The organism is Rhodococcus sp. NPDC019647, from assembly GCF_044389235.1.
GTDB classification, from domain to species: Bacteria; Actinomycetota; Actinomycetes; order Mycobacteriales; family Mycobacteriaceae; genus Rhodococcus_F; species Rhodococcus_F oxybenzonivorans.
Genome location: NZ_JBIRXS010000033.1, coordinates 1 through 57671 on the forward strand (window position 1 = coordinate 1; position 57671 = coordinate 57671).

At 64.5% G+C, this 57671-nt stretch carries 51 protein-coding genes and 1 pseudogene; 27 read left to right on the forward strand and 25 right to left on the reverse strand.

Annotated features, from left to right (window positions below; all coding sequences use genetic code 11):
* Positions 1-944 precede the first annotated feature (944 nt).
* Entirely contained in the window at positions 945-1295 is a 351-nt protein-coding gene (locus tag ACH49N_RS33405; protein ID WP_012687054.1) for a Clp protease N-terminal domain-containing protein, read from the forward strand.
* A 407-nt stretch (positions 1296-1702) separates the two neighbouring features.
* Here ACH49N_RS33405 and ACH49N_RS33410 read toward each other — a convergent pair whose 3' ends face one another.
* Positions 1703-2254, reverse strand: coding sequence for a hypothetical protein (locus ACH49N_RS33410; RefSeq protein ID WP_012687055.1), 552 nt, complete (start codon positions 2252-2254; stop codon positions 1703-1705).
* A 124-nt stretch (positions 2255-2378) separates the two neighbouring features.
* On the opposite strand from ACH49N_RS33410, the gene ACH49N_RS33415 reads away from it, so the two are divergent.
* The 3 genes from ACH49N_RS33415 (at position 2379) to ACH49N_RS33425 (ending at position 5793) form a co-directional block, all read left to right on the forward strand.
* Positions 2379-2771, forward strand: a complete 393-nt coding sequence (locus ACH49N_RS33415; RefSeq protein ID WP_231869141.1) for a hypothetical protein — start codon at positions 2379-2381, stop codon at positions 2769-2771.
* Positions 2772-3214: 443 nt separating this feature from the next.
* Positions 3215-4930 carry an AAA family ATPase gene (locus ACH49N_RS33420; RefSeq protein WP_012687057.1) on the forward strand — a complete coding sequence of 572 codons (1716 nt, stop codon included), beginning with the start codon at positions 3215-3217 and terminating at the stop codon, positions 4928-4930.
* Positions 4927-5793 (forward strand): DUF2325 domain-containing protein, encoded by an 867-nt coding sequence (locus tag ACH49N_RS33425; protein ID WP_148222687.1) that lies wholly within the window; start codon positions 4927-4929, stop codon positions 5791-5793. The genes ACH49N_RS33420 and ACH49N_RS33425 overlap by 4 nt, the downstream gene beginning before the upstream one ends.
* Positions 5794-5975: 182 nt before the next feature.
* Here the strand turns inward: ACH49N_RS33425 and ACH49N_RS33430 are convergent, their stop codons facing one another.
* The 3 genes from ACH49N_RS33430 to ACH49N_RS33440 form a co-directional block, all read right to left on the reverse strand.
* Positions 5976-6431, reverse strand: coding sequence for a HEPN domain-containing protein (locus ACH49N_RS33430; RefSeq protein ID WP_148222688.1), 456 nt, complete (start codon positions 6429-6431; stop codon positions 5976-5978).
* Positions 6432-6517: 86 nt separating this feature from the next.
* A complete protein-coding gene (locus ACH49N_RS33435; RefSeq protein WP_148222689.1) occupies positions 6518-7669 on the reverse strand; it encodes a DUF262 domain-containing protein in 1152 nt (383 codons plus the stop codon).
* 439 nt (positions 7670-8108) lie between these two features.
* Positions 8109-9395 carry a DNA cytosine methyltransferase gene (locus ACH49N_RS33440; protein ID WP_012687059.1) on the reverse strand — a complete coding sequence of 429 codons (1287 nt, stop codon included), beginning with the start codon at positions 9393-9395 and terminating at the stop codon, positions 8109-8111.
* Positions 9396-9625: 230 nt separating this feature from the next.
* On the opposite strand from ACH49N_RS33440, the gene ACH49N_RS33445 reads away from it, so the two are divergent.
* The 4 genes from ACH49N_RS33445 (at position 9626) to ACH49N_RS33460 (ending at position 12282) form a co-directional block, all read left to right on the forward strand.
* Positions 9626-10333 (forward strand): HNH endonuclease, encoded by a 708-nt coding sequence (locus tag ACH49N_RS33445; RefSeq protein ID WP_012687060.1) that lies wholly within the window; start codon positions 9626-9628, stop codon positions 10331-10333.
* A 121-nt stretch (positions 10334-10454) separates the two neighbouring features.
* Positions 10455-11372: a NaeI family type II restriction endonuclease gene (locus ACH49N_RS33450; protein ID WP_148222696.1), complete on the forward strand. Its 918-nt coding sequence runs from the start codon at positions 10455-10457 to the stop codon at positions 11370-11372.
* A gap of 140 nt (positions 11373-11512) precedes the next feature.
* Positions 11513-11968 (forward strand): very short patch repair endonuclease, encoded by a 456-nt coding sequence (locus tag ACH49N_RS33455; RefSeq protein ID WP_080512624.1) that lies wholly within the window; start codon positions 11513-11515, stop codon positions 11966-11968.
* A gap of 134 nt (positions 11969-12102) precedes the next feature.
* Complete coding sequence (locus ACH49N_RS33460; protein ID WP_043827429.1) at positions 12103-12282, forward strand: hypothetical protein; 180 nt, start codon at positions 12103-12105, stop codon at positions 12280-12282.
* Between the two features lie 226 nt (positions 12283-12508).
* Here ACH49N_RS33460 and drmB read toward each other — a convergent pair whose 3' ends face one another.
* The 5 genes from drmB to ACH49N_RS33485 all read right to left on the reverse strand — a co-directional run bounded on the left by drmB (position 12509) and on the right by ACH49N_RS33485 (position 21704).
* Entirely contained in the window at positions 12509-14392 is a 1884-nt protein-coding gene (gene drmB, locus ACH49N_RS33465) for a DUF1998 domain-containing protein (RefSeq protein ID WP_012687064.1), read from the reverse strand.
* Positions 14389-17766 (reverse strand): helicase-related protein, encoded by a 3378-nt coding sequence (locus ACH49N_RS33470; protein ID WP_358277026.1) that lies wholly within the window; start codon positions 17764-17766, stop codon positions 14389-14391. Before ACH49N_RS33470 ends, drmB begins: the two co-directional genes overlap by 4 nt.
* Positions 17767-17884: 118 nt before the next feature.
* Positions 17885-19570: a nuclease-related domain-containing DEAD/DEAH box helicase gene (locus tag ACH49N_RS33475; protein ID WP_050785280.1), complete on the reverse strand. Its 1686-nt coding sequence runs from the start codon at positions 19568-19570 to the stop codon at positions 17885-17887.
* Positions 19567-21084 (reverse strand): hypothetical protein, encoded by a 1518-nt coding sequence (locus ACH49N_RS33480; protein WP_043827478.1) that lies wholly within the window; start codon positions 21082-21084, stop codon positions 19567-19569. The genes ACH49N_RS33475 and ACH49N_RS33480 overlap by 4 nt, the downstream gene beginning before the upstream one ends.
* Entirely contained in the window at positions 21081-21704 is a 624-nt protein-coding gene (locus ACH49N_RS33485) for a hypothetical protein (RefSeq protein ID WP_148222690.1), read from the reverse strand. The genes ACH49N_RS33480 and ACH49N_RS33485 overlap by 4 nt, the downstream gene beginning before the upstream one ends.
* 778 nt (positions 21705-22482) lie before the next feature.
* Here ACH49N_RS33485 and ACH49N_RS33490 point away from each other — a divergent pair.
* Positions 22483-22848, forward strand: coding sequence for a hypothetical protein (locus ACH49N_RS33490; RefSeq protein ID WP_012687069.1), 366 nt, complete (start codon positions 22483-22485; stop codon positions 22846-22848).
* A 187-nt stretch (positions 22849-23035) separates the two neighbouring features.
* Here the strand turns inward: ACH49N_RS33490 and ACH49N_RS33495 are convergent, their stop codons facing one another.
* Complete coding sequence (locus tag ACH49N_RS33495; RefSeq protein WP_358277025.1) at positions 23036-23188, reverse strand: hypothetical protein; 153 nt, start codon at positions 23186-23188, stop codon at positions 23036-23038.
* A gap of 178 nt (positions 23189-23366) precedes the next feature.
* On the opposite strand from ACH49N_RS33495, the gene ACH49N_RS33500 reads away from it, so the two are divergent.
* Positions 23367-24380 carry a DUF4268 domain-containing protein gene (locus ACH49N_RS33500; protein ID WP_012687071.1) on the forward strand — a complete coding sequence of 338 codons (1014 nt, stop codon included), beginning with the start codon at positions 23367-23369 and terminating at the stop codon, positions 24378-24380.
* Positions 24381-24674: 294 nt separating this feature from the next.
* Here the strand turns inward: ACH49N_RS33500 and ACH49N_RS33505 are convergent, their stop codons facing one another.
* The 12 genes and pseudogenes from ACH49N_RS33505 to ACH49N_RS33560 form a co-directional block, all read right to left on the reverse strand.
* On the reverse strand, positions 24675-25109 hold the full coding sequence (locus tag ACH49N_RS33505) for a hypothetical protein (protein ID WP_158306535.1): 435 nt from the start codon (positions 25107-25109) through the stop codon (positions 24675-24677).
* Positions 25087-25719: a hypothetical protein gene (locus tag ACH49N_RS33510; RefSeq protein ID WP_012687073.1), complete on the reverse strand. Its 633-nt coding sequence runs from the start codon at positions 25717-25719 to the stop codon at positions 25087-25089. The genes ACH49N_RS33505 and ACH49N_RS33510 overlap by 23 nt, the downstream gene beginning before the upstream one ends.
* Positions 25716-26015, reverse strand: coding sequence for a hypothetical protein (locus ACH49N_RS33515; protein WP_012687074.1), 300 nt, complete (start codon positions 26013-26015; stop codon positions 25716-25718). The genes ACH49N_RS33510 and ACH49N_RS33515 overlap by 4 nt, the downstream gene beginning before the upstream one ends.
* Before the next feature lie 420 nt (positions 26016-26435).
* Positions 26436-26930: a hypothetical protein gene (locus tag ACH49N_RS33520; RefSeq protein WP_012687075.1), complete on the reverse strand. Its 495-nt coding sequence runs from the start codon at positions 26928-26930 to the stop codon at positions 26436-26438.
* A gap of 137 nt (positions 26931-27067) precedes the next feature.
* Positions 27068-27244: a hypothetical protein gene (locus ACH49N_RS33525; protein ID WP_012687076.1), complete on the reverse strand. Its 177-nt coding sequence runs from the start codon at positions 27242-27244 to the stop codon at positions 27068-27070.
* Positions 27245-27567: 323 nt separating this feature from the next.
* Positions 27568-28368, reverse strand: coding sequence for an N-formylglutamate amidohydrolase (locus ACH49N_RS33530; protein ID WP_012687077.1), 801 nt, complete (start codon positions 28366-28368; stop codon positions 27568-27570).
* Positions 28369-28509: 141 nt separating this feature from the next.
* On the reverse strand, positions 28510-29223 hold the full coding sequence (locus ACH49N_RS33535; RefSeq protein ID WP_167315996.1) for a hypothetical protein: 714 nt from the start codon (positions 29221-29223) through the stop codon (positions 28510-28512).
* Positions 29224-29246: 23 nt separating this feature from the next.
* Positions 29247-30476 carry a hypothetical protein gene (locus tag ACH49N_RS33540; protein ID WP_012687079.1) on the reverse strand — a complete coding sequence of 410 codons (1230 nt, stop codon included), beginning with the start codon at positions 30474-30476 and terminating at the stop codon, positions 29247-29249.
* A gap of 113 nt (positions 30477-30589) precedes the next feature.
* Positions 30590-31969 carry a ParA family protein gene (locus ACH49N_RS33545; RefSeq protein ID WP_012687080.1) on the reverse strand — a complete coding sequence of 460 codons (1380 nt, stop codon included), beginning with the start codon at positions 31967-31969 and terminating at the stop codon, positions 30590-30592.
* A gap of 2 nt (positions 31970-31971) precedes the next feature.
* Positions 31972-32319, reverse strand: coding sequence for a hypothetical protein (locus ACH49N_RS33550; RefSeq protein WP_012687081.1), 348 nt, complete (start codon positions 32317-32319; stop codon positions 31972-31974).
* A gap of 57 nt (positions 32320-32376) precedes the next feature.
* A pseudogene (locus ACH49N_RS33555) lies at positions 32377-33174 on the reverse strand (FtsK/SpoIIIE domain-containing protein); the annotation flags it as partial.
* 32 nt (positions 33175-33206) lie between these two features.
* On the reverse strand, positions 33207-35354 hold the full coding sequence (locus tag ACH49N_RS33560) for an FtsK/SpoIIIE domain-containing protein (RefSeq protein ID WP_012687083.1): 2148 nt from the start codon (positions 35352-35354) through the stop codon (positions 33207-33209).
* A 1142-nt stretch (positions 35355-36496) separates the two neighbouring features.
* On the opposite strand from ACH49N_RS33560, the gene ACH49N_RS33565 reads away from it, so the two are divergent.
* From ACH49N_RS33565 to ACH49N_RS33615, 11 genes are all read left to right on the forward strand, one after another.
* Positions 36497-36808 carry a hypothetical protein gene (locus tag ACH49N_RS33565; protein ID WP_043827431.1) on the forward strand — a complete coding sequence of 104 codons (312 nt, stop codon included), beginning with the start codon at positions 36497-36499 and terminating at the stop codon, positions 36806-36808.
* A 44-nt stretch (positions 36809-36852) separates the two neighbouring features.
* On the forward strand, positions 36853-37251 hold the full coding sequence (locus ACH49N_RS33570) for a hypothetical protein (protein WP_012687085.1): 399 nt from the start codon (positions 36853-36855) through the stop codon (positions 37249-37251).
* A complete protein-coding gene (locus ACH49N_RS33575; protein WP_012687086.1) occupies positions 37248-40304 on the forward strand; it encodes an ATP-binding protein in 3057 nt (1018 codons plus the stop codon). Before ACH49N_RS33570 ends, ACH49N_RS33575 begins: the two co-directional genes overlap by 4 nt.
* Entirely contained in the window at positions 40301-42442 is a 2142-nt protein-coding gene (locus tag ACH49N_RS33580) for a hypothetical protein (protein ID WP_012687087.1), read from the forward strand. The genes ACH49N_RS33575 and ACH49N_RS33580 overlap by 4 nt, the downstream gene beginning before the upstream one ends.
* Positions 42442-43275 (forward strand): hypothetical protein, encoded by an 834-nt coding sequence (locus ACH49N_RS33585; protein ID WP_012687088.1) that lies wholly within the window; start codon positions 42442-42444, stop codon positions 43273-43275. The genes ACH49N_RS33580 and ACH49N_RS33585 overlap by 1 nt, the downstream gene beginning before the upstream one ends.
* Positions 43272-44873, forward strand: a complete 1602-nt coding sequence (locus ACH49N_RS33590; protein WP_012687089.1) for a peptidoglycan DD-metalloendopeptidase family protein — start codon at positions 43272-43274, stop codon at positions 44871-44873. The genes ACH49N_RS33585 and ACH49N_RS33590 overlap by 4 nt, the downstream gene beginning before the upstream one ends.
* 392 nt (positions 44874-45265) lie before the next feature.
* On the forward strand, positions 45266-45856 hold the full coding sequence (locus ACH49N_RS33595; protein ID WP_043827485.1) for a hypothetical protein: 591 nt from the start codon (positions 45266-45268) through the stop codon (positions 45854-45856).
* A gap of 12 nt (positions 45857-45868) precedes the next feature.
* Entirely contained in the window at positions 45869-46444 is a 576-nt protein-coding gene (locus ACH49N_RS33600) for a hypothetical protein (RefSeq protein WP_012687091.1), read from the forward strand.
* 191 nt (positions 46445-46635) lie between these two features.
* Positions 46636-46812 carry a hypothetical protein gene (locus tag ACH49N_RS33605; protein ID WP_358277024.1) on the forward strand — a complete coding sequence of 59 codons (177 nt, stop codon included), beginning with the start codon at positions 46636-46638 and terminating at the stop codon, positions 46810-46812.
* A gap of 708 nt (positions 46813-47520) precedes the next feature.
* Positions 47521-48663 carry an RNA-guided endonuclease TnpB family protein gene (locus ACH49N_RS33610; protein ID WP_012687094.1) on the forward strand — a complete coding sequence of 381 codons (1143 nt, stop codon included), beginning with the start codon at positions 47521-47523 and terminating at the stop codon, positions 48661-48663.
* A gap of 254 nt (positions 48664-48917) precedes the next feature.
* A complete protein-coding gene (locus ACH49N_RS33615) occupies positions 48918-49232 on the forward strand; it encodes a cytochrome P450 (RefSeq protein ID WP_012687095.1) in 315 nt (104 codons plus the stop codon).
* Here the strand turns inward: ACH49N_RS33615 and ACH49N_RS33620 are convergent.
* Both ACH49N_RS33620 and ACH49N_RS33625 read right to left on the reverse strand, forming a co-directional pair.
* A complete protein-coding gene (locus ACH49N_RS33620) occupies positions 49165-49458 on the reverse strand; it encodes a hypothetical protein (protein ID WP_012687096.1) in 294 nt (97 codons plus the stop codon). The genes ACH49N_RS33615 and ACH49N_RS33620 overlap by 68 nt on opposite strands.
* 192 nt (positions 49459-49650) lie before the next feature.
* Positions 49651-50760 carry a DUF3068 domain-containing protein gene (locus tag ACH49N_RS33625; RefSeq protein ID WP_231869142.1) on the reverse strand — a complete coding sequence of 370 codons (1110 nt, stop codon included), beginning with the start codon at positions 50758-50760 and terminating at the stop codon, positions 49651-49653.
* A 91-nt stretch (positions 50761-50851) separates the two neighbouring features.
* Here ACH49N_RS33625 and ACH49N_RS33630 point away from each other — a divergent pair, with 91 nt between their 5' ends.
* The 3 genes from ACH49N_RS33630 to ACH49N_RS33640 are packed head-to-tail and all read left to right on the forward strand — an operon-like array spanning position 50852 to position 53731.
* On the forward strand, positions 50852-52018 hold the full coding sequence (locus tag ACH49N_RS33630; protein ID WP_043827432.1) for a cytochrome P450: 1167 nt from the start codon (positions 50852-50854) through the stop codon (positions 52016-52018).
* Between the two features lie 34 nt (positions 52019-52052).
* Positions 52053-53138 (forward strand): GAF domain-containing protein, encoded by a 1086-nt coding sequence (locus tag ACH49N_RS33635; protein ID WP_012687099.1) that lies wholly within the window; start codon positions 52053-52055, stop codon positions 53136-53138.
* Between the two features lie 29 nt (positions 53139-53167).
* On the forward strand, positions 53168-53731 hold the full coding sequence (locus tag ACH49N_RS33640; protein WP_012687100.1) for an inner membrane-spanning protein YciB: 564 nt from the start codon (positions 53168-53170) through the stop codon (positions 53729-53731).
* A gap of 292 nt (positions 53732-54023) precedes the next feature.
* Here ACH49N_RS33640 and ACH49N_RS33645 read toward each other — a convergent pair whose 3' ends face one another.
* Positions 54024-54455: a helix-turn-helix transcriptional regulator gene (locus ACH49N_RS33645; protein WP_043827433.1), complete on the reverse strand. Its 432-nt coding sequence runs from the start codon at positions 54453-54455 to the stop codon at positions 54024-54026.
* 367 nt (positions 54456-54822) lie between these two features.
* Here ACH49N_RS33645 and ACH49N_RS33650 point away from each other — a divergent pair, with 367 nt between their 5' ends.
* The 3 genes from ACH49N_RS33650 to ACH49N_RS33660 all read left to right on the forward strand — a co-directional run bounded on the left by ACH49N_RS33650 (position 54823) and on the right by ACH49N_RS33660 (position 56345).
* Positions 54823-55524, forward strand: coding sequence for a hypothetical protein (locus ACH49N_RS33650; protein WP_012687102.1), 702 nt, complete (start codon positions 54823-54825; stop codon positions 55522-55524).
* Positions 55521-55859 (forward strand): hypothetical protein, encoded by a 339-nt coding sequence (locus ACH49N_RS33655; RefSeq protein WP_012687103.1) that lies wholly within the window; start codon positions 55521-55523, stop codon positions 55857-55859. The genes ACH49N_RS33650 and ACH49N_RS33655 overlap by 4 nt, the downstream gene beginning before the upstream one ends.
* Positions 55860-56087: 228 nt before the next feature.
* The gene (locus ACH49N_RS33660; RefSeq protein WP_043827435.1) at positions 56088-56345 is read left to right on the forward strand and encodes a hypothetical protein; all 258 of its coding nucleotides are present in this window, start codon (positions 56088-56090) and stop codon (positions 56343-56345) included.
* The last annotated feature ends 1326 nt before the right edge of the window (positions 56346-57671 follow it).

Below are 57671 nucleotides of genomic sequence, written 5' to 3' on the forward strand. Positions count from 1 at the left end.
CCGCGGCGCTGCTCCCGGCGCTCCGCGCCGGGAGACGGGGCGAGTCGCTTCGCTCCCCGCCAGGGAGCCGCTGCGCGGCTCGCGGTGGGTCCATTCCCGTTGCCGACGATCGAGTCGCTTCGCTCCTCTGAGTTTCCGAGATTAGGCTCCCACCAAAGCTTTTCATCGGCACGTTTGATCCGGTCCCCCACAGCCGAACGAGGCTGTGGAGACGGGGTGGTGCGCCCGGCCCGCCGCCCACTCGCCTTCCTGTGCCGCTCCATGTCATACCCACAGCATACCACCCACCCCCACACAACCCAAAACATCGAAAACCTCAAATCATCTAAATCTGTTGATGAACAACAACTTCCAAACCTTACAAGCTGAGGTTTGTGCACAAAACACGTAAAGACCTATTCACCAACTAATTACCGAAACATGTTGCAAATCAACGTCTTTCAAAAACGACTCAAAACCGGACGCAACAGACACCCGCGCGCCCGCCGGAACCCCGGCGCCGCCACTCCCCGAACAGGTCGCCGGCGCCCCCACATCACAAACCGGGGACATGTCATCACACCAGGTCACAGCACCATTACGGCCGCGAGTGCCGAGGTCGCGTCGATCCCACCCATAACCACCTACACACCGCCCAGAATGGGCAGCAGGGAATTCAGCAGCGGTTCGCGTCGCTCGCGGCGACGCCTGGGGAGGAAGTACGTCATGGTGTTCGAGAGATTCTCCGATCAAGCCCGTCAAGTGGTCGTCCTCGCCGCCGGCGCCGCCCGCACCCACCACCAGAACTCCGTCGGCACCGAACACCAGCCCGCCCCAGATCTTCGACGCCGGCGCCCCGGAGCGGCAGCGCTGACCTCATGGGGTGTCACCGCGCCGGCCCTCGAGAGCAAGCTCGCGGGTGCCAGCGCACCGGCAGGCTCCGCTCCGGCGGTTGGGCACATCCCGTGCACCGGCGAAAACGAAGAAGGTCCTCGAGGACAGCCTGCGCCAGACCGCCCTGCTCGGGCACGAAGAGGATCGGCACCGACCACCTTCTCCTGGCCCTGCTCGACGACCCCACCTCCACCGGCGCTCAGATCCTCACCGACCTCGCATCCCTGCCCATCAGCGAGATGCGTGAGCACCTCAGACGCGAACTGGCCCAGCAGCCCACTCCAGGTCCCGCACACCGCATCCCCATTCGGCTCAGCGACGACGAGTACACCCGCGCCCACGCTGCCGCCCGCACCGCCGGCCAGAACCTCGAAACCTGGATCCACAACCGCATCACCGACGCCCTCGAACAACCCGAATAGCAGGTTCAGTCCACACACCCACCGGCGGGCGACCGAGGTTCTACCTACTGACACCGGCACCGAGACTGCCGAGGCACAACACGAACGGCCCCCACCACCGCAAACGGTGGAGGGGGCCGCCCCACGACACAGACGCGCCTGCATCGCATCAGCCCGTTTTCACCCGACTGCCAAGCGCACTAGTCGCTCCGCTGGCCGGAGAAGGAAGACCGGACCGAACCTGGACGTCACGCTACTGCGACCATCCACTCACGCACAACCACCGAAACCAGCACCGGGCTCACACCGGGACGTGTCATCTTTCCTGGTCAGCGCGCTCTCCGAAGCCGCGGTTTTTGCCGTCCATCCACGCGATGACATCGAACACCCGCAGTGCCGAGACCTCTTCGGGAAGGCCGGCCTCCTATTCAGTCTCGAATGGCTCGCGCGGTATCCATTAGGTTCTTTCTGGCCTGCACATACCCTTGCCGCGGTTCGTCAACATCGGGTGGCGACGGCTCATCGGAAAGGTCACCGTTGTTCTGAATATAGGCAACGGTCCGGCTCAAAACAGTTCGGTTCCAGTCAATGACCGACTCGCCGAACTTTGTGAGGGCTGTGTGCAGCTCATCTAGAGCCGTCTTGGCAGATGGAATTACTAACTCCGCGCGCGCAATCGCGTTCAGGAGCGCGGTTTCCTCCTCGCGGAACTTCCGAATCCGGGAGGCAATTTGTTCCCATATCTCGTCCTCATCGTTGTAGGTCGAGTACATTCGGATCTCGCTCTCAGCCGCGTCAATCCCGACGAACGCATGGTCCGCCGCTGCGACTGCCTCGACAAGGGCGATTCGTTGCTTTTCTCGCTGGTCGACACCGCGGGTTCGGTTCGACCATATGAGGTTGAAGGTCTGAGTGATAACAATGCCGCTGAGGGTGCTACCTGCCGCAAGGATTGCCGCCCAACCTGGGGTGAAGTACATCCTCAAACAATTACACGAGCGATCGCACTCACGCTGGTCGGGATATTCGGGTAAGTCATCTACGCGCTGCAACTGGCAACGCAATCCCGCGCTAACCGTTACCCGGTGGCGGCACCGGTTTCGGGTGATGTGGCTGACAAACCCCGCCAGCACAGTCGGGGCGGCGCTCACCGTCTACGTCCGCCGGGGCGGCGCGGTAACCTTCCACAACCACTTCCGATGGCCCGCAATCACACCCCAGCGGCCACCGGCCGGCCGCCAGCTACGGCTCGAACTACTGACCATTGCCGCCGAGGCCGACCAACTCGTCATTACCTTCACGACAGATAAACGCATCGCCACCACGTACAACAGGGACGGGTGGCGGGCACCCACCCCCGCCGAACGTCACGAGTACACGATCCCGACAACCACGAAACAAAACGGCGAGTTCACGCGCTGGGATCTGCTGTTCGATCCTCACGACGAAAAATGCGCAGCCACCCTCACAGCTGCACGAGCCGAACTCGCTACCTGAGAGACGCAGCTGTCGGTGGCTAGGCGCCGCGGCGGGCACGGGCGCCCTCGACCACGGACCGCTGAAGCACCCAGGTACCGCCCACACGGGTGACCGGCAGCCCTTGCCCTTGATGGCCTTCAGCACGCCCTGACGGGTCATTCCGAGGCCGTCGGCGGCCTCCTGCACCGACACCAGCGGCGGGCGGCGGTCCATCGCGTCGGTGAGGCGGTCGAGATGGAACCGGAACGGATCCTCGACACCGCACAGACCAGTAACCCGAACGCGACCCAGGGGCAAATATCGCTCGAGACTTCCAGTTCGGGGCAAGATCGAGACCTTCACCCGTCAAACATTTCGCCCACCACCTGTCAATACGCTGGGTGAATGAGTCCAACAAATGGTGAAGACTAGCCGCTTCGCCTGCAGACCGCGGTTCGGACGCGGAGCCGTATATTGATGCGATGACCACAAGCACGCAAAGCGCTCGGAGACTAACGCCACGCTCCCGCGTCATCCAGTGGACAGTCCGCAACTTCAAAGCGCTCGAGCATGCGACGTTGCCCCTAGACAGATTGAACGTGCTTGTTGGCCCAAATAGTTCCGGAAAATCGAGCCTTATCCAAAGCTTGTTACTTTTAGCGCAAAGCACTGATGATGAAGTAATCCTCAACGGCCCATTGGTCCGCCTTGGCGACCCTCTCGATGTCATAAGCGCAGATTCCGAATTTGTATCTCTTGGTTTTGTAGTAGACGGGACAAGAATCCCCGGAGCCGACGAATCGACAAGCAACGTACTGTTCGAAGTGACTTTGAGTCACCAGCACGGATCGCTCGTAGTTTGCGAATTTACTGCAGTCGAGGAAAACACTGACCGGATACTTATAAGAGCAACATCCGAACGAGTCAATGCCGGAATTCGGGCCGACGTCACGAAGGACTCGCGAGTCCACGAAACAGTCCTCCGCGTCCGAGAGATTAACGGCAGCGACTCACCCTCATCAACATTCATTACCTTTACCGGCCTATTTCCGGAAGCTTTGGTCTACAAAAGCACTCGGCAGCAGGTGCTGTCCGAATTGCGTAGAGGTATACGTAGCGCCAGAAACGATTCCGATTCTGAACTTGCATTTTCTGCGACGTATGAAGTAACACAGTGGATGCGCCGCAATATAGACAAAATGCCCGAAGAAGTCCGTGGCATCGTGACATCAAAATCACATGGGGCCTTCTCGCAACTGTTCGAATTGCCGCGCACTGCCTTGAGCGAGCTACTAGACGCATTCGTCGCGGCCGAAGTATCCGAAATCGAATGGGCACGAGTATCGATTACCAACTTCCGGCGCCTTGGGACCCGACGTATCCGATCTACCGCACTGCTTGGACTTAGCCCTAAACGTGAAAACGTTGTTTCGGTCCTTGCACTCGCTTCAGATGCTCTGCTGGCCTTCCAATCTTCGATTCGCTACCTTGGGCCCCTCCGTGAAGAGCCGCAGGTGGTTTCCCCGACCGGCGCCAGATATCGCGCGTTACCGGCAGGACCCAAAGGTGAATACACCGCCGATCTCTTGGCCAGAATGAGGGTAAGCGAGATCCGTTACGGCGATTGGAACGGCGAGATTCGCGTCGGAACAGTGTCCGAGGCTCTTACCCTATGGACCGCCTACCTTGGGGTCGGGGACGACGTCTCGGTTGAAGATCAAGGAAAACTGGGCAGAGGACTTCGCATCCGCGTTAACGGGATCGAGCGCGACCTTACAACAATTGGCGTGGGAGCGAGTCAACTAATACCCGTCCTAACCGTTGTTCTCACTGCTCCTGCCGGTTCAATAGTTCTCCTGGAACAACCGGAACTGCATCTGCACCCTTCGGTGCAAAGTCGTTTGGCGGATTTTTTCCTTCGTGCACGCATCAACATAAAATTGGTCGTAGAGACACACAGCGAGTACATGATCACACGGATTAGGCGCCGTGTAGTAGAGAAGACGACACCTGCCAGACATATTGCGGTTCTATTTGCCGAGCAACACGATGGCATCACTGAAATGCGCCACCTACACCTTGACCGCCTCGGAGACTTCTCTCATTGGCCACGCGCTTTCTTCGACACTCAGGACGAAGAGGCACGCGCCCTTGTGGTCGCTGTCAGAAAAGCTATTGATTCTGGACAAAAGTCATGAAACTGTTGCTCGATCCCCGATTGCTGATTTTCCCGTCAGAGACCAGCGACCGGAAGCAGTTGATTGAAATATGGGGAAGAATTGTAGATTGGTCTTCAGACAGTCGCATCGCTATAGGCACCGAATCCCTAGAACATGTGTGGAATCACTTCGGGGAGGTCGGATATCCCGAGAAGGACTTAGCAATGTACCCGCCGGCACTACGAAACGAGTACAGGCAGGCATTGAATAAAATAATGTCGCGCATTATCGAGCACTGTAATCACCCCACCGAGCTTGATGTGCGTCCGGAGTACGTCGGAAGTGAGGAACAGAAGAATGCGTTGACTCGCGACGTCGCGGGCACAGCCGGAGGGTCGATCGTCGGCATCGCGAGCACTCGATCAAGCTGGAGCGAGGATTGCGTAAAAGTGTGGTTCACACCGCCACCACCTAGCGAACTCGAAATATGCGTTGATGCACGCTCACCACTTGCAATTGAGACTCGAGCGACCGTCGAAGCCGCCCTGCGCGGAAGACGGGTTCACATAGTCGGCGGCAAGCCGAATCAACGTATTTATAAATCGATTTTTGAAATGACGGGGATCCGAGAGTCGGACATACACTGGATCGCTGCGGAAAAGTCTAAGCCTCCACGGGATCTAGACAAGAAGTGGGGAAGCTTAAGACCAGACCGCGACATAGCTATATGCATCACGGGGAGGATCGGACATGCACAGTCAGAAAGGGCCGCTACGACTGCCGCAAAGGCCGGGGTTATATACCTCCCACTGGAATCGGCTAACGAAATTGAATCTGCATTAGTTGAAGTGATTCCGCGCATGAGGGAAGCCCAAGGCTGGCGTATCAGCGAGAAAGATTGAATTGCCAGCCTTGGATTTTGTTTTATACGTAGAGCAGCATCCTCACTCAGGGACGCCGCGAGAAATGTCGAGGACACTGGCGAGCGGGGTAGAACAAGGTCAACCCCACCGGCTTTGTGGTGATTCGGCGACCGCTCACGGCTTCCGGTTGCCGAGGATTGCTAGCACAAGCGCCGGAAATCTTACCTCCCAATATTCGAATAGCCCACGGTCTTGCCTTCCTCATTCAATACTTCCACACTATCGCCTAGAAAATTCTCGACAAGCCAGTCATATACCTCCTCGCAAATTGCGACGTAGCGCGCCGGGTCTAGTTTTCGACCACCATGCATTTTTCCGTGCGCAACGTCATTCCTAACCTCAAGCAAATCCGACAGAATATCACGTCGATTGCTGTTCAAGAATTTTTCGAATGCAGATTTTTTCTCGTTCCCAAACCGTCCTATTAATGAAATAAATGGATTCACGCGTAGGTTAGGTGCATAGATAAAGCTCGACTTTGAGAACTCAAGAATCGGCCCGCTAGATTTCTGCACTAGATAGGAGGTTAGTATGACATGGGTTACCTGCTCAAGAAACCCAGCACACCGGAGACAAAGATATTTGCGCAGGTCTTCCTGCAACTTGAGTTCTGTCATCGGGATGTACCGCAAACTACGAAGATACCGCTCGTGCTCGGATTTCAAGCTTGTCCACAGAGAGTGTGCCTCCGCACGTCCAGCTATCACAACTCCGCGGCCTCAGAAAATATTGATCTTGCCACAGAAAGACGACCATTCACGCTATCCCGGTGTGACGTACTGCGAGTAACATACGCTCGGTATTCCTCCGAATCTCGAAGTTTGTCAAGGCTTTTTTTGAGCTCAGATGGAGAAATTGATCCCCCACCCAGAAAGATACTCATTAAATTTGCCAGTGTTGCATCCACATGCGCAGCATTGATGGTCCCTGAGTACCTTAAGGCATTACTGCCCGACGCCGCCACCAGCGCCGATGTCGATTTAGCGAAAGCATCCGAAAGTTCAGCAGTTGGAGTCGACTTCAGATCGCGGTTGTCTTTCAGATAGTTATTCAAGAAGTCGGACATGGGAGGACGATAAGCACTGGTCTCCCCGTTGCCCGACCCCGACGTGCTCATTGCCCGCAGCAGCGCCAGCGATCTTAGGATAAGCTCATGATCTTTAAGTCGTTTATGGGCTGGCCCGAAAAGCCTTCTCCAATTTTCGTCATGATTTAGATCTCGTATCCAGTCGACAACCGGACCGCGATAGAGTGCAACTCGGATTTCCTGAGCCGTCAAAGATACCCCACCACTATTTAGTCTACCGAAAAGTCGATAAATTGATTCGCGACCATCAGGGCCTTTAGGCTCAATAACGGTTGCTTGGATAAATGTATTGTTTAAGCGCCGCCGACTCTCACTATTTAGGGTTTCATATGTCGCCCCTTGGAGATGCTCCGCAACTTCGTTGAGTGAAAATTCACGGCCGTTGGGATACTTGCCCTTGTAGAACGACTCGAGAGCGGTCAATCGTTGTTGTCCGTCTAGGACCAAGTAACGCTGGTCGGGTTCAAGGACAAGAAAAATGCTTGGAACAGGCCATCCTAATAGAAGTGATTCGATGAACTGTTCCATCTTCTTAGGAGTCCAGACTCCCTGCCGCTGGAATCCGGAGATCTCAGATCCCGCCGATTCGTCAGGGTCAAACCGCGGTACTACGATATCTCCCTGCTCAAGTCGACGCACCAATCCAGCCACGTCGAAATCTGCACCTAGATAGGACAGTGTTGAATCACCTAGATCTACTAGGCCCTCGTCGTCCGTGACACTCTCGTCAATAACGTCGGGGTCTGGGAGGTCGGCGCTCGTTTGCATGCGATCACCATATCCGCGGGGAAGTGCAGATGGTAGTTCTCTGCGCTCGCGCCCTCCAACTGCGGAGGGGACGCGTTCCCCGTCAGCCTTCGCTGTTACTCGCGGAAACGCGCATGCTTGCCGGTCTTGCTGGCCACAGCGGTTGCGCCAGGGACTCACATCCATATGCCGATCTGGCGCCCTTGTCAGATACTGGCACCACAGCTATCTGACGTTGCTATCTCAATTTGTCCTCACCTGCGACAGCGCAAATTCGTCACAATGGTTTTTTGAGCTGACCGGACACGGCCCAAAGGAGTTGCCCTCGATTTCACGGAAATGCGGCTTATGTGAGAGTAGACGTTGCTCGAACATAAATTACTATTGAAAATGTGACGTAGATCCACTAGGCGCCCGGCAATCCTGTGTTGCCCCCGCAGTCGTTCCATTTATCAGGTTTCTAGCTGACTCGCGACCGAAACGCGGTGATGTATTCGTGACGCTGATGATCGTCTTGTCCGGTGAAGCCTTTGAACTCCCCCAGCCGGTAGGACACGCCCGACTTCGTCTGTTTGATGTCCACGGTGAAGTCGCGGGACAGGTTGGCGATCCGCCGTTCGAGGTCGTGCTCTTCCACCAGTCCGTCGGACAGTTTGAGAAGCTTTGTTGCGGTGACGAATCCGTCCGTCGATTTGAGGATGCGGTAGACGGCGTCGTGCACAGTCTCCGGCGCGAGCTCCAGGATTTCTCGGCGGGCGGCGGTCTTGTCGAAGGCGGCGACGATCGACTTGCCGATAGCCTGCGCCACCGGCGGGGGGAACGCGTTTCCGATCTGCCGGTACTTCGCGGTCTTGCCTCCGGAGAATTCCCATTCGCCGTCCTTCCAGCCCTGCAGCCGGGCGACCATCGGCAGGGTCAGCTTCGGCGGCACGTCCGCCGGGTGCGGGGAATCGGCTGCCGGGGGGTCGTTGGCAATGCCCATCCCGCTGGTGCCGAGCTCGAGCCAGGCCCGCTTGGCACGGGTGGGACCGAGGTCGGCGCCGCCGTGTTTTTTGCTGCCGCCGACCAGGGTGGGTGCGATGTCGTTGGCCAGCGCGGCCCAGTCGTCGACATGCTGCCACCCGTCCACGCCCATCAGGTCCTTCAATGCCGACCCGACAGTGTCCTGGGTGGGGGTTTTCTCGGGCCAGTGGAAGTAGGCGGCGTCCTCCTGCCGCAGTGCGACGAGGACGAACCTCGGGCGCAGCTGCGGAACCCCGTAGTCCGACGCCTGCAGTAGCCGCCAGTCGGCGACGTACCCGAATTCGGTCAGCCGGTCGAGGATCCGCTGCCGGTAGGCGGCGAACCGGGGGGCGGAGAGCCCGCGGACGTTCTCGAGCATCAGCGCCCGGGGCTGGATCTGCCCGGCCGTCTCCACCGCCCAGGCGAACAGGTCCCGCTCATCGGAGGCGCCGAGCTGCTTGCCGGCGATCGAGAACGGCGGGCACGGCACCCCACCGGCGAGGAGATCGACTCCCTCGTGTTCGCTGGGCTTCCATACCGTGGGGTCGGCGACGTCGCCCTCCTCGACGTCCCAGTCCGGCCGGTTCAGCTTCAGGGTCGCGCAGGCGTTGGTGTCCAGCTCGACCGCCAGCTTGTGCGAAAAGCCGGCCTTTTCCAGGCCCAGAGCCTGGCCCCCGGCACCGGCGCAGATCTCGACGACCTGGTAGTCGGACCTCGGCGTGGCGCTCTTCTTCTTCGCTGGCATGGGCCCCATCTTCCCTTACGCGGAACTGTTCGATGATATCCCCTCGTTCGAACACCCGTTTGATGCTGCCTTGTTCGGCGTGTCACGCCGAGCAGTGTCGCCGAACAGCGTCGAATATTCGCCGGACGTTGCCGCATCTCGACCGGCGCATTTGCTCGGACGAGCAGGTAGTTGTTGTTCGGGGCCAACCGGACCGGAGCCCAATGACCCCTCGCGAAAGGACACCGCCCGTGACGAACGGAGAAGTGCGCCGCTCCTCGCGGGTGCTGGTTGCCGAGTTCATCGCCGGAATCGGTGAGGGAAACAAGTTCACCAAACTCGACCTGAACAGGGCGATCCCCTTCTACGCGCAGAACGACCGGCGCATGCGTGACCTGCGCGAATGTGGGTGGGTCATTGACAACTACAAGGTCAACCCGTCGCTGGCACCGGACGAATACCTCGTCCGGCGCATCGGGGTCCGGATCGACCTCGGCGAACGCCCGCCCAAGCCCGCCCGCAAGACCGTCGGCGGAGCCAAACGCCGCCGGATCCTCGAACGCGACGGGCATGTCTGCGCCATCTGCGGCGTGCCCGCCGGTGAACCGTTCCCCGACGCCCCCGGCCGGCGGGCGGTGCTCACCATCGGGCACCTCATTCCCGTGGCCCGCGGCGGCACCGACGACGAGAACAACCTCCGCGCGGAATGCCAGCGCTGCGGTGACGAGTCCCGGGACAACACCCTCGACCCGCCCACCACCGACTTCGTCCTGACCCGGGCGAGGAACATCCGCAGCCGCAAGGAGAAGAAGCGGCTGTTCGCCTGGATGGTCGCCCGCCGTAAGGACCCTGACGACACCGAGCTGGTCTTCCTGGACTGGTGCCGGCTTCCCCACTCCGAACAACTGCGGGTGATGCAGGAATTCGGCCGACAGGTCCTCGCCGACGACGAGGGCTAACCGCCACACCCCTATTCACCACCCCTTATGACCGCGAGGTGCAACACGCACCCCGCGCGATCACACCTGCGCCGAACCGGCGCGAATCAGTTTCCGGAAAGGAACCCGGCCTGTGACCACCATGGACGCCTTCGCCGCCCCAGACCCCGAAATGGAGGCCGTTGCAGACGAACTCCTGCGCGCCGACCCGGACGGAGCCCGCTGGGCCGCCGTAGTCCGGCACACCTACGACATGATCTACAACGGCGCCGAAACCGGGCGCTACCGCTGGGACCAGCTGATGAAAACCGAGAAGACCCACTTCGGGACGTTGTTCGAGATCAATGCCCAGCGCGAATTCGAGTTCGACGGTGGTGACCAGACGGACTACCGCATTGCCGGTCACCAGGTCGATGCCAAGTGGAGCCAGAAAGAAGGCTCCTGGATGCTTCCCCCCGAGGTGTTCGGCCGCCTCGCTCTGGTCGCCACGGGTAACGACGAACGCGCGATCTGGTCCCTCGGCCTGGTCCGCGTCCGGCAGGAGTACCGCTCCGAGGGGGCGAACCGGGACAAGAAGACCACCCTCAACGCCCTCGGCAGATCCTCGGTGCGCTGGCTGTGGAAGGACGCCCCGATGCCCGCCAACATTCTCCTGCAGCTCCCCCGACCCGCCGTGGACGACCTCTTCACCCGCAAGCACGGCACGCAGCGGACCAACCAGCTCTTCCGCCTCGCCGAAGGGCAACTGGTGCACCGCAGCGCCGTCCGCACCGTCGCGATGCAACTCGACGACCAGAAACGCGTCCGGGCCAACGGCGGCGCCCGTTCCGCCCTCGCCCCCGAGGGGTACATCATTCTCAGCGGCACCTGGGAGAAGCAGAAGCAGATTGCCGCAGACCTCGGGGTCCCCGTACCCAGCAGGAAGGAATACATCTCGGTGCGGATCGTGCCCTCCGACCCGGGCACCGGCACAGAGATCAAGGGCGGACACTGGCGGCGGGCCACGCCGGGTGAGAACGTGACCGAACCGGCGCCGCTGTTCGTCAAGGACGACGAATAGGAAGAGCCAGGGGCAGGCGAACCCGGCCAGCACCGGAACAGCACGCACGCGATTCCGGAGCTGCGGGTCTGGCCACGGCGGTTCTCCCATGCCCCGCCGGGGCATGGGAGACCGAACGGCACTCGCGCTAGCCTGCGGACATGGCATCCGAGACGCGACCGCCGAGGAGCGGACGGGGTGCGCCGAGCGACGACGTCGTGGCGACATCGGCGGGCCGGTCACGCAACATGCAGGCCATCCGGCGCGCCGACACCAAGCCAGAGATCCGGTTGCGATCGGCCCTGCACGCGCTCGGGTTCCGATACCGCAAGGACTACCCCATCCGCATCGACGGCAGACTGATCCGTCCGGACATCGTGTTCACACGCCGGAAGGTCGTCGTGTTCGTCGACGGGTGCTTCTGGCATTCGTGCCCCGAACACGGTCGCAATCCCGCGGTCAATGAGCGTTACTGGTCCCCCAAGCTGCGACGGAACGCCGAGCGAGATGTGGAACAGACCCGGCTCCTGGAGTCGGCAGGCTGGCGCGTCCTGCGGATCTGGGAACACGTGCCCCTCGACGACGCGGTCGCCACGGTCACGGCTTCACTCACCTAAGCCGATCACCAAGCGACCGCTCACCGGAGACGGCAGCCCTTTATTCGCTGCCATCCCGACCGTGCATTTGTCACACACCGCGGGTGTATAGACACCATGCTAGGGTGTCTATACACCCACGGAAGGACCACGAAATGCGCACACTCAACGACTGGATCCCCGCCCTCGCCGCCAAATACGGCACCCCCGACGTCGTCATGCACATGACCGCTCAGCGCCAGGCCGGAGACCTCGGAATCGCCTGGGCAAAGGACATGCCTGCGAGCGACGTTCAGGCCGTCATCGAGGCCGTCGATGCCCTTTACTCCAAATGAGCAAAGGCACACCGCAGAAGGCGATTCGTGTCGACCCAGAGCTGTGGGAGACGGCGAAGCAGATCGCCTATCGACGCGATGAAACAATTTCCGATGTGATCCGACGGTCACTTCAGGAGTACATACGAGATCACAGCTAACGAGCGACGGCACCATGCGACCTCACCCACGCTCCGGCCGAGCGCACGGTGTACCGAAAGTTGTTGAATGCCGATCGAACCCGGCCTTACGGTCGTGCGAAGAAGCCCAGGGTTGGATCTGCGAATGTGCCGATGACTAGACCACGATCTAGGAAGCGGTTGAACTCTTCACAACTGGTCTCGGGCAGCAGCGCGCAGCCGTGGCAGGCGGCGAGGTTGCATGACTCGGGACCTTGCCCGAGCTCGCCAACTTCCATGCAGACAGGGTCGGTCGAGCACCAGCGGGCCTTATCGATTGTGGCTTCGAATACGGGTCCTAGGTTTTCGGGTCGGGCCATGCGCACCAGCCCACCCATCGTGCCTTCTGAATCACCAGCTGCGGTATAGATCAGTACACCAGCCATCTCACGGCCCGGCTCACCGGAGACGTACAGGCGTTCGCGTAGCGCTGCGGAGCTGTAGCCGCAGGTGAAGACCAGCTCGTTGATCAGCAGGTGCGCCAGGGTGTGCAGGAGGATCAGGCGTGGACTCAGGTCGCGTACCGGCCCGTCCGTTCCATGCCGGGAGGCGACGTAGTGCGTGCTGATCCGTCTCGCGCGCACCCGGACCTCGTCCCTGTTCTCCCAATCGGATAGCGCTTGGCTGTTGAGCTCGAGGTAGAGGCCTTCGCCCTTGACCACGCACGCTGGTAACCAGTCGTGGTCGGGAGGGAGGGCAGTCCGGCGCAGCATCGCCTTGCCCTCGCTGAGACGGAGCAGGCCGTCACGGACGCGGGTGAAACCCCGCAGCGCGCGGGTCTCGCGGAGGACTTCGACGCGGCGCACCCGATCGAGTACCTCGACGAGGCGATCCGGCACGCCGGGATCGCTGGCTTTCAGGTCGGGATCGTTCGGTGTTTCACGGAGCAGCTTGAATTCGGGATAGCGCCAGGTCACCGTTGAGGTCAAGGTTTCCGTTTCGCTGGGTCTGTCCGTTTTCTGACTGTTGCCGAGAAGCTCGTCGAGTCCCGCCGCCAGCTCGTCGTCGGAGAAGGATTTGAGTAGCTCAAGGGGAGTGGTCTTCCTCAAGCTGTCGGTTGTCACCTGTCCGACGATTTCATGGATCGCCGTGATCCTGGCCTGAACGTCGGGACGCCGGAGTAGCTCCAGCACTTCGGCGCTCACACCGCCTTCGTGTCGTGGCAGGTATATCGAGGATTCGACCTTCGGGAAGTAGACATTGCCGGCGGCCCGCAGCGCTCCGCGAAGGGGAAGGCCGCAGCCGCTCCCTTCATCGGCAACCCATGGGCGACTGCCGACACAATTGAATTCCGCGCCTGCGGCGAGATGGCTGGACAGTATCGTGCGCTCTTCGTCGCCGCGTTTGGCCGCTGTCTGTGTGATGCCCTCGAGTGAGCGTTGTGCCTTGCATCCGTCGCACTTGACGAGCTGCCCTGCAAGGGTCCCGCCGCCCTGTGACAGCAGGCGCAGTGTCCCGTGGCAGGTGGGTGAGAGCGAGTGGTGGACCCACTCGGGGAACGGGAAATCGTCTAGATGCCCACGCTCGCAGATGACGATGAACGGTACCTGCGACATGACTGGTCGCCGTCTTTCGTCGTGGGTGTTGTCTGTGCAGCGAACGAGTTGGGTCATGCTCAGCTTGGTCCGGCTGAGTCGTTTGCAGTAGATGCAAAAACACCAGCGCGGGAACCGCAGGACAGGAACCGAGAGCTTGAGATTGCGCTGTTCGTTACCTCCGCCGCGGGGGCGGCGGAAGTCTGGTGGCAATCGCAGCTCGCTCACCCTGAGCCGCTCTTGAAGCCGCCATTCCGGTACGAGAAACTCGTCGGGGTACAAGTTGTCGCGGTCGTCGGACTCGTACCAGTGATCGAGTCCGGCTGTGATCACCGAGCTGCCATTGACGAGGATGCTCAAGGCACCGACACCAAATGGGCTGACCAGTTGCGATCTGCGCATGTTCCCGGTGCTCATTCGGACTCCTCTGTCGTGCTTGCTGCGTCGGCGGCGTAGGCGGCGGTGATCCGCAACTGACATTCGGCGTCGACGTTGCGCATGCTTGTCGGTGTGTCCCAGATCGTCGGTACCAGTGCGCCGGGCTCTTGGGCCGATCCGGCCCAGCGCATCAGGCCCTGCATCGGATCGCCGCCATTTACGTTGGCGCTCCACTCTGTGCGCTCCCCATGGCGCCATTCCCGGGCGCGCCGGTCGATCACCGCGTCGAGAGTGGGTAGCTCGGCCGGGTCTGCGTGGGCGGCGCGGTCGCGGATGAGGCCGGTGGCCACACCGAAACGGGCGTCGGGAAACGGGTCGGGTCCCAATCGTGTCTCGGCGGACTGGCGAATATGGGCGACGGTGGCACCGTGTAGGCCACGTAGCAGCACCGGCAGGGCGAATGGCGTCAGGCTCGTGGGCTCGACCTGCGCGTAGAGACGCTGGTGGTAGCTGCGGAAGCGCTCGTAATGGCTACGGTCGCGTGGCTTGGCGGCACCGTAGATTGTGATAACCAATCCGGGCCGCTCCCACCATCGGCGGCCGACCCGGCCGCTCACCTGGATGTACTGAGCGGTGGTCTTTGGCTGCCCGATGATCGTCATGAGACCGAGCCGGTCGATATCGACGCCGACTTCAATGATGTTCGAGGCCAGGCAGACATCAACGCAGCAGTCCTGCCCGTACTCCTGCTGGAGCTCTTCTATCGCTTTCGGGATCTCGTCACTGCGCCGTCGGCTGGTGAGTTCTAGGGTGTTCCGCGGCCAGCGTATGTCCGCCGCGATGAGCCCATCGCGCTTGCGGATGCCAGTGAGGTAGTCGGGTATGTCGGACTGCAGGAGCGAGACGGTGTTGCCGAGTTCGCGCAGGCTGTTGAGGAAGTTGAGATTGGTCCAGTAGCCATCGCGATCCGCTTCCGGGATCTTCGTGGCTCCTTGGAGTGTCGCAGCGGCGACGCGGACCTGGACCGTCTGGATCGAACCCAGGGAGGGACTCATGACACCGAGGTAGCGGCGACCCTTGGCCTGGGTCCCGTCGGGGAGCGTGGCGGTCTCGGCGAAGAAAGACTTGCCCTCCTCGAGCCCATGGGGTGGAAACAGGGCCACCCGTGTACGCCCGTACAGGTCACGGATTTGCTGCTCGTAGCGCCGGATGGTGGCCGTGGAAGCGATGATCTTGGGGCGGATCGGCTCCCGGCCGCGATGGTCGGTGCAGAGGTCCTCGATAATAGCCTCGTACAGGCCGACCATCGATCCGAGCGGGCCGGAAATCAGGTGTAGCTCATCCTGAATGATGAGGCCCGGGGGGGAGACCTGGCGGGCACCATCCGAACCAAGGCCAAACAGGCCGCGGGCGTTCGGCTCCCAGGCGAGCATCGCGAACTTGTCTACAGTGCCGATGACCAAGGTAGGGCGAGTGTCATAGATGTCTTCGTCGACGACGTGGACCGGGAGGCCCTCCCGGTTGCGCATGCCGAATCGGCAGTTGCCGTCTGGGCAGATGAAACGGATCTTCGACCCGGCCACCGTCATATAGCCGATTGGTCCCTGACCGCCTGCTCTCCGAGAGTTGGACGCGGTCCCGGCTTTCGTTGCTCCCTCCGGCGGCCCCATCTGGGCGCCGCACCAGGGGCAGCGCAACAACAGGAAAGGGTTCTCCTGACTGCTGTCTTGCCGCAGCTTGCCGAGCGCGGTTTTGGCTGCCGCCCACCGGTTGGGTGTGGTGGCACTGCCGAGCCATATTCCGATGCTGAAGCGCTCGGTCCCGAGATCCGCTGCTCGCGAGCGAATGTCGTCCATCACGCACAGCAATGAGGCGGCCCGCAGGAACTGTTGTGCGGTCAGCAGCCGTAGCGTGTAGCGCATGAGCACGTCGGTGCCCGCGTCTGCCGGGTTGCGGAGTCGCCGGGCGAACATGCTGATTGCCGCCGCACCCAGATAGGCCTCGGTCTTGCCGCCCCCGGTGGGGAAGAAGATCAGGTCGACCAGTTCGCGGTCGGCTGTCGACGGGTCGAAGACGTCCGGCAGGCTGGCCAGGAGAAAGGCGATCTGAAACGGTCGCCAGGACCCGATGCCGGGTTCGGGTACAGCTGCCGGTGTTGGCCCGGCGACCTCGAAAATGCCTTGCCTGTTGAGGCTTACGGTACGGAGCGGGAGGCGCGAGCGGATTTGCTGGTAGTACATGGCTTCATTGGCGAGGCGGAACGCGCGGGCGGCGGCGGTGTTCGACTCCAGCAGTGCCTGCCCGGTCCGCATCCGTTCCAGGGCGCCCTCGCAGAGCTCCATGTGGCGGGCCGCGGCGTCGCGGTACCGATCCGGCAGGCCGGTTATCTCGTTGCGGCGGTCCTCGATCCAGCGGGCGTACAGACCGAGGACGGTCTCGATCTGCCGGTGCCCGTCCGCCGAGCCGTCGGCGAGGGATTTCATGCTGACCCGTACTGGTTCCCGCTGACCGTTGCCGTTGATGCAGTAGACATCGGGTGTCAAGCTTGGCACCTCGTAGGCCGGCAAGGCCTCGGCGCGGACCGCGCCCACCGTGTCACCGCCGGGCTCGTCCCAGTCGGCCGCGCAGCCATGACCGACGGCGTAGGTCCGCTTGTGCCGGTACAGCAGCGCGATGGACGCTTCCTCGTTACCGGATCCGCCCGGGGTGTCGGGCTCTGGGTAGGCCTCGATCCGGGCACCGTCTGCGGGGCGGACCTCGAATCCGGCTTGCAGGAGCGCGGCAGCTGAACCGCTGCCGCTTGTGGTGTTGACCAGCACGATGGTCACCAGGCGGCACGCGGGATCGGGATCGCCGGGGACGGGCCGGGTATAGGCCTGCAGTTGTGGTTGCACGCGCTCGTGGCGGGAGAGTTCGGCGTCCAGCGGGAACAGTTGTTTGGCGCCTCTGAACAGTGATTCAGCACTGGCTGTAGCGGTCATCGTGACAGGCCGGCGCAGCCACCACTCGCGCGGCGCGCCAGCGATGTGGACAGGCAGCCTGTCGTAGTACCCGAAAGAGGCCCGTATTTGCAGCGACTGTCCCGGTGCCATGCGGACACGGAAGGAAACGGCCATGGCGCTGGGCTGGAAGGAGTTGGCGTCGCTCAGGTCGAAGTCGTCGGTGTCAGGATCTGGCTGCCGCGTTGGCGTGACCGTGCCGCTGGGATCGATGTCGCGGATTTCGTCGTCCGTCGGAAGTCCCGGCGTTCCGGCGATGGTCTCGCCGGCGGCCTGGCTGCGGGCGGCCGAGCCTTGCGGGTACAGCACGCCGATACCGTAGCGCCGTAGCGGCTCGGTCTCGGTGAGGATTTCTTGACCGGTCGTCTCGTCGTACCAGAGGCCGTGCGAGGCGGGCCACGAGTCGAAGTGCACTGCACCGGTGGTCGTGTCGATCGGCTTGCCTCGTCGCGTCTCGCCCGGTGGAGGGCCGAACAACTCGCGCCGGACTGCCGCTTCCATGACTCCGCGCGCTTCGATCCCGCTCATTACTTCAGACCTCCAACTTTGGTCGCAGCGCTGATCGCCTTCCCACAAGGGACAGCCGGTCGGTGGCGCGGGTGAGACCGACGTAAAGCAGGGCATCGAATCCGGGAAGGCTGGCGTCGTCGATATCCGTCAGGATGATGGCCGGTGCTTCCAGGCCCTTGTAGGCATGAATGGTCGCGAAGCGCAGGCGGCCTTTCCGGGGCTGAGTGCCTTCTTCGGCAGCCAGGATCTGTCTCAGCCAGGTGTCGGTGGTGGTCGCGGCGAGCGAGCCGTCACGCCGGGGGCTCAGCAGCACGATCTCGTCCAGCTCGTAGCCCTCTGCTTTCAGGTCGCCGATGGCCTTGATGACCTCGGCGGCCTGCTCGCCGGGCGCCTCATACCAGTAGTAGCGCGGCGTTGCGCCGTCGTCGTCGCGCCGGAACCGTTTGTATCCCGGCGACATCGCCGCCAGCAGTTCGACCGTGGAACCAATGCGCGGCCTGTTCCGGCAGTTGGTCATCAGGCGGTGGTGGGCCAGGCCCGGGATGCGCTCGCGTAGGGCATCCCGCCCGTCTTCGAGGTCGTAGAGCGCCTGCCGCTCGAAGTCACCGAAGAAGAGGCAGCGACCGCCCGCCAAACCGCCCTTCACCATCAAGTCGAGCACGTCCAGATACGCGGGTCTCGCCAGATCCTGCATCTCGTCGACGATGAGGAAGTCACGGGTGAAGTCACCGTCGAGCAATCGGTCGATGGCGGTCACGAGTAGCTCATCCCAGAACGCGCGGTCGGGATGCGGCGGCGGTGTCAGCCTGGTCAGGCGCAGCAACTCGCTATGGAAGCCGCCGGCCTGCAGCCCGGCCGACGCCGGGGTGCTGGCCCGCAGGTGCCGGCCGAGCAGCCGGTTGAAGCAGAGAAGGCGACCATCAGCACCGCGAGCCTGCTCACGGCGTGACGCCTCGAGCGCCAAGAAGGTTTTTCCCGACCCTGCCGGGCCGGTGAACAGGACACTGCGATTCTCTGCCATGGCATCGAGGGCCTCGTACTGTTCCCCGAGGAAGGCTGTCAACTGCGTCGTACGGTCATGGCGGAGGTCGGCGGCCGCGATGGTGACGTCGAAGCGGGGACGCAGCGTAGCAGTGAGAGCGCCGGCCGACTCCTGGCTCGGCTGCCCGGGGCTCTGGCGCAGTGTGGGCAACCGGCCGGTCAGGTGTTCGCGGCCCTTGACCAATAGGCGCAGTACTGCCCGGGCGGCACCGGTGCGGAAATCCGTCAGGTCGAGAAGCTGCCACTCGTGCCACTCCGGTGAGGCCGGCAGGGATGCGCGGGCCCGGAGGTGGGTGAACCAGACACCGCTCACTATGGGCACCGCCCGCAGGTCAGCGCCCCGCTTCTGCAGGTATTCCCGAATGCTGTGCATTGCTTCATTCGACTGCTGGAACGGGCTGCGCGCGGTTGGCGGGTGGTTGCCGAGCTGCCAACGGCCATCGGGTAAACAGGTTGCCCTGGCGTGTGACTTGATCTCGATCACGGCGATGCCGTGACCGGGGGCAACGACCACGAAGTCCGCCTCACCCTGGGTCTGCCTGACATGTTCGGCGAGTGCCAGCGAGTGCAGCACCGTCCAGTCCTCGGCGAGGGGATCAGTGGCTAGCCGCTCGAAGACCTGGCGCTCCCCAGGTGGCGCATCGTGGGCAACGATGGGCGGAATCATTCGAGCCACTGGGCGCTCCGATCCTTGGACGGACGGCGGATGTCGCCCCGGTGCACAGGTTCGAGGTTCGGTGATATCGCGAGCACACGGGTCGCGATCATGCTCCGGAAGCCGGGGATGTTGAGTTCTAAGCGGAGGAAGCCGTCGCGATCGAGCCCGGCCAGGTCGGCTGTCGAGATGGCCTCTTCGAGGATCTCGCGGATGTCTTGACTGGCTTGCAGTCTGGCCCGGCGCAGGCTTGTGGCCAGCTCATAGTGCGGCTCCTTGGGCATGCCTAGCCAGCGCAGCAAGAACACGAAGTCGTTGCCGTTTTGCGGTCGCACCATGGTGGTGCTCGTCCATGCCGGTGCTCGGTCGGCGCGCGTGACACCGGCCTGCGCGAGGGACTGGATGGCAGTGCGGGTGCCCATACGGTCGAGTTCGCGGCGGAGCGCGGCCTTCCATTCCGCCTGGGAGGCGCGCGCTGCCGAACCGCGAGCGCCGAGTAACTCGATGGCCCGGTCGTAGAGCATCTCGGAAACGGTCGATCCCTCCCGCAGGACAAGGTAACTGCCCACCGTCAGGGCCGAGACGTCACTGAGATCGACGCGTTGTCCCGGCGGTCTTTGCGGGTGCAGGGTCCGGATGTGTTCGCCGGCCTGGTCGAGCATGATTGCCAGTCCACCACCGAGGAATACCTTCCGTGCCAACACCTCGCCTGGTCGAGGTGGCCGCGAGGGGGCCTGCGGGGACCAGCTCGGCTGCGGCACCAACTGGTCACCCACGACGACTGGAACTGGGGCGAGGACCGGTTCCGCGCCGATCGTGAAGACCTTGCGGCGGGGCCTGATCGCGCCCTCCGCATAGTCCGAAATTGGCGATACCGGCAACGTGCGGTCCTGCACCCACGACGGCAGCACGTAGGCAAGCTCACTGGCCCGCGGGGCCGACAGTAGCCCGGGGCCGAACAGTGAGGGCGATCCGACAGCGTAGGCCTGCTCGACGACGAACGCCTGCTCGCGAAAGGTCGCGCACAGAACCGGCACCGCGATGCCGAGTTCGCCAAACCATTGGCGGGTCGCATCCTGAGTGCGTCCAGACGCCGTAACCACAACACACGATTCGTAATTCACTTCAGCCAACGATTCGAGCAGTACCGCGCCGGTCGGGCGGTCCTCGAGATGTGCCCGTTCTGCCCGGTCTGCTAGATCGCTCAGAAGGAGCTGCGTCGTTTCATCCGCCCCGCGGATTCGCCGATCGCAGGCCGATCCCAGCGCAGCGACGAGTTCGTCCTCTCCAACCCGGAAGACTGGTGGGGCCGGGTTCGTCGCCAGGCGCCAGCGGAGTTGCCGGGCCATGGCCAGCAGGTCCTGCCAGACTTCAGGATCCTCCTCTCGCAGCCGGGCGATGAGCCGGCGCAGAGCAGCATCCAGCTGTGCGCCGGCGTCGTCGGCGACGGCATATAGCGCGATCTCGGCTCGCGCTAGCACCGCGGCCGCCCGGTAGCGGCCGGCGATCTGTGTCAGCGGCGTCATCGGCATGTCTCAAAGGCCAATGCTTCGATCCCCGGGGGTGGGTGCCAACCAATGTCATTGAGGGAGAGGGGAATGCCGCCCATCGAACGGGCCGCGAGGATGGAATCGGCGGCGAACTCATACGCAGCCGAACGATCGACGATCGCAACGGTTACATCGCACGACAGGTCGCTGATCCACCCAATCGCACTGCTGCCGTCCAAAACCGTCAGCCTAGCTTCGGGTGGCATGATCGCTTCTTCAGACCTGGCTGCGGGCAAAATTTCGCTGCGCCACGAGGGCCGAATTCCGTCGCTGGGGCGTAAAAGCTCAGCGAAGCTATTCCAGCCGGGATCGGAATCTCCTAACCCAATTCTGACGTCCATTTCCGAGGTGATCCAAGTCTTTGTGCCGATCAAGACAACATCTGACCCCGAGGCGACCTGTTCGGCTGGCCATGCCTCGGCACGGCCGGCACTGGTCACCAAACTACCCGCGAGGGGCACCTTGAGCTTGCGGTATCGGCTAAACCGCGGGGCCGGTACCAGGTACTTGATCTTCTCGAGCTGATAATCCATCTCACCGCCATGAATCTGGGTTCTTCCCTTGACCACACGCGACTCGTAGAAAGTCTCGGCCACCAAGCAAGTCCCGGCGAGTAGAAGAAGGACAGGCGTTCCCCGTTGCAAGGTAGGCAGCACGGTGTCCGGTGACCCCGGTAGCTCAACCGGTCTGGTCAGCGCCCAGCCCGTCGCGACAAGGACGGCGGCCAGATCCCTTGTTGGCACGGTGATCGCGACAATCAATCGCCTATCGGCAGCGGGTGGGGGCCGACGTGCAAGTCGCGCCCCCAGCGCAAGTATCGGGGCGGCCCAGGCGGCCTCCACAGGCTCAGCGCCATCATTCTCTAGCAGCACCAGGCCGCCTGTCATCTGCCGTCCCCTTTTTGCGCCGCGGTGTTCGTCGCATACTTACCATCGGACGACGACTCGTTGTCATTACAGCGCTGAGGCCGATCAGCCTGGGCGCCGCGCCCCGTCTGCCGGGGTGCGTGCGTTCCGCGGGCACAGTCTGGTTCGTACAGGGTTGATGTGCGATCCCACCCGTTGGGTTCAGTCCGACGCACCGCGAGGTGGCCGCATGTTCGCCTCGAGTGCAGCCGTCACTATCGGCATCGGCTAGTGCCCGCACCACCGACCAGCCGCAACCGATCTGGTTCGGCCCTTCGATGCTCGGCAGCTGCGGGCACGGGCTCCCGAACCGATACCGGGTTTGCCGGAGACGGAAACACCCGGACCGTTCCTGCCTGCCGATGCACGGGCCGCTCGTGCCACTCGAACCGCCAACCGACGTACGTGATGTGATTCGGTCGACGGTGCCCGCGATTTACGGCCCGCCGGCACGAAATGGAGGACCACGATGACCGAAGACGACTACATCGACGTGGTCGGGGCACAGTCCGTGCTCGAGGTGGCCGAAGTGGTCGCCGCGGTGCTCGGGGCCCGGATGGAGATGGGCGGTGAACCCGGCCGCATCGTGGTCACCGGAGCACCCGATCCCGATCTTCGGGTTGCCATCGGGCTGGCGATCAACGACCGCGGGCTACCCGAAAGGTGGACCAGGCGGATCACGATCACCCACAACCGTAGTAGCGACGAACGCCACCGCTGGGCACAGCACCTACACCGCGCCCTCACCGAACGGCGCGACTGGACACTCACCGTCACCCCCGGCGGTCCACCGAACCCACACACCCCACCCCCTTCGAATACCCAGGGGGGATGACCCGCTCCGCGGAAAGACACGCGCTAGAACCCTAGACACCGCCCCCTCGTGCACGCCGGGGGAGCAAGGCCGGGTACAGGGCGGCCCCCTGACCGGCGGGGGCATCGGCGTGAGGAACATGTTGGGGGTCGTTCTGACGCCAAAGCAGCCGCACCGCCAACGCGTGCACGCCAGACACCGAGGATCCTCACGGGACTCGGCCCGCGTGGTCACCGAGTCTTTCACGGACGGCGAGGTCGACTCGCCGGTCGCCCTGCTCGTGGGTCGACTCGGCGGCCGGGGCGCCGCGGCTGTGGTAGCCGCCTTCACCGCGCAGCGTCCACGCCGCACCCCGGAGCACCGGCTCACGCAAAGTTGAGCTGAGGTGACCGCCGTCGCCGGTGTCCCCTGTCCCCGACTGCGTTCTATCTGCAACACACACAGCTAATTCCGGTCATGAACGCGGCACCCACACTGGTCGGTCGGCCGTACGCTGACCCCACAGCGAAGGACCGGGCGCAGAAGTGGGGCGAGGCGACATGGACGAACTCGACAGCAAAAACCTGGGTAGGCTGCGCCGAATCGCGGACGCCCGATCAGTGTGGACCTCAGAGTCCGGCGACTTCACACCCTGGCTCGCCGAGAACATCGACGTTCTCGCCGACGCCCTCGGCATGTCCTTGATCGTCGTCGATACCGAGGTCCGCATCGGGGACTTCCGCCTCGACATCCACGCCAAGGACGGCAACGACCGCTCCGTCGTCATCGAGAACCAACTCGAACGCACCGACCACGGACACCTCGGACAGTGCCTCGTCTACGCCTCCGGCCTGGACGCCTCGACCGTCATCTGGGTCGCCCCCAATTTCCGGGAAGAGTTCCGCAGCGCCCTCGACTGGCTCAACGAACGCACCGACAGCGAACTCGGCTTCTTCGGTGTCGAGGTCGGCATCGTGCAGATCGGCAGCGGACCCCCGGCGCCGGTGTTCGACGTAGTCTCGCGCCCCAACGACTGGCAGAAAACGGTCAAAACCGCCGGTAACGCCGCCGAAGCCCGCGCCAGCACTCCGGTCAACGCCGCCCGGCAAGCCCTGTTCACCGACATCCTCACCGACGCGAACACCCGTCAGCCGGCCATCTCGGTTCCGACACCTGGGAAGGGAAACTGGATCTCCTTCGCCTCCGGACCATTCGGGAACTGGGACCTGACAGTCAGCGACGGCCGCCTACGCGTCGATGCCTACATCGACACCTACAACCGCGATCTCAACAACGCCCTGTTCGACGAATTCGCCGCCAAGGCCGCCTCCTGGCAGACCCAGACCGGACTGGATCTGGCATGGGAGCGGCTCGACGACAAACGCGCATCACGCATCGCCGCCTACCGGCCGGTCGACCTCGACGACCCCGCCGACCGCGACGCAACCCGCCAATGGGCGGCCGACGCGTTGGTCGCGATGTACAACACCCTGAACACGCCCCTGCGCGCGGCCGCGAAAGTCCGGCGCGCGGAGTACGCCGCCCCTGCACCACCGCCCGAGTCACAGATCTGACCTAAAAGGTGCTGCCACCTGCCCTGATTACCCCGCTTCTGGGGGCGATGTGCGAGGTGATCGGACCCGCCCTTCAACGCGGGCTCACGAGTCATCAATGCCTGGAACCAGACCTACCGACCATGGTCTACGACCCAGCCGGTCTACCGGCCGAGGGGTCCGTCGCCCGGTGGTGTGTGGCGGCCGCAATTGGGTGCGCTCGAAAGGGGTCAGCTGGTGGTGAGAAGGCGACCGCGGACGCGGCGACGAGAAGCCCGGCTGCCTGTCTCGGGATGAAGCGTTCTCGAAGAACGGTCACGCCGAGCAGACGGGGACGACCGGGTAGGGGGAGGACAACACAACCGCGACCACGACGAGGTGCTCCCTCGTGGCGAGCATGTAAGCGATCAGTGCCGCTGCCTCGCCCGTGAAGCCGGCGGCCAACGCGGGGACAAGGGACCACCGGATGTGTGTGCCTCGCGCAGTCGGCAGCAGCGGCACGATGGTGAGGATCGCCGCGACCCGCCCAGCGGCAACGGGCCACAATCCTGACCCCGCGCCGACCTGCGCCAACGCAACATATTGCACCGCAATGCCGAGTCCCGCGACGAGGCCGGCGAGGGCGGCGGCCGGCAGCGCGGGTCCGGCGTGAGTGCCGGTGTGCGCGACCAGCCATAGTGCCGGAACCGCGATCACGATGCCGAGCCAGGACAGCGTGGACGGGCGCTCACCGAGAGCAGCGACTCCCATCAGGACCGGCACGGCAATGCCGCAGACCGCGCTGATCGGAACAACCACGCTCATCGCCCCACGGCTGAGGCCGCGGAACAGGATAGGTGTCGGGCCACTCGATCCCGTAACTGTCGATTCCGCCCAGAATCTGGGTGGCAGTGACGATCCCGTCCTCCACGAGAGCCGCCACGAACACGCGGTCCTTCTCGCGACCAGCGATCGCCTTGGACGCACACAGGTCGACGGGATCGAGACAAAAGCCCGCCCGCCCGTATTCCGACCCGTCCTGAACCTCCACCGCGACCAGCGGTTGTCCCATTGCTTCGGCAGTACCACTACATCCCTTGTGGATCCCCTCGACGTACACGCCGAAAGACTCATGAAACGGTGAGCATTCACCAAGCCGTCCGTTGAGGATGAGGATCTTTTCCACCACTGCCGGCGACGCCGGAGCGTCGATGCCGCTCCGCGGAAAAACATCGACCTCACGCGACAAAGTCGCGTACTCCGGCAACTCCGTTTCGTCGTAGGTCCCGAGGATCGACTGGGAGCCGAAGACAATCACCTGACCCTCGTCGAGGTTCGCGCAGGCTGCCTCGATGACGTGCTCGAGCTCCTCGCGGTTCACTTCAGGACGAGCTCACGCAGATCATCGAGGACCTTCATTCGTTCATCCTCGGTCAGCAGCACGTGCAGCGGGGAAAGGTTGCGCATCTCGTTCCCAGTCTCGTCATCCGACTCCACGATCCGACGAAGGGTCTCGACGTCGTTGTCCTCGACGATTCGCTCCCACCGATCCAGGAAGTCGGTGAAGTACGGGCTGCGACTGACATGCTCGCGGACACTCTGCAGACTGCGGCGAACGCGGACGGTGTCGAGGGGCAGATGCTCGCGCTCGACCTTGTTCAGGATGGCGGCCTGCATGAGCTTCTGTCGGGTGCTTCATGTTGACGACGGTCATCTCTCGCTCCCTCATCGCTCAGGCCAACTACCGATGCGGTCGGTGCCCACAGTGTACGGGTCCGGCCACCGTTTACGCAGGTCACCCCACGCTCACGCAGCGACGACCCGACCTCCACCCGCCTATACGAACAAGGGCTCACAGGACCATCCGCGCTACCGCGATCACGCCCCGATAGCGTCACCTGTCGGACGACGGCAGCGCCGTCTGCTGCGGGGATCAGGCCACTGCTTCGCCGCAACCGCGGCGAGCACCGCGTTGGTGCGGCTGTTGCTGCGACCACCGCGGAAGAAAAATGTGCCGCCCAGGCGCATGGCCGTGAGGTGCCGATCCCGTCCTGCCCGTCCTTCGGTGGTATCTCACTGCCGACGCGGCGCCGGCCGCTACATCTCCGCCGTGGTGGTTCGGTAGGTCTTCGCCGCAGCGATACCGTCGTCGTAGTCGCTGACGTACGCACCGGCCGCCGGGTCATACAGTGAGCCGACCGCTGCTGGATCGTGGGCCATGAACACCACGTCGGGCCGTCCGTTGTTGTAGCGGCGGTAGGTGTCATAGTCCCAGCCGTCGGGTGCGTAGTCGTCGTTCCATGCCAGCCGGGCGACGGGGACGAATCCGGCGTCGGCATAGATGTTCGGCAGAACCGTGTCGAAGCAGTCGAGTCGCCTCCCTCCGAGGACGGTGGCCTGGCGCAGCATCGACGGTGCCGCGTTGGGATGCGCGCCATCGTTGTGGGAAAACACCGAGACGACTTCATCGTCCTTCAGAGCGACGCCAGCTTTTCCATCCTCGGTGACCAGCATCCGCATTTCGGCGTATTCATTCTCGTCATAGACGTACACCGAGGATGCGTAGCGGTTGTTGCTGGTCAGTTCCAGCATTTGGGTGCGGTACAGATCCGCATCCGACGACGATAGCTCGTACAGCGTCGGGCTGGACAGTCCGCGCGCAGCGAAGTCGGCTTTCTCGGAGTCGGGCCGGCTGTATGCGGCGAGCGGGTCGACGCGGCGGTCACCAATCAGAAGCCGAGGGCTTCGGCTTCCTCGATCTTCTCGTCCGTCCAGACCTGCTCGATCGCCTTGCGCTGCTCCGGCAGCAGATCGGGTGTCCACCGGTACTTCCGCCAGAACGCTTCCCTGCGCTCCTGCGTCATCGGCTCGTGATTCATGGCTGTCAGCTCCTTCGGTTCGAACATCGTTCCCAGTGTTTCGGGCGCGGCTCAGTGCTTCAGTTTGGTTCGCACGCAGTCTGTCACCTGCAGCCAAGCGGCGCTCGAGGTCGCTTCGGGCGGGCCCGGCTTCGCTCTTGATCGCCGACCGTAGTTCTTGTTGGCCACCGGGTGTGGCGTCGTAGAGGGCTTGAATTTCGGCGTGGTTGGATTCGGCCTTGTTGAGCCGTTGCTGGAGGTGGACGGCGTGGGGTTGGGCGTCGAGGTCGCGGCGGGCTTCGGTCAGCCGCGTCGCGGCGCGGGTGAGGCGGTTGCGCATGTGCGGGGTGCAGCGTGGTCCGGGCTTGGGTTTACACATCGGCGCCAACCTCGGTTGCGGTGTCGATGAGTTCGGCAAGGTACGTGCCGAGCTGTGCGACCGAATGTTTGCCGGGGCGACCATCATCGGGCAGATAGGTGTCGCGGCGCAGCTCGATCATCACGGCGGATACGCGTTCGTCGTGGCCGTAGCGGCCGAGTGGCACGTAACACCCGGCGTAGGGGGTGTTCTCAGCGATCTCCCCGAGAGGAAGGAAGGCCCGGCGGGTTGCGCTCGTCAACCAGTCCGGTGTGTGAAGGCGATCCGTGCCGATGCACACCGCTGGTCGTGCCGCGACCGGGTTCTCGAATCCAGACGGGCGTTTGGGGTAGGAGTGCACATCGATGATCACTGCTCGTCCGCATGCAGCGATGCGGTCGGTGACGAGCTCGGCGACAGCGCGGGCGTACGGACGGAAGTACTCGTCGAGAAGTGCCTCGGCGGCGGCGAATGGTTCGCCCCTAAGCCGCCTTCCGTTGCAGGCGCGGGTGTAGACGGCACCGCGGCCAAAGACTGTGGCCGGCTCAGAGGTGTCGGGGAACCGTTCGGGGTCGACGACCAGTCGGGACAAGGCGTTCTTCACAATCCACGGATGGGTGCGGGCGTGGTCGGCGCCGAGTGTGGCGATCAGGTCGGTGTCGGTATCGGTGGCCTCGTCCAGTTCGGCGTCGAGTGCCGCGTCGTCGAGCAGCAGCTGTGCGCGGACGTGCGGGGGAATCGTGCGGGAGGCGTGCGGTACGTGCAGGATCACCGGCGATGACGGGCGACCTGGCAGGATCGAGAAGCTGTTCATGCGTTCCTTTCGTAGATCGGCTGGCGGCCAACCTTGGCGGTAGGTCTGAACCGTGGCCGGTGGTCGAGCGCTCCGCCCGGACTACGTCCCCGTTCGGTCGGGTTCGTTGGCGGCAGCGAGCACTCCCGCCGGGCCAGGGACTCAGGTGAAAACATCGACGTACCAGCGCCCGTCGACCTTGTGGGTGGTCACGGTCTGGGTGCCGCGTTTGACCGGCTGGGCGGGTTGCATCACGGACAGATCGACGAGGTAGACCCCGTCGGACAGTTCGACGGTGCGGAGGCAATAGTTGGTGCCGATCGGGACCGCGTCGATGACCTTCTGCAGCTCGGGACCTGGCAGCACCGAGGAGGTGGGGGTTGCGAGGCCGCGGGCGGCTTCGCCGTTGCGCTGGCTGTAGTAGGCGTGGTTGAACGCTGCGATCACGCCCGCGCCGCTCTTCTGGTCACCGCGGTCGGCCCGGCATTCCCCGTCCGACGTGGATGTCTGTTCGGCCTGTTCGGGTTCGGGCAGGTTGAGGATGGGCAGTCCGTTCTCGTCAGCTGCTGTGGTGGTGGCGCTGGTTGTCGCCGCGGTAGACGCGGTCTCACTGTCTCCGCTGCACAGGTGGATGACGGCTACCCCGCCGGCCACAGCGACGGCGACCGCTGCGACGGTGGCAATCGTCTTCTTTCCCGGCCCGCGGCCGCCGCGGGCCGGCGGTAGAGGCGACCGGGGTGGGGGCGGTGGTGTGGCCGGGCCGCCGAGCGCCGTGGTGCGGGCGCCCGGCGGGTGGTCGGCGGTGGGTGTGGTGCCGAGAAGGTCGATCACGGCCGGATGCCGCGGCGTCGATCGGCCGAGGGTCGGCTTCTTCATGGTGCGCACCCGCCTTTGTGGTTTCAGTTCGCTGCCGGAATGCCGCCACCGATGGCGCCCGACAACAGGTTTCCGGCCAGGCCAGGGGTGGCGTCGGTGAAGAACGAATTCAGGGCGCCATCGACCTGCTCGATGATCTGCTCGCCGCCGGGCTGGGCAGCGACGAAGTCGCGGGCCTGCTGGTCGATCGCGGGCGCAGCCAGGGCCGTGTCCTGGACGGCGTCGGCGGCGGCCTGACCGACCGGGCCGGAGTTCTCCCAGTCGGTGAGCACGGTCTCGGTCTGGGCGGTCACAGCTTCGGAGTCGATGTCCGGGACCTCGATCTCCTTCGGTTCGCCCTTGTCCCCGGCGGCGATCGGGGTGACCGCGGCGACCGCGACCGCTCCGCCGACGACGCCGCCGAGCGCTGCCGCGGGAAGCCCGAATGCGGCGGCCCCGGCCGCAGCACCGGCGCCGGTCGCGATGGCCCCGACCGGTGCCCAGCCGATGCCGGGGATGAACGCGTTGCCTGCGGTAGCGCCCACGAGTCCTGCGACGGTGCCGACAGCGGCCCCGCCGGCGATGGCAGCAGGAACACCGGCGGCAGCAGCACCGGTGACCACTCCCAGCGCGCCGGCGCCGACCTGTGCGGCGGCGATTCGGTCGGCCCGGTTCGTGTCCACGCCGATCGACCGCCAACCGGTCGAGACCCCGGCCTGGACCACCGACATCGTGTTGTTGGTGCGGTCCCTGTCCAGGTCGCTGATCCAGTTCGGCTGCTTGATGTGCAGCTCACCCAGACGAAGGGTGTCTCGGGGCGCGATGAACGGTGCGGTCGGCTCCACCGGGGTCGGCAGGTGCAGCTGGTCGAACGCCACCGGCGCGAGGTAGTAGTTCTCCGGCTCGACATAGGCATTGGTGTCGTAGTCGTAGTTCGGGAGCGGCTGGTACTCGATGTTCTGGTACTCGGCGGGCGGATCAACCCAGTACACCGGTTCCGCCGGGATCTGCGGCACGAATGCGGTCTCGGGCTCGGGTGCCGGTGTCGGGGCGGTGGTTCCGCTCTGGGTGTCTCCTCCGGTGACACCTTCCTGGGTCTCGCCGCCCGTGACACCGCCCTGGATCGGGTCGGCGAATGCGGACGGGGACAGAGCGATTCCGGAGGCCAGGGCAGCGGCGATGACCGCGAGCGCGGTGGCGGCCTGGGTGGCGCTGCGGCGGCGGTGCCGGGCGCGGCGGGCGGCGCGGTTACCGGTGTTGATGTCGTTGCTCATCGAGCATCGCCTTTCATCTGGGTTCGCCCCTCGTGGGAGGGCCGGATCTTCATGGAATGGGAAGGATCGGAGGTAGGACGGTCACTCCCGACCTGGCTGGCCGGGCCAGCGCATCAGCCCACGGCACCCGCCATCAGGTCGACAACGGTGGCCGCGAGCACGGTCAACGCGTCCTGCGTCTCCCGCCGCAACTGGCTGAGCGCAATGCGCTCGCCGGAGGCGAACAACGGCTCGAACGGCATCCGGCACACCCGCAGCGCGGGGAGCGCGTTGACAACCTCGGTCTCGACCATCGGCACGTCCCCGGGCCCAGCGGTGATGACCACGACGGTGCGGGCGAGAACGTCGGGCCGGACTGCTGCGATCGTGGCGAGGGTGCGTTGGGCGGCCGCGGCGGCGTCGCGGCGCAGCGGAACCGGGAGTATCACCGCGTGCGCGGCCGTGATTGCCCAGCGCCAACTCCCGTCATGGCTGGAATTTCCGGTGTCAGCGACCAGGACGTCGCGGTGCCGGCCGAGGATCGCCCCGAGCGCTGCGGCGTCGTCGTAGCTCAGAGGCGAGTCGGCCCCGTCCCGCCCGGCGATGATGTCGGAGCCGGACGGCTGACGCGTCAGGTAGCGGGCAAGCGTGGACGGCCGGACATCGGTGGCCGCCGGGTCGACCGCGGCCAGCAGGCCGACCACGTCCTTGCCCGTGGCTGGAGGAACGGCCACGCGATCAGCGAAGCTGCCGCCGACTTCGCCGAGGTCCATGCACGTGACGGTGGCGGGGCCTCGGTGCTCGGCCAGCGTCTCGGCCAGGCTGATCGACATCGGGGTCTTGCCGACGCCGCCCTTTAGGTTGGCGAAGGTGATCACTGCGTCCTCGGGGAGCGGGCGGGCGATCGTTGTCTGCGAATCGCGCAGTCGCATCTCGAGCGAGTCCTTCTTCGGTGCGAGCTTGAGTCCGAGCATGGCGTTGAGTCGGCCACGCACACCGAGCCGAGCAGGGTCGCTCACCGCAGGGTTCGCGCGCGGCGCGGACAGCTGCGGGAGCACGTCCAGCGGGCCCGTGATTGGGCCTGTGATCGGCTCTGCCGGCCGCTGCCCCACTAGCGAAGGTGTGGAGACACCGAAGGGTGGCGGCGCCGCCTCGTAGGCGATCTGTTCGGCCGCCACGACCACCGGCCCGCCCGGCGGCGTGGAGACAGGCTCCGCCGCCACCGGTTCGGGCGCGGTCTGCGTGACGGTCGGCAGGGGCATGCTCGGGGCGCGTTCCTCCGTCTTCCCGTCCGGGCCGACGGTCAGGAACCGAGTGTCCTTTCCCGTCCGGTAGACGACCTCAACGTCAGCGCCCTGGGTCTGCGCCATCTTGTGCAGGAACTCGTGCACAACAGTGGAGAGGGTTTTGCTCTCGTTCGACTCCAAATTCATCGGAGGCACGTCGGCGTCCGCCAGGGTGGCGCGGGCAGTGGTCGCGGAGGTGATCTCGACATCAACGGTCGGCGGCGTCATCGTCAGCTGACCCCGAAGGTACTGGCCCCGGACAGCGCCTTGTCCATGTCGTCGACGACGGCCTCGGCCGTTTCCAGCTCGGCGAGGGCCTTGTCACGGGCGCTTCCCTCAGGCAGCGCTTCGATGACGACCCGACGCTTGGACGAGGCATCCCGGATCTCCGCGAGCCGCTCGCGGGTCAGCTCCTGCTCCTCACTGAGCTTGGCCAGCCACGCGGGGACCGAACTCTTGAAGTACTCGCGCAGCGATTTGATGACAGGGTCGTTCGCACCCTTGGCAACGAACGGTCCGCGCAGCGCGGCCACGTCCTCGGTAGTCGGGGTGATCGACTGGGAGATACGGCGACTCATGGGTGTTCCCTTTCGGTGGTGGTGTTGGTGGAGCTGAGGTCAGTCGCCCCGGGAGGCGTTGTCGAGGAAATTCGGGAGTTCCCGCGAGTACCAGGTCATCGGCGTAAAGGTTGGTTCTGCCGTGGTCTGCTCAGGGGCTCGCATCTGCACGGCAGTGGGCCGACCGTCGTCTCCGAGCGCGATCCCGCGGCCCTTGACGGAGGTGTCGACCTCGCGGCCCACGGTCGAGTCGCCCCACATCATCAGCGCGCCGTCCTGCGACAGGTTGCCGAGGCTGATGCGGGTACCGAAGTTGTCGCGGGCGTTACCGGACGCGCCACCGAACAAACTGGCGTCGGGGCGCTGCACCCCGAGTAGCAGCCGGATACCGGCCGAACGGGCAAGAACGGCGAGGTCGGCCCACGCACCGAGCGGGTCGAGTTCTTTGAGCTGTTCGCGGGTCTCGTCGTCGCCGGTCTTGGCCAGGCGCTGCCACTTACCGGAAAGGATGAAGCACTCGTCGACCGCGACTATGAGCGGCTGAAGGTCTGTCGGTTGTGCCCGGTTCTCCTGAACCCATCCCACCCGCGCGTGCATCTCGCGGTGCAGTGCTCGGATGAACCCTGCGGCACGCAGTGCATCGCCGATGATCGTGACGCAGTTCGGTTCGGTTTCGAGGCCGTCGAGTTCGATCGTCTTTGGGTCGACGCCGACGAAGGGAATGCCGCGGCGGGCGGCCTCGGTCAGCAGGGTGCGGATCACCGACGTCTTGCCGCCCCCGGTCGGTCCGACGATCAGGCAGTGCGGTCCGGCTGCGTGGGAGGAGATGTTCCAGGACACGGTTTCACCGTTGGCGGCCGTCGCATAGGGCAGATGCATGTCGGTACCTTCAGGCGGGTTCGCGGCGGTCATGCAGGCGCTCCTACGAGGTCGGGTTCGGGGAGGACGACGACGCCGGTGACGTCGAAGGTGATGCGGGTCTTCACACGTCCGGTGCCGACGGTCAGGACGGTTTCGGCGACCTCGCCCTTGGCGCCGCGGCGGACGTCGACCGAGTCGACGGTGACGGGGACGAGTTCGCCGTTGTCGTCGTCGACGAGGACGGTCTGGCCGGCCACTACTGCGGAGGCGGGAATGACGTCCGAGAAGTCGTCGTCGCCGGTGGGCGCGGCGTCCGCAGTCGGTGACGTGGCGGACGGGCCGTCGTCGGTGGTGGCGGTCGCGCCGATGACGATCGGCTCGGGAGCACTGCCGTGCTTGCGTGCTCGCTTGGCCAGGGCGCGCTCGGATTCGATGAACGAGGCCAGCTCCTGTGAGTAGCAAGTGAACTGCGGGGCCTCGGTGGGTTTGAGGCCGTCGATGATCGCCTTCTCACTCTCGGCGAGCTGGTTCCACTTGTTGGGGTGTCGGTCGACGTTGGGGGTCCACCACATCTGCGCGTCGACGGGGTTGCCGTCGTCGCCGAGCGCGATCCCGCGGCCCTTGACGGAGGTGTCGACCTCGCGGCCCACGGTCGAGTCGCCCCACATCATCAGCGCGCCGTCCTGCGACAGGTTGCCGAGGCTGATGCGGGTACCGAAGTTGTCGCGGGCGTTACCGGACGCGCCACCGAACAAACTGGCGTCGGGGCGCTGCACCCCGAGTAGCAGCCGGATACCGGCCGAACGGGCAAGAACGGCGAGGTCGGCCCACGCACCGAGCGGGTCGAGTTCTTTGAGCTGTTCGCGGGTCTCGTCGTCGCCGGTCTTGGCCAGGCGCTGCCACTTGCCGGAGAGGATGAAGAACTCGTCGAGGACCGCGATCATCAGCGGCAGCTGCGAGCCCTCGATCTTCATCTGGTGGATGTAGGCGTTGCGGGCCATCATCTCGGTGTGCAGCGCGCGCACGAACATCGCTGCGCGCAGTGCGTCGTAGATGATCGCGCCGCAGCCGGGGTAGCCCTCGAGGCCGTCGAGTTCGATCATCTTCGGATCGACGCCGACGAACGGAACTCCGCGGCGGGCGGCCTCGGTCAGCAGGGTGCGGATCACCGACGTCTTGCCGCCCCCGGTCGGGCCCACGATCAGGCAATGCGGCTTGTTCGAGCTCGTTGACACATCCCAGTACATGATTCGGTCCGCGGCACCGGTCGCATACGGCAGGTGCCGCAAGTTCTCGTCGACCAATTCGAGCGGGTGGTCGACGCGCGAGGGCATCGCGGTGACCAGACGCATCACCAGGTAGCCCTTGTCGGGGTACCAGTCGGTGGTCCAGTTGCGGCCGGACTCGTGCTGCCCCGCCAGGGAGGCGAGAGCTTCTTCGACCTTGAGCTGGAAGCCTTTGGCGCCTGCGTTCATCGACTTCTCGAACGCAATCCGGTAGCCGGTCTCGACGCCGGCCTCGTCGACAGTCTCTACGGTGACCTTCGGGTCCTTGAAGATCGAGGCGTCGTCGAGCGCGCCCTGGAGGGCCTTCTGGCGGTCGGAGCGGGTGTCCGGGGTGATGGTCTTACGGGCGATGATGATGCGGTCGTGGTGGGTCTTGTGGCGGACCTTGACCTCCCACTTGTCACTGCCGGGGAACGCGGCCGCGATCGCGCGGGAGACCTCCTCGAACTGCTTGGGCCGGATGACGGTGCCGCGGTGCAGTGTGATCGTCGCGCGTCGGATCACACGCCACCCGGGCGGGAACGAGACGACGATCTTCTTCGGCAGGTGTCCGGTGCCCTGTCGGACCACCGATTCGAACATCTGCGACCACCTGTGCATGCGGTGGCGCAGGACGTCGACGATGACGAGCAGGGCAGCGGCGGCGACGAGCAGCACCCGGTAGTCGTGCAGCTTCGTCAGCACGCCGACGACGGTCTCGTTGTCGGTGGCCGCCGACATGAGGCGCGGGGAGTACACAGCAAGGCCGGCGGCGACGATGGTGATCGGCGAGAGCGGGGTAAAACGGCGGATGCGCGTCGGCTGGCCGTCCTCCCTGACCTGGTTGCCGCGACCGTCGCCGGAATCGCCGAAGATGTCGCGCCACGTCGCGACCAACCAGTCCTTGAGTGGGTCGTGATTTCCGCTCACCGCCTGTGCCTTTCGATCGTTTCGATCCTGAACGCCTTCCGGGGAGGCGTCTTTGAGCACAGTGACAGAAACCCGTGATTTTCCTCAACGGGGTGTCCCCCTCGTGCGGCGCACCCCCGCCGGTGCGGTGAACACCGCTCTCGCGCATGATCTCCAGGCCGGAGTGCCGAACCCTCAACGCGTTCGACTCGCGCCCTTGACGGGTCTCTGATCACCGCCTTTGTGAGCTGTGGTTGCATCGGTATGTCGACCGCTGCGCCGAGGGGACTCTGTCGACCGCTGTTCGGCACGCTCGTTCGAGCGCTCTGCGGGAGCGTTCACCGAGTGCCCTGCGGGGCAATGTGGGACGCGGGATTCAGCGCCCGTGCGAGTGCTTTTTCGAGTACTTCGCCACGCGGGTCTGCGGACGGGTGCGCCCGCTCGACCGAGTGGTGTTGTGAGCGCTGCGGAAGGCGTGGACATGCCCGGTGGTGAGCGCTCGCCGCGGCACTGGTTCGAGCACTGCTCATAGCGTTCTACGTGGGTGTTCCGAATAGCGTTGGCGCTGAGCGCAATTCTGGATTACACTCCCCCCCAAGGAACGCCGGGGGGGAGTGGCCCCCGGAGGGGGTGGGCCTGGGAGGCGCTTTTTCGAGCGCTCGAATCCACCGCCGAAATCCATCGCCGAATCCGGCGCCGTTTTCACCGCGCATCTGAGCGCTGTCTCCACGCACCGGCGCACTGGGTGCTCGAGCCGCTCGCTACGCACCTGCCGCGACAGCCCGTCTGGGCGTGGCCTTTGGACCCGCCGTCTGCCCGAGTGCGCACACCGCCCGACGGTCGGTCGACGAGCAGGTGGAGCGCCTGACTCTGATCACCGCGACGACACACGAGCCGCCCCCATCGATCGAATCACCGCGGGGAATCCCCCCACGCGCAGCCTGATTGCCGGCTGCCCATCGAGATCGTTCCGGCCGCGCCGCGCCGCCGCTTCGCACCCATCGCTGGAAACGACATTCCCGATGCCGCACCGCCCCCGTTCACCTGCACCGATGACCCGATCCCGGCGCGGACACCCCGTTGAGATGAAAAGCGAGTTCGACTTACGGTCGTGCGCATCCACATTCAGATGCACCTACCGAACTCAGCGATGGAGTGTGCTCATGTCCCTCACGTCCGCAGTCGTCGACCTGGCGACCACCCCGCCCGGAAGCGTCGACGTACTCGCCCAGAACACCGAAGTCACCACTGGCGGCCTGCGCGCGTGGATCGGCGACAACATCATCTTCACGATCCTCGCCCTGATCGCGTGCGTCGTCCTCCTCGGCGGCCTGCGCGGCAACCTGTCGAAGGTCTTCACCGTAGGCGGTCTGTCGCTCGTCGGTATCGCGTTCTTTTCCCTCGCGAGCAGTGAGAGCGCCGCGACCGGAATCGGCAACTGGATTCTCGGCCTGTTCGGCATCCGAGTGGTCTGACCTGCCGTGCCCGATCACCAATCGACGATCGAAGGGAGCCGACTGTGATCGACAACGACGACCTGCTGCACCGGGTGGATCAGCACTACCTCGGCCCAACCGGGTTCACCCTGCCCGTCCGGATTCGGTACGCGGCGCTCGGGCTCGGGGCCGCATTCATGGTCACCGTCTTCGTCATCGCCCGCGGCATCGTGCACGTGCCGCTGGGTTTCAAGTCCCTCGTCGTGATGGTGGTCATCACCGTCGTGCTCACCGCGCGGGTGACGAAGTTCGTCAACGCCGACCGCCCGGTCCGGGCGGTGATCCGGGCTGCGTGGAACGACCTGAACGCACCGCGCCCACCGAAGCCCGGCCAGACCGTCGTGCTCCGCATTCCCGCCATTTCCCGCGCTGCCGGCAGCGCGCATGCCGTCACGCCGATCGAAGGTGAGTCCTCCCGATGACTTTGCAGCCCGACAACGAGATCGCCGCACTGTTCGATCCGAACTTCGACGAGCCCGAGCCGGTCATCGTTCCGCCCGGTGCGTTGCCACCGTCGTGGGCGGCGGCGATGGCGGCGAACCGATCGGCCGCCACGCCGGCCCCGGCCCAGGAATTGGCTTGGTCACAGGCTCCGGACAGCAACATCGCAGCCCCCACACCTGACGTGGTCCCCTCCCCCGCACCTGACGCGGAGCCAGAACCCACCGCGAAAGGTAAGCGGCGCGGAAAGAAGCGCGGCCGCCGCAGCGACCCGGAGGCGGAGTTCACCAGGCAGGCCGCTGCGGCGAAGAAGCGCGCGGACCGCGAACGCAAGGCGGTGCGGCTCGCGCTGGTCGGGGTGGAGGGCAACGTCACTCGCACGCGCCGGCAGTCGACGGCGTGGTTCGTGCAGCCGCCGGGGCCGTGGAACATGCGTCCGGTCGGCAAGCAGCGCCGCTACATCCAGAACGAGGGGTTGGTCGTGGCGAACCTCGCCGAGGCCGGTGTGACGGGGCTGCACCGGCGGCTGGTGCGCACACCGTGGCCGGTGCGGCAGTGGGCGCAGGCGCATGACGGGTGGGCCGATCCGATCCCGGACGTGCCGGGTGCGTTGTCGTGGGCGGATTACCTACGCGGGCAACAGCACGCGATGCTGTGGGGCAACCCGACCCAGAAGGGCCGCTACTGGGGAGTGGAGCTGCCGCCGCGCTCGGTGCTCGCGCAGGGGCTCGACACGGTCGGGCAGTGGCTGGTTCCTGTCGTCGACTGGCCACTGCTGGGCACGTTCGCTCAGCTGTGGCGCAAGTGGGCGCGCGATGCGTTCCTCGGCGAGCAGAAGGCGATCGCCGATCACCTCGCCACGATCGAGCGGCACCTGTCCGGGCAGGGCGTGAACGCCAAACCCGCGACCGCAGCGCAGATGGACTACCTGTTGCTGCGCTCGGCGACACTCGGGCTGCCGCTCGATGCGGACGGCGTGATCTCCGGCGGCGGCGACTGGGAAGAATCCGACGTCGCCGCGCTCGAAGACCTCACCACCCTCGAGCTGACCCCCGGCGACGGCTACACCACGGTGCGCGGGCTGGTCGGCGGCCGGGACTACACCGGCTACGCGATCGTCCTGACGGTCGGGCGCATGGCGCCGCTGCCGATCCCGGAGAAGATGCTGCCGTGGCAGGTGATCGGCGATCCGTCAGGCGAACCCCTCGAATGGTCCGAGCGGATCTCGCTCAAGACCAAGGGGCAGACGCTGCGCAGCCTGCGCCGGTTGACGTCGAAGATCGAGGCCCAGTTCGACCACTACACCGTCGAACACGACCAGGTCCCGCCGCAGGAACTGGCCGAACAGCACGCACTCGCCCAACGGGTGATCTCCGACATCGAGGAGGACCACTCGGGCCTGTCGGTACGCACCCAGGGCTGGTACCGCGTCCTCGTCGTCGGTTCGTCGCCGGAGGAGGCAAAGGAGAAAGTCGCGCTGCTGCAGGAGATGTACGCGCCGCGGATTCGCCTGGAACAGGAGCACGGCCAGTACCAGCTGCTGCGCGAGTTCATCCCGGGTGAGCCGCTGGCGAACATCGCGCACTGCCGGCGGATGAACGTCGAGGCGCTGTCGGCTGGCATGGCCGCGGTCGGTGACCGGATCGGTGACCGCACCGGCGTCGTGGTCGGGCAGACCGCGTCGATCGCTCCGCGGCCCGCGGTATGGGATCTGTTCGCCGCGCACGAGAAGAAGCACAAGTCCGGTCTGACGCCGATCGTCGCGGTGCCCGGCTCGGGTAAGACATTCCTCGCTGGCATGCTCGTCTACCAGGCGGTGCGTGCGGGTGCCTACGGTGTGGTGCTCGACCCGTCGGGGCCGCTGAAGAAGCTTGCGCAGCTACCCGAGTTCCGGGGTATCGCCGAAGTGCAGGCGCTGACCGGTCGCACCTCTCGTCCGGGATCGCTCAACCCCTACCGAGTGATCGTCGACCCTCGGCGCGAGGATCCGGAGTACGACCCGACGAGCCCGGACTACACCGACGACGCCGATCCGGTCGCCGCCGCACAGTCGCAGTACGAGGCGGATCTGCGAGCCGCGGAGGCGGAGCGGATCTCGGTGGCGGTGTCGGTGTTGAAGATGATGCTCACGCCGTCGCGTCTCGAACATCAATGGACCGAGACGGTTCTACAGACCGCGGCGAACATGGTCGGCGGCGACCGCCGCCACAACCTGAGCGAAGTCCTCGCCGCCATCGCCACGATCGGCGAAGGCAAGGACGAGACCAACGCCGACCTGATTTCCTGCGCACGGTCCATCCACCAGGACCTGGCGATGATGTCCCAGCTTTCCGAGGCTCGCGTGCTCTTCCCTGAGGAGGGAACCATCGGCGACGGCGAGGACGTCGACCGCAACGTGCGCCTGACGGTCCTGACGATGCCGGGCCTGCAACTGCCCCCGGAGGGCACCGACCCGGCGCAGTGGACCCCGCAGCAGCGGATGGCCGGCCCGCTGATGCATATGGCGGCGTGGATGGCGAACCGGCTCGTCTACGAGCTGCCGCGTTACGAACGCAAGGTGCTCTTTCTCGACGAGAACAAGTACCTCGAGCAGACCGGCGCCGGACGCACCCTGAACCTGCGGATCGCCCGCGACAGCCGCAAGTACAAGGTTCGCGCGCTGGTGTGCTCGCAGCTGCCCGACGACTACCTCGGCGTCGACGGCACCGACGACAAGTCCGCGCTGACGTACGAGGTGATCATCGGTGATCTCGGCGGCAACGCCCACGCGATCGAGGGCGCGCTCAAGCTGCTGAACCTTCCGCTCGGCGAGGGCTACGAGTCACTTCTGGCCGGCCTCGGCGGCGGCGGGGAGGACACCCTCGACGAGGACACCGACACCGAACACCTGGACCAGGCCCGCCGGTTCATCGTGAAGATGGCCGACGACATCGAGCTGATCCGTTCGGACTGGACGCACTACGTGCACCTGGCCCACGTGTTCGACGCCTTGGACTCGCGAGCGACCCGCGCGGCGATCGGGGGTGCGCCGTGAGCCGGCTGCGGCCCAAAGCCGCAAGGATCGGCCATTCCCCTTCCCCGCGCCGTTTCGGGTGGCGTACGGGGCTCGTAGGGCGTGTTCTGGTGGTGCTGATGCTGGCCGCGGTGTCGCTGATCGGACTCGGTGGCGCTGTCGCGGCGGCCGGCGGGTTCGACTGCCAGGACGTCCCGCCGCCGGAGTTCCCGAACGAAGTCATCGAGACCACCTTCGACTCGACCAGCGCCGACCGGCCGACCACCGGCGGCACCGGCTATCAGACCTACGGGTGGGCCGGGCTCAAGTGGCACACCTATGACCTCGGCTGCGGCGCGGACCTGGTCAAGGCACCTGGTGCGGTCGGCGACACCACCCTGGGCAACACGTTCTTGACCATCGGCAAGTCGATGGCGGCCGCCGCGTTCTGGCTCGACGACCAGACCAAGATCGGCCAGGACGCCACGGAGGCCGGGGTGACTCCCGCGCTGGAGCGGTTCGACCAGATCGTCTTCTCGATCACCGAGGGCATGCGGGGCCTCTACGGGCAATGGGTCGGCATCGGCCTGGTCGTCGTGGCCTCGATGATCCTGTGGAAAGCCCTGAAAGCCGACACAGCCGGAGTCACGAAGACCTCGGCGATCGCCGCCGCTGGGCTCGCGCTCGGGGCGTTGATGGTCGGGGCCCCGCAGAAGGCGCTCCAGGTGGCCGACGAGACGTTCGGGGCGCTGATCACCGAGACGCAGGACCAGATTTTCGCGGTGCAGTTCGGCGACGACGGAGGCACGCTCGCCGGCGGCAGCACCGACCCTCGAAACGTGCTGATCGACAAGGTCTTCCTCGACGACTGGCGCAAGGGTTGGTTCGGCCAAAACTACGACCCAGAGGACAAGGACCAACTCGGTCCGAAGCTGCGGGATGCGCTGGCGTTCAGCTATGACCAGCAGAACACGGTGAAGGACGATCCGAAGGCACAGGCGCAGCTCGCCGAGGAGAAGGCCGACCAGTTCCGCGACATCGTCTCCAAGCTGGAGACCGACTACCAGCTCTCCTACTACCAGTTCCAGGGCAAGGACTCCGGCCGCACCTCCACCGGCTTCATGGGCATGACCAAGCTGGCCATGCCATCGCTGCTGTGGATCGGCGCATCCCTGCTGAAGCTGACCGCACTGCTGGCGATCCGGTTCGCGATCCTGTTCGCCCCGATCTGGATTCCGGTCGCGATCGCCTACGGCGGGTGGCTGGCCCGGGTGATGCGTATGCTCGCCTCGGCCTACATGTGGGGCGTCGCCGGCTCGGTAATCGTCGCGCTCTACCTGATGGCGCTGGTCCAGCTCTACGTCAACTCGAACGGGGCCGTCGACGGCTCCTGGCGACTGTGGTTCATGGTGCTGCTGACCGTCGTGTGCTGGGCGATCATGCGGCCGTTCAAACGGATGAGCCAGACCTTCACACAGAACAGCGCGAGCATGGTCAACCGCAAGGCCCGAAGCGCCAAGAAGTCCATCAAACGCAAGGCATTCGACGCTGCAAGCTTCGCGGTCGGCGGGCCCGCGCAGGCGATCACGGAAAAGGCCGCCGAGCGCTTCGCCCGCCGTGGACGCGACGGACAGGAGGACGACGGGGCGACCACGGTCACTCGGCCCGAGGGTCGCGCGCTGGGCAATCGCCGCCAGCAGGCGCTCACGCAGTCACGGGCAGATGCCCGGAAAGCGCAGGGGCTCGGCCGGTCCGCACGCCTGGGCCAGGCGTCCGACGCCGCGATCGAGCGCGATGCACGTATCGCCGGGATCGCTGCCGTGGCCAGCCGCGACATCGGCCGCGGCAAGGGCGGGGTCGACGGCAAGGACGCCAATCGCGCGGTCAGGTCCGGCGCCGCGGCGTGGAAAAGGTTCGACCAGGACGAGGCCGACAACCTCGTCCAGGAACGCCGGGCCCGCAAGGAACTGCTGACCGCCAGCGTCGGGCAGCGGTGGGACGGCGGTGACCGCTCGGCCATCGCGCCGATGAAGGTCTACACCCCCACCAGCGGCCAGCGAGCGGCACATCACGCCACCGCGTCCACGCCGCACCGATCACCGGCGAAGGCGCCGCCGAACGCGAAGGTGTGGAACGCCGCCGCCCCGGCCCGCACGACACCTGAGGACCGGTACATCTGATGTCGTCATCCGGACCTCACCCTGTCCTCGCACCGATTCGCCGATGGGTGCTCTACTCCCGCACCCACCTGGCGATCACGGCGGCCGGCACAGTGGCGTTGCTGTTCGCCGCCGGCGCGGCCTTCGGAGAGAACCCTCCGCCGCGCGCAGTCACCCACCAGGCCGAAACCACCATCGAATCAGTCACGCCCGCGGAGACGATCAGCTACGACCTCGACGAAGTGAGCGAGTCCCTGGTCGCCGCCAAGACCGCAACCTGGGCCGCATCCAGCGCGCCTGCCACCGCAATGGCCTACGCGCATGCCTTCGTCGACACCACGCCGTCGGATGCGATGTGGGCCAGCACCATCGGCCGCCACACCGCCGACAAGCCGGGAGAGCACGTCGTAGCGGCCCGCCCGCGGACCCCGGTGGTCATCACCGGCCCCACGGTCAGCACGCTCACCGACGGGCCCGACGGCGAGCGGACCGCGCGGGTGACCGTTCCGACGCAGGCCGGGGACCTGCGGATCACGCTCACCGTCAACGAGGTCAACGGTGGGAAGCGGTGGGTGGTAGGCACTCCCCTACCGACCCTCGACCTCTCCGAGGTCGAGACGATGGCCCGGGCGACCACCACTGCGACACCACTCACATCGACGACACCGACCACCACCGCGGCCGAAACGACACCGCCGCAGCCGACATCGACGTCGAGCCTGTCAACGACGCCGCAGCCGATGTTCGATCTCGACGAACCGGCAACCGCCCCGAGCCAAGGCAACGACCCGACACCGATTCCCGGTCCGATCCCGATCCCGGAACTCGACACCCCAATCCCCGGAGGAAGGTGAACATCGGCGGCGCCCAGCGGGCGCTGCTGCTCACCGGTGCCATCGGCATCATTATCGGGACATCGGCGTGTTCACTGGGCGCACCAGTCATCCCGAGAGATCCGTGCCGGACCGTCACCTCCGACAGCGCCAACAGCGCGGGGTCGATCGCCGAGAATCTGACGCTGACCGTATCCGGACCAATTCGCCTGCCGGTCGAACCTGGGACCACCACGTTCACCTCCGGATTCGGTGAGCGCTGGGGAGCCCAGCACCAAGGAGTGGACCTTGCCGGGCCGGTCGGCACCAAGATCCTCGCCGCGCTCGACGGCAACGTCGTCAAAGCCGGGGACTCCGGCGAAGGGCCCGGGGTCGGGTTCGAGAACTGGGTGGTCATCGACTCGAACGTCGACGGCAAGCCCGTGAGCACGGTCTACGGCCACATGTTCGCCGATGGAATTCACATCAAACCAGGCCAGCAGGTCAAGGCCGGCGACCACATCGCCGACATCGGCAACGCCGGCGGATCGACGGGCCCGCACCTGCACTTCGAGTACTGGCAGGGCGGCCGGCTGCAGGGTGGAACGGCCCTCGACCCCCTCACCGTCCTACCCGACATCGCCGAACAGAACGGCACCAGTGGAGGCGACCCCGACACCGCCAGCAATAGTCCCATCCAACTCGTGGCCGCATCCCAGTCGACGACTGACTGCTCTGGCTTCGGCATGGCCGGCGGCGGCGAGCTGGCATTCGGGATCGTGCCGGCCGAGTTCGAGCCGTGGCTACGCCGCGCCGGCAGTGTCTGCCCGGAGATCGCCCCTCCGTTGCTCGCCGCACAGCTCCAGCAGGAGAACGGATTCCGGCACGGCCCCCATGCCCCGGTATCGGACACCGGAGCGCTGGGACCGGCACAGTTCATGCCCGGCACCTGGGCAACTTGGGGTAAGGACTACGACGGCGACGGGAAGGCCGACCCGAACTCCATCGGTGACGCGGTGATGTCGCAGGCGCATTTCATGTGCGCCCTGTACCAGGACGTTTCCGGCTACATCACCAGCGGCCAGGCCAAGGGCGACCCCATCGAGCTGACGCTTGCGGCCTACAACGCCGGCGCCGGCGCCGTGCAGAAGTTCGGCGGTATCCCGCCCTTCGCCCAGACCGAGAATTACGTGCCCAAGATCCTGCAGGCCCGTGCAGGGTTCACCAATCCCAATGCCCGCGGCCGATTCATCCCCAACGCATCCGGTGACAGCAGCCAAGTAGTCACGGCCGCTCGCGAATACCTTGGTACCCCGTATGTGTGGGGTGGCGGCGGAACCGGCGGACCCTCCGGCGGTGGGTTCGACTGCTCAGGTCTGACCTCGTACGCGGTGCACGCGGCCAGCGCAGGCAAGGTCTCCCTCCCGCGCACCTCGGAGCAGCAGTGGGGTGTCGGCATCGAGATCCCGATCGACCAGGCGAGTCCCGGCGACCTCGTCTTCGGCAGCTGGGGGCCGAACGGGCCTGGACACGTGGGTGTCTATTCCGGCAACGGCCAGATGGTCCACGCCCCCACGCAGGGCGATGTCGTCAAGGAAGCTCCACTCCAGCCAGGGCTTAAGGCCCGCCGCGTGATGTAGGGGGCGTGCCATCTCCGCAGGTGTGGATTCTCACACGACTTTTCGCCCTTCTCACGATCTTGTCGCCACTTCGTCGACGGCGAACCGGATTGCCAACGAACCTCCAGGTCAGCGACTCATGCGGATGGGGCGGGAGGTGCCGCCGAGTGCTGGAAGCTGGCCGCCAGCCGAGGAAAGCGACATTTCGATGAGAAGAGCTACCGACAGAGCGGTGAGAAAGCTACGCGAAACTGCAGGTTACGAGACAACTCGGCGAAAAATACGACGAAGACCTCCAGCTTGCGTGGTCGATGTCGTATCACCGCTCCGCGCCGGACCACCCATTCGGAGCACGGGGGACGTGTCATTTATCCTGGGTAATGGCCAAATTCTGCCACGGGGAGGAGGGTGACGTGAGGCCACGAAAGCTCGTCATTGCGGTGTTGGTGGTCGCTGTCGTCGGATTCCTGGCCTACTCGTACCTCTCCCGAACCAACGACGGCGAGGACTCGGCGAGCGTGGCAGCGTCGATGACCACCAGCGCGCCCACGGCCACTGCGGCCGCGGCGTCGCCAGTCGACGTCGAGACCGCCGAGCTGCCGACTTCCTCCCGCGACGCTGAAGAGGCCGCGCGACAGGGGCTGACCGTGGCGTTCACCTGGTACCCGGCTACCGACACCAACCAGAACGACGCATATGGGCGGGCCCGAAACTGGCTGACCGGCAAACTCGCTGACCGCATGCTCGTCGACGCCCGCACCGAGCGCGGGCCTGGCGTGCAGTGGGACGAGTGGGCGCAGGAGCAGGCCAAGGTCATCGCCGATGTCAGCGTCGAATGCTCCGGCTGCCCCGAGGACACCGACACCGTCGTCTCGCGGGTGGCCACCATCAAGCAGACCACGATCGCCGGCAGCAGCACCGATACGGTCGAACCTGACACCACGGTGTGGGTCTCCGTCGTCCGCGAGGGCGACCGCTGGCTCATCGACGACATACGCTATTGATCCGGAGGGCCCGTGAACCGCAAGAACGTTGCCGCAGTACTGATCCCCACTGTTCTCGCCGTCGGCCTGACCGCATGCAGCAGCGATGAGTCGACCACCCCCACCAGCGCACCAATAGCGACCACGACGATGTCTGCGTTCGGCACCGATGAGTTCATCGCCAACCGGCTGCGCAGCTCATCTACGACAATCGTCGAGACAGTGGAGGAACGCGGCGGCACGCCAGAACAGGCGATCGCTGCTCTCGTGTCCAGTGAAGCCGAGACGGGCTGGCAATCCGGACTTCGGATGGCCCCGCCGGCAACGGACATCCGGGACATCTTCGGCTGGCGGCTCGCGTACAACCTTCCGGCCGACTCCGCTGAGGTAGTCGTTGCCGCCACCAACACATTCATGGACAACGCCTCCACCGTCACTGTCAGCGCCGACGACCCGGCTGCCTACGCCCTGGCCGCCCAGTACGCAGACCCCCGCGGCTACAACGAGAAGGAACACTTCTACAGGAAGGGCGAGACCGCCGCCACCGAGTACGCCGTCGCCCTACCCAAGGCCCAGGCCGCGTACGCCGAGCTGCGCGGTTCGCAGTAATGAGAGCTTGGGCGTCGTTGGTGATGCCGGTATTCGCACGACTTCTTTGACGGGTCTGTCTTCGGTCTCGATGCCGTGTACACCTTCAGGGACGGCGAAGCCACGGTGCGCTGTGCGTTCCCCACCGTTGTACCGTGCAGCTCCTGGCCCATATGGTGTGACACGGTGTACCACCAAATGATCGGAGTTGCGTGTCCAAGACTGACGACAAGGCCGTCCAGGCTGGAGCTGCGCCGTATACCGCTCCCCTCGTGCACATTTACGACCTATGGGTGGTTCACCTCTCCAACGATCTGGCCGGCGCTGCGGCCGAGAGCGATTCGTGGAGATGGATGACCGGCACGTCGGCCGCGGTCATCACGAGGTAGGTCCGGGGAGCGGCTGGTACATGGCCAGCGAGGACCGAGCTCACCCGTCTGGACTTGAACGCCAACAGCCTCAAGCACTCCTACCGTCGGTTGTCCCCGCGCTATGACGTGCGGACAGTGGAAGCCAACGTCTTGGATCCCGTGCCTTCGAATCTGGGACCATTCGACTCCGTCGGTGTCAACCACGTCGTGCACTGTTTACCGGGTGGCTGGCGTGAGAAGGGTGCGGTCTTTCAGAACCTGGCCGGTGTGCTTGCAGCGGATGGCGTCCTCTTCGGTTCCACAGTTCTCGGGCCGGGGGTGAAACGGAACATCTTCGGCTTGGCGCTCAGTGAGGCATACAACCGTCTCGGGGCTTTCCATAACCGCGGCGACGTTACGACGGTCTCGTCGAAGCCCTGCGGGTCTCGTTCGGTCGCGTCGAGGTCTCTCAGGTCGGCAATGTGGGCGTTGTTCGTCCCCAGTAAGCCCAAGCGCTAGTTTCGGCGACGGGTGCGAAGCCTCAATCCTTCTGGTTTGAGGGTGATCAGCTCCTGGACCTGGAGTTGGTATGCGGGGTCTGCCTCGAAGTCGAAGCGGTGCAGAAGGAACGCCAGCGCGAGGATCGTCTCATGATCCGTGAGTCTTTCGGCGCAAACCCGGTCGTTCGGCCCGCCTGCGGACTCCCTCCGAGGCTGAATGTCGGACTGTGTGGCTAGTGTCTGGGTTATGGCGGGGAGGGTAGTGAAGCGGGCGTTCAAGTACCGCTTCTATCCGACTGCGGTGCAGGCGGAACAGCTTGCTCGGACGTTCGGATGCACCCGGTATGTCTACAACCGGGCGTTGGCCGAACGCTCGCGTGCCTGGTCGCAGGAACGGCGGCGGGTCACCTACAGCGACACCTCGAAGATGCTCACCGGATGGAAGCGAGACACCGAGACCGAGTGGTTGTCGGAGCCGTCGAAGGGGCCGCTGCAGGAATCGCTGCGGCAGTTGCAGGGCGCGTTCGACAAGTTCTGGCGCAAGCAGTCCCGCTACCCGCAATTCAAGAAGAAGGCCCAGTCGAAGGATTCGGCGACCTACTACTCGAACTGCTTCACCTACCGCGGCGGGCAGATCCGGTTGGCCAAGCAGTCCGAACCCCTGGACATTCGGTGGTCGAGGCCGCTACCGGAGGGGGCCGTACCGTCGCAGGTGACGGTGTCGCGCAATGCTCGCGGTCAGTACCACATCTCGATCCTCGTCGAGGACACGATCACCGAGCCCCCGTCGACCGATCGGGTGGTCGGGCTCGACGCCGGGATCACCAGCCTCTACACGCTCTCGACGGGGAAGAAGATCACCAACCCGCGCCACGAGCGCACAGACCGTGAGCGGCTGGCGAAGGCGCAGCGGGTGCTGGCCAAGAAGCAGAAGGGATCCCGTAACCGGGCCAAGGCCCGACTGAAGGTCGCGAAGATCTATGGCCGGATCGCCGATCGGCGCCGCGATTATCTGCACAAACTCTCCACTCGGCTGGTGCGCGAAAACCAAGTGATCGCCATCGAGGATCTGAGTGTGCGGAACATGGTCAGGAATCGGTCGTTGTCTCGGGCGATCTCGGATGCGAGTTGGTCCGAGTTCCGGTCGATGCTCGAGTACAAGGCCGACTGGTACGGGCGGCGGGTGGTGGCGATCGACCGGTTTTATCCGTCGTCGAAGACCTGCTCGGTGTGTGGGGCGATCGCGTCGACGATGCCGCTGAGCGTGCGGGAGTGGGCGTGCCGTTGCGGCGTTGTCCATGATCGGGATGTGAACGCGGCGAGGAATATTTTGGCCGTCGGACTGACGGCGGCAGCCTGCGGAGATGATGTGAGACCGCCCCGCACCTAAAGTGTGGGGAGGCGACTGTCGGTGAAACAGGAACCTCGGGACGCGAGTCTCGAGGGGAATCTCGGTCGTTCACGGCCGAGAGGACGTCAAAGGCGAACTGGCGGCCAATGCACGCACGGAGACCGGTACCGAATGGCTTGTAAACCACTGAGCTCTGTATTAGACACAGGGTCTCTCAAAGAACCGATCCGGATCAAATCCTCACCTTCCTCGTTGCAGGGCACGAGACATCGGCAGGGGTATTCGCCTTCGCATTGCATTACCTCGCAACGAACCCCGAGATCGCTGCAAAAGCCCGCCCCGAACTGGACGAGAGGTGGCCGACCGGAGACGTGACCGCGATCAGGTACGAGGACGTCGCGCGATTGCGCTACCTCCGACGGGTAGTGGACGAGACATTGTGCCTGTGGCCCATTGCTCCGGGTTACTTCCGAGAGACGAAAGAAGAGACGGTAATCGGAGGAAAGTACAGATTTGCGCCCGGTGATTGGGTCTTCGTGCTCACGTTGCAGGCTCACCGTGACCCGGTGTGGGGACCCGATGCGGAGAAGTTTGATTGCGTACGTTGACCTCGTCGAGCGGCTCACCGGTTTCGGGGCCGGGCTCGGTCAGCATTCGGGCAAGCAGATCGTTGTGTGTTCCTGAGTCTTCTGTTTTGCGTCGTTTGATGACGTCGTCGACGACCTGCATGACGAAGTGGATGTCGCGCTGGTGTTGCGCGGCCTGTCTGCGGCCGATTGTCTTCTGCAGGATTGGAGGCAGGTTCGAGTTGCTGTAGGTCAGGCCGCGCATCATGGCAACGAGAACAGCGAATGGGGACGTGTCGTTTACACAGGTCAACGGTATTAATCTCTCTCCAGTTCATCGCTGCTGACGCAGTCGCGAGGAGTAGATGAAGAGGCCTGGCCCGGCATCCTGGCCGCCGTTTGATGTGAACGGGGGTGGGTGCGGGACCAGGCCTCTTCTCGTAATCCGGTGATTGTCGTTTCAACTGATAGACCGGGTGTCGCGAAGACCCTGGCCGTCGAGAAGACTTTTGGGATTCATTCGTGACCAGCGGCGAGCGAGGATGATCGCGGTCCCCACCAACACGATGCCGACCACGGCACCGAGGGCGGGCCCATATCGGGTTCCCCACAGGATCGCGGTACGGGCGTCCTTCGCTTGTTGGGCAAGGCCGTTGATCGTTTCGTTGTCGAAGTGGGTGTGCGCTTCCAGCGTGGTCACAGCATTCGGGTCGTCAACCGACCGCGCCAGCCATCGCCTCGGCTGCTCCTCCACAGCAACGATCGCACCAGATGCAGGCTCGACCCACACATCGCGCGTGGTGGAGTAGTGCAGATCCATCGTTGTCGGCTCCGTGCCAGGTAGCCCCCACTTTTCAGCGGGCAAGGTCGTCGTCGCGACACTGCCGATCGATTTCCCAAGGTTCACGGGGCCGATCGTCTGCTGAAAGTGATACAGCCGCATGCCGTCGACCACGCGATCGTCGTCTACGTACTCGATCGGATGCGTCTCCCGTGCCGTCCCGTCGTAGTACGGGTAGCTGACCTTCTCGACGTCGAACGGAAACTTGTACTGAATTCCGGCGCGAGGCGTCTCCGTCGGGGGCTTGCCCTGCTCGGCTTGAGTGGTCGGGACGGGCTCGGCGAGCGGCATGCCTGATCGTCGGTCGATCGTGACGCGATCGACCATTGCCGAGACCAGGCCCAACCCCTCGCCCCAGTCGGTCCGGACCGTCTTCTGCGCCGCCTGCAGAGTTGTCGAAGCGGCCGAAACTGGATCCTCTGTCGTCACGTACACCTGAATCCGCAGCGGGACACCCCGGTCGGTCTTCAGCGGACCTTTCATAGCCACCGAGGTGGCCTTGAGCACCGCCGCGTCTTCCGCAACCGACACTGTCGCCGATTGCACGTCGAGCGGGATGACCTTCAACCTGGCGGCACCGTAGGTGGGAACCAAGACAGCGACGGCGAGCAGGCACGAGCCGAGCGCGAGGAGAGTGCAGACCGCTGCGGATCTCCTCCAACCCCGACGGTCGGCGGCATCCGCCTTGTGCACGTTTTCATCCAGTACGGTGTCGACCTGAGCACTCACGTAGCGCACCCTAGCTGCCGGAGCAATGCAGAATCCCGGTCAGCCGGTATCTTCGTCCTGAGGTATTTGCCACATCGCAGAAGGGAACCTGGTGCTCGATCCGTTTGCGCCTGGCTTGAGTGTCGCGGAGGCCGATCGCTTGCATGCGCACCTTCGCGCTGCCGGCCCAGTTGTCGAGGCCACCGACGCCGACGGACTGCGCGTCTGGATCATCACCCGGTACGACGACGTCTCTCGACTGCTCGCTGACCCCGGAATCGTCAATGTCCGGCCCGGCGGCCCGTCAGGCAGCCCGGGTCTTCCCCTACCACCGGCACTTGCCCGCAACCTGCTCAATATGGTCCCCGATGATCACCGGCGCGTCCGCGCTTTGGCAGCGCCCGCGTTCTCACGGCGACGAATCGGAGCGGTGAGGCAGATGGTGACCGCCCGTGCCGACGGACTCCTGAACGAGCTCGACCCGAACGAAACCGGTGTTGTCGACCTCTTTCCCGCCTACGCCTCTCCCCTGCCTGCTGACATCATCGCCGAGATCCTCGGCGTGACCGATACGGACGCCGACGAGTTCCGTACCGCCGCGGCGACCGTGATGGCAATGAATCCTGGCGAACCCACCGCGGACGACCCTCGCATCCCGGCCATGACCACGATCGTTCTCGTACTCATGCGTGTGATCGCGGCCAAACGGAAATCACCCGGTGACGACGTCATCACCGATTGGATCACCGCCCGCGACGCCGAAGACCGGCTGACCGAAGAGGAACTCATCTCCCTGGCATTCCTGACGTTTCTCGCCGGATTCGAGAACTCCGTCTACCAAATCGCCAACGCCATCGGCATTCTCGCCGGACTCGATCGAGACCAACTACTCGTCGAAATCGCCGACGACCAGCTCTGGCGCGCCCGGGTGACGCATCTTGTCCTCGACGCCGCGCCCGGGTCCTACGCGATACGGCGATTCCCGGTTGAGAACATCACCGTCGGCGGCATTCGCATCCCCGCCGGCAGTCCTCTGTATCTCTCCCTGCGCGCGGCGACCAACGACCCCGCCCGCGGCGAGCGCCCGGACCTGGCCTTCGGCCGCGGACCTCATTACTGTCTCGGCGCCGATCTCGCCGTGATGCAGCTCGACATCGCTACTCGCCGCCTGTTCCAACGCCACCCGGGCCTGTCCCTGGTGAAGCCATGGGAAACACTCGACCGGCGACATACCTGGCGCACTCACGGACCCACTGAGATGCCAGTAAACCTGATCTGACCCGCAAGCCAGTACGGGAGAAACGGATAAACCGATGACAGCTGATGCCCTCGAGCTCACACACGCCGAACCCACCCACCCGATCCGCGAATGGACGACCGTCTTCGTCGGTACCGGCGACGAGCACCATGTCGTCGCCGAAGGCGCCAAGATCCGCGAATGGCGCAATATCAACAACGTCGTTCGCGGACCTGCCCGCACGGCTGTCCTGGGGTTGATCCGTCAGTGCATCGCCGATCGTGACCTCAGGATCGAGCCGTTCGATGGCAAGGTCGCCGACGCCCTGGGACCGGTCGGGGCAGCCCACCCCATCCTGACTCCCGACAAGAGCGTGGTCGTAGCAGTTCAGGTCTGGACCGGTGACCCGAAGAAGAACCCGCCGGACCGCCCCAATGTCGGGGCATGGGAGTGGGTTCTGAGCTCGGAGGACAACCCGCCCCCACCGCAGTTGCAGTTGGACCCCGGAGCTATCGAGCTCATCGGGATGTCCGCCCGGCATCAGGATCGATCGGTTTTCGGTCCTGCGGATCTCTACACCCGTTCGGCCCGCCTGTCCGACACGTTGCGGCATGTGCGCCAAATCCGAGACTGCCAGGTAAAGGACAGGTTCGACGGCACGTTCACCATCCGGGCTGAGACCGACGTCACCCGGGAGCTGCGCTACGCCGAGCGGTGTGTGGAGGGCCCGGCGGGTAGACGTGTGCGCGGGATCTGCTGGGACGCGGGCACCGACGAAGCCCGTGTCCACGAAGCGATGCTCGACGCATGGTTGTCGACAATGTTGGCATCGACCTCGGGGATGTACATCGCGGTTGGGGATCTGTCGTACCAGTACCCGTACTGGCTGAAGTGGGTGACCGAGCACGTTCCCGGCCTCGGACACGGCGTGAGCACCGGACAGACCTTCGCGCTCCATGAGGAAGACTGGCCGAAGATCATCGAGTGGGTTCAGCAGGTGCGTAAGGGGCCGGTCTCCGGCACGGTGCGGGCACGACGGGGCGGTGGCGGCTGGCTGAAGGCCGAATTTCGGGGCTTCCTTCTCGATCCCCTCGTCAGCGACTCGATCGGTGTCGCGGTGATCTCCCCCGAGATCGAAACCATCCCTGACGAAACCTCCTGACGGAGAAAATCTTTCGGAGGACAAAGCTCGTGTGGAGAGTGTTCTACAACGCCGCGTTAGTTGTTGCGTTCATGGCCACCTACAAGACCGCCGGAATCTTCGCGGCGACGGTCGTGGTCATGGCCGGCGTCGTCGGCGAGATCATCGTGACGGTGGCCCGACGCCAACGGGTCGACAAACTGCAGTGGATCGGTCTATGCCTTGTGCTCGTCCTCGGTGGTTCGACTCTGTTGTTCCACAACGAGACCTTCATCAAGTGGCGTCCCACAGGGGTGTACTGGCTAATTGCCGGCGCTTTCCTGACGTCGTTGGTGGTCGCGAAGCGTGACCCGGTGCGTCTGATCATCGGACGATGGGTGAGCGCACCGGACGCTGTCTGGCGCTTCCTCAGTTGGAGTTGGTTCATGGCACTGGTCGCGGTCGGCGCCGTCAATATCGTGGTCGCCTACACGATGTCCACGGATACCTGGGTCAACTGGCGTGTCTTCGTCGCACCCGGAAGCCTCTTGGCTCTCGCTGTCGCCCAAGCCACCTGGCATCGCAACTACATCCTCACGGCATGGCGCGACCACCAATCCGAGGAAGCTATGTAATATCCCCTCCGACGTTGGTTCGACATAGAGTTCGCCGAGCGGACTGACTGCGCGATGCCCCCTCTGGCACGTGCCCGGTCGGCCGACGTCAGCGCACCTCACCCGAGGTTGCGGCGCGACCTTTTCGCGTTGCCCGCGCAGCACGCAGAAAGCCCCTCCTCGAAGGGGCTTTTCGTCATGCTCGCGAGAAGGTCGAATGATTACTCACATTGCTTACTGCACCACCACGGACGCCAACACCCACGTCCAGTGCGACTGGAACCGTTCACTTAGCATCCGCGGCGCCCGAGGGCTACGCGGGAGTGCCGGCGGGGCGGGTTCGTACCCGCTCGTAGCTCGCCCGCAGTTCGCTTTCAGGGATTTGAAGCGCTGCAGAGAGCTTCCTTGCCATGTTGTCAGACAGCGAAATCTCGCCTCGTTCGACACTTCCAACGATTTGGGTGGTGACGCCGGCAGCGGCGCCGAGCTGTGGCTGGGTAAGCCCTCGCAGAATCCGCCAATCGCCAGGGTAGCGGTCACCCTCCGGAACCTTGACGAGGTCGGAAATGGACACCCCAATCGCGGCGGTGACACGGGCGAGCAAATCAACCTGCGGCGACGAGTCGCCAAGTTCCCATCGCCTAATCGTGTCGGCATTGAGTCGCGCCAGGCGCGCGAGTTCGCGCTGCGATACACCAGCAGATCGGCGGGCTTTCTCCAGTTGATCAGGCTGGAATCCGCGCATAACTCGACGGCTCACAGACTGAGCCTTACCAGAAAAGTCGTCATCACTAGACACTGTGCAATCCCCTCGTTACGATGCGCACATAACGGTACCTATAAATCAATAGGTATAGATTCGGAGAAGGAGCGATGGGAGTTCTCACCAAACGTGAACGGTCCCCCGGCTGTTAGCGCAGCCAGGGGACCGTCAGAACAGCAAGTCGACTGTTAGCGCAGTCGGACAAGCCATGAGACCAGCGGGTTAGCGGCCCGCGGCCTCGAATGCAGATCGGAGCCTGCAAATGAACACGTTAGATGGCGCTGGTGCTCTACGCCTAGCGGCTGCAAGTTCTCATGCTGGTCGGGAGAAGGTCGACGGGCACGATCGCGTGACCAACGGCCCTCTCCGCGAGATCCTGGCCAAGCATCGTTCAAACCATGACCACACGTCGTGCACGGCCTGCGGGTTCGTCTACACCCCCGATCTCCCGTTGTGCCCGCCCGTCGCTGGCGCTCTGCGCGAGCTGTCCACGGGCGCCGTCCGGCCCCAGGACCTGTCTCTGGGCCACTACACGACCGGTCGACTTCGCGCGATGGCGCGCGAGCACACCGGCGAGGGCCGGTGCCGGCGGTGCGGGTTCGTTTACTCCGGGCAGGTGCGTCTATGCCCGACGTCGCGGCGGATCGCCGCCGAACTCGAGACCCGCGGCAAGGCGCCCGCGACCCAGCCCCGCACAGGTCAGGGGCTGTGCGCAGGTAAGGGCTCCGGTTGGACCGTTACCAGCACAAAGGCCGCGGCGTGGAAGCGTGCGATGGCGGCCTGCTCGGTGTGCCCGCTGCTCGCGCAGTGCGAGACGCAACTGGAGGACAGGCTCGCTACCGGTGTGAAGGTCCGCGAGCAGATCATTGCCGGAAGGCTGTTCACCGTCACCGGCCGCGAGGTCGAAGCCGCTGGGGTCGATGCGTTCGCAGTTGCCCGGGGGCGGACGAAGAAGAAGCAGCAGCAGAAGCCCCGGGCCCCAATCCCGGCCCCTGCTGCTACTCCGGCTCCGGCGCGGCAGCTCGCGCTCTTCGAGGACGGGGTGGCATGACGGTCCGCTCGGGTTTCGGCCTGAGTCGCAGCGTGACCACTGTCAGCGCTGTCGACTTTCACGGGCGCCAGTGGGACCTCGTCCCGATTCAGGATGTCATCTGCGCCATGATCGTTGCGGACAGCGTGGCGATACCTACTGTGCTTTCCGAACAACTTCTCGCAGAATGTCCTCTGGTGATCTCGGCTGAGGCGCCGACCCTGAGTGTGGGCGCCCGAGAGAAGCTCACCGATGTCATCGACTTGGTCGTGACGAACCCTGAGACGGCTTCCGTTGAACAGATCCGTGAGGTCGCTTCGCTCGCCCGTCTACTTCTCCGCCGACATCCCGCGTAGCAGTACAGATTCAGCGCGCTTCAGAGCAGGGCGGATCGGTCCCGATCACCCAATCTTGTCGCGCCTCACTGGAAGCGGGGTCGCTGAAACCCGCGGCTAAGTCCGTTCAGTCCTGATACGCCGAATCGACGAAAGGCAGTCACCTTCGATGACCACTTCAGTCACATGCGACACACCGAAGAGCGCCGGTTACCCGTATCGGTTACAGGTTCGATCTAGGGTTTCCTCATGGCACAGCACAACAAGGGGCCCCGCGGTCAGATCGCTACTCGCGCACCCCTCAGACACCACAAGGTTTACGAGAGTCGGGCAGCCGAACTCGGCATCCCTGCTGGCGACTACTCCGTGCTTATCCTCGCCATCACGCACGGACTGGACATCCCGGATTACATCAGCGAGAAACTTCGACCGGAACAGCTCCGGCTACTCGAAGTCGAGGCTTCAGGGTCGTTGCACCAGATCGAGCAGTTGGCGATGGGCGCATGAACGACACCTAAACACGAAACAACCCCCAGGGCTTGGCGGCATCGGGGGTTGTCCGTTTATGAAATTTCGGGACCTTGCCAGCTCCCTGACCACCACTACCTCGAAAGGAAGAGGCGGTGCTTTCTCAATGATAACGCACGTCCGCAAGTCTGCTTTGTCTGCGAACTTCTATTCGGTCACATGTCTGTCTCAGCAAGACCACACACTGACTGCTGCACTCCCGCACAATCGAGACCCTTTCGACGGCGCTACCTCTGTGTTGGCTTACCAGGGCGCCCATTACGCGACGGAATCTGCGGATTCTGATCTGCGACTTCCGGTGCTGCTTGGGAGCGCACCGGCCCTTCCAACTGAGGAAGGCGGTGGTCCTGGCGAATAGCGGATCGGAACTTCCTCGATAGCTAATTCAAGAGCGGCGGTACAAGCCAAAGGGACCCCCGGCGGGGGTGGGTTTATCCAATGAATCCCGATGGGAGGACTGGCAGGTCCTCCCCGTCTAGGGCGATCGTCTGGCAGGACGGTCATTCCCTGAGGTGAGTAGAAGAAGTTAGCAGCCTCTTCAACTCGGTACTGCATTCCCCGAAGGGACTACCTGTGCTAGGTACGTCTGAGGATAAACCATGCCTTGACGCCTTTTCCACGGTTCAACACTCCGATCTCGGCGTGTCGTGGGATAAATCACACAACTCGCCGATTTCCCAAACCACGCAACCGGACACGCATCCACTTCAGACCCCGTGGATTGACGAGCTGCGACGACTCAACACGGACACCGATCAGCGCGGAAAATCCTGGACGCTGCCCGTCAAGCCCGGCCAAGAAGCAAGCATCCCGATCTGGACAAGCCGCGACGGATGGATGCGACAGGTCCGGTACGCAATCACCAAGACCGCCGACGGCCGCGCCGCAGCCGCCCGACACAGGATCGGCGTCGAAAGTATGGTCGCCGTCGCTGGCGCGCACGCGTCGTCAGCCGACTCGAAAACTGGGCGCCGCGTTACTGCCACAGTCCAGAACCTCGCCGCCCGAGCAGGTGTGTCCGAGGCGGTGGTCAAACGAGGTCGCCGCGTGCTGAAAGCACTACACCTGGGCTTCGAGCTGGTACGGGGCCGCACCCTGACTACGCGGGAATTCCAAGCCGCAGAAGTCCACCATGGTGGGCGTCAGCACCGCGCTGCCAGCGTATGGGCTCTGTCCTCCCCACCTGACCTCGTCGCAGCCACCCCCGCTCCCCCACAACCAAAGAAGCGCGGACGCTCCCACGGCAGGACATACCGCCCGGTGGAGCACGCTCGCCACACCGCCACAAGGGGTTCGAATCCCAAT

Bases quoted from the DNA above. Each gene is read 5' to 3' on its own strand.
- ACH49N_RS33410 (WP_012687055.1), bottom strand. From the start codon at position 2,254: ATGTACTTCACCCCAGGTTGGGCGGCAATCCTTGCGGCAGGTAGCACC.
- ACH49N_RS33420 (WP_012687057.1), top strand. From the start codon at position 3,215: ATGACCACAAGCACGCAAAGCGCTCGGAGACTAACGCCACGCTCCCGC.
- ACH49N_RS33425 (WP_148222687.1), top strand. From the start codon at position 4,927: ATGAAACTGTTGCTCGATCCCCGATTGCTGATTTTCCCGTCAGAGACC.
- ACH49N_RS33430 (WP_148222688.1), bottom strand. From the start codon at position 6,431: ATGACAGAACTCAAGTTGCAGGAAGACCTGCGCAAATATCTTTGTCTC.
- ACH49N_RS33435 (WP_148222689.1), bottom strand. From the start codon at position 7,669: ATGCAAACGAGCGCCGACCTCCCAGACCCCGACGTTATTGACGAGAGT.
- ACH49N_RS33440 (WP_012687059.1), bottom strand. From the start codon at position 9,395: ATGCCAGCGAAGAAGAAGAGCGCCACGCCGAGGTCCGACTACCAGGTC.
- ACH49N_RS33450 (WP_148222696.1), top strand. From the start codon at position 10,455: ATGGACGCCTTCGCCGCCCCAGACCCCGAAATGGAGGCCGTTGCAGAC.
- ACH49N_RS33455 (WP_080512624.1), top strand. From the start codon at position 11,513: ATGGCATCCGAGACGCGACCGCCGAGGAGCGGACGGGGTGCGCCGAGC.
- ACH49N_RS33460 (WP_043827429.1), top strand. From the start codon at position 12,103: ATGCGCACACTCAACGACTGGATCCCCGCCCTCGCCGCCAAATACGGC.
- drmB (WP_012687064.1), bottom strand. From the start codon at position 14,392: ATGAGCACCGGGAACATGCGCAGATCGCAACTGGTCAGCCCATTTGGT.
- ACH49N_RS33475 (WP_050785280.1), bottom strand. From the start codon at position 19,570: ATGATTCCGCCCATCGTTGCCCACGATGCGCCACCTGGGGAGCGCCAG.
- ACH49N_RS33480 (WP_043827478.1), bottom strand. From the start codon at position 21,084: ATGACGCCGCTGACACAGATCGCCGGCCGCTACCGGGCGGCCGCGGTG.
- ACH49N_RS33490 (WP_012687069.1), top strand. From the start codon at position 22,483: ATGACCGAAGACGACTACATCGACGTGGTCGGGGCACAGTCCGTGCTC.
- ACH49N_RS33500 (WP_012687071.1), top strand. From the start codon at position 23,367: ATGGACGAACTCGACAGCAAAAACCTGGGTAGGCTGCGCCGAATCGCG.
- ACH49N_RS33505 (WP_158306535.1), bottom strand. From the start codon at position 25,109: ATGGGAGTCGCTGCTCTCGGTGAGCGCCCGTCCACGCTGTCCTGGCTC.
- ACH49N_RS33515 (WP_012687074.1), bottom strand. From the start codon at position 26,015: ATGCAGGCCGCCATCCTGAACAAGGTCGAGCGCGAGCATCTGCCCCTC.
- ACH49N_RS33520 (WP_012687075.1), bottom strand. From the start codon at position 26,930: ATGCTGGAACTGACCAGCAACAACCGCTACGCATCCTCGGTGTACGTC.
- ACH49N_RS33525 (WP_012687076.1), bottom strand. From the start codon at position 27,244: ATGTTCGAACCGAAGGAGCTGACAGCCATGAATCACGAGCCGATGACG.
- ACH49N_RS33530 (WP_012687077.1), bottom strand. From the start codon at position 28,368: ATGAACAGCTTCTCGATCCTGCCAGGTCGCCCGTCATCGCCGGTGATC.
- ACH49N_RS33535 (WP_167315996.1), bottom strand. From the start codon at position 29,223: ATGAAGAAGCCGACCCTCGGCCGATCGACGCCGCGGCATCCGGCCGTG.
- ACH49N_RS33540 (WP_012687079.1), bottom strand. From the start codon at position 30,476: ATGAGCAACGACATCAACACCGGTAACCGCGCCGCCCGCCGCGCCCGG.
- ACH49N_RS33545 (WP_012687080.1), bottom strand. From the start codon at position 31,969: ATGACGCCGCCGACCGTTGATGTCGAGATCACCTCCGCGACCACTGCC.
- ACH49N_RS33550 (WP_012687081.1), bottom strand. From the start codon at position 32,319: ATGAGTCGCCGTATCTCCCAGTCGATCACCCCGACTACCGAGGACGTG.
- ACH49N_RS33565 (WP_043827431.1), top strand. From the start codon at position 36,497: ATGTCCCTCACGTCCGCAGTCGTCGACCTGGCGACCACCCCGCCCGGA.
- ACH49N_RS33575 (WP_012687086.1), top strand. From the start codon at position 37,248: ATGACTTTGCAGCCCGACAACGAGATCGCCGCACTGTTCGATCCGAAC.
- ACH49N_RS33585 (WP_012687088.1), top strand. From the start codon at position 42,442: ATGTCGTCATCCGGACCTCACCCTGTCCTCGCACCGATTCGCCGATGG.
- ACH49N_RS33610 (WP_012687094.1), top strand. From the start codon at position 47,521: ATGGCGGGGAGGGTAGTGAAGCGGGCGTTCAAGTACCGCTTCTATCCG.
- ACH49N_RS33620 (WP_012687096.1), bottom strand. From the start codon at position 49,458: ATGATGCGCGGCCTGACCTACAGCAACTCGAACCTGCCTCCAATCCTG.
- ACH49N_RS33635 (WP_012687099.1), top strand. From the start codon at position 52,053: ATGACAGCTGATGCCCTCGAGCTCACACACGCCGAACCCACCCACCCG.
- ACH49N_RS33645 (WP_043827433.1), bottom strand. From the start codon at position 54,455: ATGCGCGGATTCCAGCCTGATCAACTGGAGAAAGCCCGCCGATCTGCT.
- ACH49N_RS33655 (WP_012687103.1), top strand. From the start codon at position 55,521: ATGACGGTCCGCTCGGGTTTCGGCCTGAGTCGCAGCGTGACCACTGTC.
- ACH49N_RS33660 (WP_043827435.1), top strand. From the start codon at position 56,088: ATGGCACAGCACAACAAGGGGCCCCGCGGTCAGATCGCTACTCGCGCA.